We start from the raw sequence: 57,671 nt of genomic DNA on the forward strand, positions 1-57,671 counted from the left end.
ACAGGGCCGCCGCGGTGCCGGAGCGCCGGGTGGGTGCGGTGATCGGCTGCCGGTTCCGTGCCGGGAGGGCCACGGCGAGCAGCAGGGCCAGCCGGGCCAGCAGGGCGATACCGGGCCGGCCGGCGGCCGTGTGTCGCAGCAGGCCGGGGTCCAGTGCCCCACCGGCGCCGTCGCCGCTGTCGTACGGCCCGCGCACGAGCAGCAGCAGTGCCGTGGACGCGAGCAGGGTCCACCAGCCGGCCGCGGCAAGGCGGTGCGCCGTCCGTGCGGCGGCGGGCGTGGGCCGGCAGGCGAGGACGAACACGGTGGCGCCGATCAGCAGGGCCAGGCCGGCGTAGGCCGCGTAGCGTGCGGTGCCGTGGAGGGCGCGGACGACGGGGTCCACCGCGGGGGCGGTCGCGACCGCGCGGGTCTGCGAGGGTGCGCCGACGGAGAAGGTGAACGCGCCCGAGACGGCGTGGCCGTCGGCGGACACCACCCGCCAGGAGACGGTGTACGTGCCCCGGCCCAGGCCGTCGGTGAGGCGGACGCGGGCGGTGTCGGCTCTGCCGTCCGCGTGGGTGGGGTCGCCGGCGGTCGCCGGGCGGTTGTCGGGGTCGAGGACGCGCAGGGAACTCTCGACCAGGGCGACGGGTTCGTCGAACGTCACCGTGACCTGCTGCGGCGCGGTCTTCAGCACCGTGCCCTCGCGGGGGTCGCTGCCCGTCATGACCGCGTGGGCGGAGGCCGGGGAGGCACCGCCGAGGAGGGACAGGGCGACGACGACGGCCGCCAGCAGCAGCGCTGCGGGGGTGCGTGCCGTGCGGCGGGCCGGTCGTGGTCGTCGGGGCAGATCTCGTAGCGGTCGTCGGCGTACCACTCGTCGTGTCTCCGGGGTCCTGGGGGTCGGCGGGGCGGGTGCGGGGCGAGGCCGGCGGTGGGGGGCCGTACAGGGGCCGCGGGGGCCCGGCTGTGGGCGGGGCCGACCCTGGAGGGGCGGGTGGGGCGGTCAGTCGGTGCGGGTGGTTCGGCGGCGGGCCAGCCACCAGCCGCCGCCCAGCGCGGTGAGCACGGCGGCGGCCGAGCCGGCGACGAGGACGGTGGAGGGGCCGTCGTCGTGCGCGGCGGCCTGTTCCTGAGCGGGTGGGTTCCCGGTGGCGGGGGTGTCCTGGCTCGTGGCGGTGGCGGGGGCGGAGTCGGGGCCGGGGGCGGAGTCGGGGCCGGCGGACGGGCCGGGCGTGTGCGGGGCCGCGCCCGGGGCCGCGGGCTTCAGTGTCAGCACAGGGGCGGGTTCCTCGGGCTCGGCGCCGTCGGTGGGCAGCTCGATCCAGCGGGAGATCTTGCCGTCGGAGTAGGTCTCGACCGTCTTGAACACGAGTTGTGCGGTGTCGGGCAACTGCCGCACCTTGATCTTGTACGCGGCGTCGACCCCGGTCTTGAGGGCGGGTCCGGCGACGGTGTAGCCGTCGGCGGAGGCCGTGAGTGTCCAGCCCTCGGGGGCGTCGGCGAGGGTGACGTCGCCGGGGGCGATGCCTTCGGGGAGGACGACGCGCACCCGGGTGAAGCCGCCGCTGTCGGACTCGGCTTCGGAGACGAAGGTCAGGGTGACGTTCTCGGCGAGAGCCTGCGGGGTGTCGGCCTCGACCTCCGCGTGGGCGGCGGCGGGGCCGGCGAGGGCGAGGACGGCCGTGAGCGCGCCGGCGCCGGCTGCCGCGGCCCGGAGCGTCGTGCGGGCGGTGTGCTGGACGGGCAAGGGGTGCTCCTCACTGGGCGTGCCGGCCGGCCGGAGCCGTCCGGGCGCGGGTCGGGGCGGGTCGCGGAGGATCTCGGGTGGGATCGGACGGGGAGGTGGGCTCCGGGGGGCCTGCGCGGCGGTGCGGGTCCCGGTGGGCTCGTCCGGGCGGGCGGGGCGCAGCATACGGTGCGCTGTGCCGCGGGCGGGAGGTGGGGCCGTGGGCCGACGCCCGGCGGGGACGGCACGGGGCGGCGGCCGTCGGAGGGGATCGCCTCGTCGCCCCCATCGCTCGCCGCTCCTCCCACTGTCGGCCCGCGGGCCGGGGCCGGTCCTCGCCGCCGCGGCACGCGCCTGCCCGCACCGGCCGCCGGGGCCGCCGAGGGTGTGCTCCGCAGGGGGATACGGCGCAGCTCGCGGCGGTGTTCAACCCGCATCGGGGAGGTGAGCGCGGTGACCGGCCGGACGGTGCGCCAACGGCTCTACGACGGGGCCCTGTCGATGCTCGCCGGGGTGGGCGTCCGGGGCGGTTCGCGGTCGGGAGGGTGCCGTGCACCTGACTTTTCATGATTTCTCCACCTCTTCCTTCATTTCCTCGGAAAATCTTGAGGCGCCGGGGAGAGGACGTTTGCGTGCCCTCGCGGGGGCCGGGGCGGGGCCGAACTGTGGCACGCGTGCTCAATACGGGCGGCCCGTGCGGCGGCCAAGAGGCGGAGCGCACACTCCACTTGACGTCCTCTTGGCCTGGGCCCGAGGAGCGGCCGAGGACGCCGGCGCGGGGCGCGGGCCTGCTGTGAAGATCACTCCGTTTCGTCGACTCCACCACAGGAGTGGCAGAAAGGAGCTGATCGTGCGTCACAGACCCGTGACTCATGACAGATCACGAAAAAGGACGGCCCGGGCGCGTCGGCTGCGTCAGGTCGCCGTCGCCGTGGCCCTGCTGGTCGCCACCGAGACGACCCTGGTGTCGCAGGACACCGGCCTTGCGTTCGCCGGGGGTCCGGCGGTCGGCGGTGCGCCGCTGTCCGCGCCGGGCGGAGCCGCGGGCCGGACCGGTCCGGCGCAGGCTCAGGACGAGGCCTCGGCGATGCTGATGGCACGTCTGCAAGGGCGCAGGATCGAGGTGTTGTCCGCGCGAACGGCGGACTCGACGACGTACGCCCTGCCGAACGGCCAGGTGCAGACCGAGGCGTACGCCGGTCCGGTCAGGGTGCAGCGCAACGGGCAGTGGAAGGCCGTCGACACGGCGCTGTCCGACACCGGTCCGGATCTGACGCCGACCGCGGCTGCGGCGGACATCGCGGTCTCCGACGGCGGTGACCGGAAGCTGGCCTCGGTGCGGAAGGGCCGGGAGACCTTCGGGCTGGGCTGGCAGGACACACTGCCGGCACCCGACGTGCGGGGCAGCACCGCCTCCTACCGGCTGGGCGGCGGTCAGACGCTGTCGGTGACGGCGCTGGCGCAGGGCTTCTCCGAGAACATCAGGCTGACCCGTCGGCCCGAGGGCGGGTCGGTGGAGTACCGCATCCCGCTGCACCTGGACGGGCTGAGGCTGTCCCGGGCCGACTCGGGGCACCTGCTGCTGAAGGACGGCGCCGGTCATCTGGTCGCCGAGGCCCCGGCGCCGATGATGTGGGACTCCAGCAAGGACAGGGCCTCCGGCGAGTCGGCGCATCAGCAGCGGGTCGGCACGACGATCGAGACCGCGGCGGACGGGTCGCAGACCCTCGTCCTGACCCCCGACACCGCCTTCCTGGACTCGGCCGCCTATCCGGTGACGGTCGACCCGACCACCACGCTCGCGGTGACCACCGACACCTGGGTGCAGAACCCCGACTACCCCGACTCGCAGATATCGTCGGGCGAGTTGAAGTCGGGCACGTACGACGGCGGCAGCGACGTGGCGCGCGCGTACCTGAAGTTCGACGTCTCGAAGTTCAGCGGCAAGCACATCACCGCGGCAACGATGTCGCTGTACAACTACTACTCGTCGACATGCTCCACCTCCGGTGCCGCGACGCAGGCCCGGCGGATCACCTCCGGCTGGTCCTCGTCGTCGATCACCTGGGGCGGGCAGCCGTCGACGACGACCACCGGCATGGCGACCAACACCGGCCACTGGGGCTACAACGCGTCCTGCCCGGCGGCCTGGTCGAGCTGGAACCTGCAGTCCATGGTGCAGTCGTGGGCCGACGGCTCCACGAACCACGGCATCCAGATCCGCAGCGCCGACGAGAGCGACTCGTTGAGCTGGCGCCGGTTCCGCTCGGCGAACTACGGCACCTCCGGGTTCGCGCCGAAGCTGGTGGTGACCTACAACTCCTATGCCACCGCCTCCTCGGCGGCGATCGCGCCGAACTTCCCCAACCCCTACAACGGCAAGCTGTACGTCACGTCGCTGACGCCGACCCTGTCGGCGAAGGTGACGGATGCCGACGGCGGCAACGCCCAGGGGCAGTTCGAGATCACCGCCGACCCGTCCTACGCGGACACCACCTACGCGTACACGGCGTACGGCAAGACGGTGGCCTCCGGTTCCACGTCCGGCCTGGCGGTCCCGTCGGCGAGCGCGTTCCCCGCCGGCAAGCACCTGCGGTTCCGGGTGCGCGCCTACGACGGCACGGACTACGGCGCCTGGTCGGGCTACACGACGTTCGTGCTGAACACGGCCCTGCCGGCCGCACCGTCCGTCTCCTGCACGCCGTACAGCGAGAACACCTGGACGGCCGTGGACGAGGGCGGCGCCACCTGCACGCTGGACACCTCCTCGTCCGACGGCCTGGGCTACTTCTGGGGCCTGGACGACTCCTCCGTGCCCGAACGGGTCTACGACACGGCCAACGGGACGGGCGGCCATGCGCTGACCGTGACCGTCGCGCCGGGCGAGGACTGGCACACGCTGTACGCCAGGACCGTCGACTCCGGCGGCAACGTCTCGGCGTCGGCGACGTCGTACGCCTTCGGCGTCGGTGACGGTGCCGGGCTGCTCACCCCGGGCCAGGGTGACGTCGCGGCCCGCCGGCTCAGCCTGACCTCGACCGGCAGGACGACCTACACCGGCGTCACCTACCAGTACCGGCGCGGTGAGACGGACTCCTGGCACGACGTGCCGGTCGGCGAGGTCTCCCCGTCCACCGGCGGGGCCGCCGTGGCGTCCTGGCCGGTCGCCGTGGCGAACGGCTCGCCCGCGGCGCTCACCTGGGACGTGACCGGCAGTCTCGCCGAGGACGGCCCGGTCGACGTGCGCGCCGCCTTCACCGACGGCTCGGCCACGGCGTACTCCCAGCCGCACACCGTCACCGTCGACCGCAGGGCCGGCACCGCCCCGAGTGAGGATGTCGGTCCCGGTGCGGTGAACATGCTGACCGGCGACTTCACCCTCTCCGCGACCGATGCCTCCGGTTTCGGGCTGTCGGTGTCGCGCACCGCGTCGTCCCGCCGCCCCACGGCGGGCGCCGACGCGGAGGGCCAGGTCGCGATCTTCGGCCCGCAGTGGACCTCCGGAACGACCGCGGAACTCACCGAGTCGGACTGGTCCTACGTCCGGGCGACCTCGGCCACCTCGATGGCGCTGGTGGACGTGGACGGCGACGAGACCGGGTTCACGGCCACCTCCTCCGGCGGCTGGAGGCCGGAGCCCGGCTCGGAGGACCTGACCCTGACGGGTTCGACGACCGGGGCGTTCACGCTCAAGGACCAGGACGGCACCACGACGACGTTCGCCAAGGTCGACCCGGCCGCCACGACGTGGCAGGTGTCGAGCACCTTCCTGCCCACGGACAACTCCACCACGAAGGTGGTCTCGGAGAAGGTCACCGTCGGCGGCAGCACGCTGGCCCGTCCGAAGTACGTCATCGCGCCGACCTCGGCGGTCCCGGCGTCGACGTGCGAGGCGACACCGTCGGCGCGGGGCTGCCGGATGGTGGAGTTCGTCTACGCGGCCACCACCACCGCCGGCACCTCCCTGGGCGACTTCGCCGGCCAGGTGAAGCAGGTCAGGCAGTGGGCGACCGATCCGGGTGCGGGCGCGGCGACGGCGACCGTCGTCGCCCAGTACGTGTACGACGCAGCCGGCCGGCTGCGCGAGGAGTGGGACCCGCGGATCAGTCCGGCGCTGAAGACCGCCTACGGCTACGACTCCGCCGGCCGGGTCGCCTCCATGACCCCGCCCGGTGAACTGGCCTGGAGTTTCGCCTACGGCAGCGCCGGCAGTGCCGCGACCGCCGGGGACGGCATGCTGCTGTCGGTGTCCCGGCCCAACCTGAAGGCGGGCAGCAAGGACGAGACCGACGGCACGCAGGCGACCACCGCCGTCGTCTACGACGTGCCGCTGTCCGGCAGCCGGGCGCCGCTCGCGATGGCCGCGTCCGACGTCGCGGCATGGGGCCAGAGCGACGTACCGACCGACGCCACGGCCGTGTTCCCCGCGGACGCCGTACCGCCGTCCCACACCGGTTCCGACCTGGTCGCGAGCGACTACGGGCGGGCGACCGTCAGCTACACCGACGCCTCGGGGCGCGAGGTGAACTCCGCCACCCCGGGCGGCCATGTCACCACCACCGAGTACGACCGCTTCGGCAACACCGTGCGCGCGCTGAGCGCGGCCGACCGCGAGCTGGCCCTGGCCACCGGGGGTGAGCTGCGCGCGGAGCAGGCGGCCCTGAGCATCGACCAGATGGCGGATGCCGACCGGGCGGAGCTGCTGTCGGTGCGGTCGGTGTACTCCGCCGACGGCCTGCGCAGGACCGACGAGTACGGTCCGCTGCACCTGGTGACCCTGGCCGCCCCGCTCGGCGCGGGCGCCGGCGGCACCGACCTGCCGGCCGGCGCGCGGGTGGCGGCGCGGCAGCACACGGTCAGCACCTACGACGAGGGCCGCCCGACCGACGGCACGGCCACCGTCGCCAACCAGGTCACCACCAGCAAGGTGGGCGCGTACGTGGACGGTTACCCGTCCGACGGTGACGTGCGCACGACGCGGACCGAGTACGACTGGGTGAAGGGCCTGCCCACCGCCACGGTCACCGATCCCGACGGACTTGCGCTCAGGAGCACCACCGCCTACGACGCCCAGGGCCGGGTGGTGCTGACCACGCTGCCCAAGTCGTCCGGCTCGGACGCCGGGGCCACCACCACGGCCTACTGGTCGGCCACCGGCACCGGCCCCTGCGGCGGCCGCCCGGAGTGGGCCGACCTGGTCTGCTCCACCGGCCCTGCGGGCACCGTCACCGATGCGGGCGCCCAGCCGGCCGAACTGCCCACGAAGACCGTCGAGTACGACCGCTGGGGCAGCACGGCGCGGACGACGGAGACCGCGAACGGCGTCACCCGTACGACCACCAGCACCCGCGACGCCGCGGGCCGCGTGACGGCGACCTCGGTCACCGGCGGCGTGGGCACCGCGGTGCCCGGGACGACGACGACCTACGACCCGGGCAGCGGCGCCGTCGCCACGGTGACCTCGAACGGGCAAACGGTCACGCACGTCGACGACGTGCTCGGGCGGGAGATCTCCTACGCCGACGGCGCGGGCAACACCGCCGCCACGAGCTACGACGCACTCGGCCGGCCCGTGCGGACCACCGACTCCGCTCCGTCCACCACCACCTACACCTACGACACCGCGCAGGATCCGCGCGGCCTGGAGACGTCCCGCACCGACTCGGTCGCCGGCACCTTCACCGCGACCTACGACGCGGACGGCGACCTGGCCACCGAGAAGCTGCCCGGCGGCTACACCCTGGCCGTCGCCCAGGACGAGACCGGCGCCACCGTCTCCCGCGTCTACACCCGGGACAGCGACGGCACCGTCGTCGCCGCCGACACCGCGGACCTGAGCGTCCACGGGCAGATCGTGGCCGACGCCGACACCGCGGGTCAGAGCCGCAGCCGTGCCTACGGCTACGACGCGGCCGGACGCCTGGTCCGGACCGACGACACCGACCCGGACGGAGCGTGCACCCGCCGCGACTACGCCTTCGACCGCAACACCAACCGCACCGCTCTGGCCGTCGCCACCGCGGACGTCGGCGCCGCCTGCACCTCCACCGGCGCGACCACCACGTCGTACTCCTACGACGGCGCCGACCGGCTGTCGGCCCCCGGCACGGTCTACGACGCCTTCGGCCGCACGACCGCCCAGGCCTCCGGCGCGACCATCGGCTACTACGCCGACGACCTCGTCCGCCGGCAGACCTCCGGCACCAGCCGGCAGACCTGGGACCTGGACGCGGACGGCCGCATCGCCTCCTGGACCACCGAGACCCTGGGCGCGGACGGCACCTGGACCCGGACCGGGTCCAAGGTCGACCACTACGGCGCGGACGGCGACAGCCCCGACTGGATCCAGGAGACCGCCGGCACCATCAGCCGGAACGTCCAGGACATCGGCGGGGACCTCGGCACCGTCACCGGCGCCACCGACGGCGTCGTGCTGCAGCTGACCGACATCCACGGCGATGTGACCGTGGAACTCCCGCTGGACTCCGCCGCGTCACCGACCGCGCTCGCCTTCGACGAGTTCGGCGATCCGCAGGGCGGGACGGAAGCCACCCGCTACGGTTGGCTCGGTGGCAAGCAGCGCTCCAGCGAGACGGTCACCGGCGCCCTCCTGATGGGCGTGCGCCTGTACGACCCGGCGACCGGGCGGTTCCTGTCCGTCGACCCGGTGCCCGGCGGTTCGGCGAACGCCTACGACTACTGCGGCGGCGACCCGGTCAACCGCTACGACCTCGACGGCAGGTTCTGGGGATTCCACGTCAGCCCCGGAGCGAAGCTCGCCTGGCACTACCTCAAGCGGGGCTACCACAAGGCCTCCCGCTGGCGGAACCGCCAGCAGGCGCGGGTCGTGGGCGTCGGGCTCGCGTACGTCGGGAGCCGCTATCTGGGCTACCGGTGCCGGTACCGCTACGGTATGCGCGTGTGCACCGGCGGCATCGGGCTGCACGCACGCGGCGGAACCACGCTCGGCACGACGTACTTCACCTGGAACAACAAGAAGTACACCTCGAAGGCCCGCATCCGCCACGAGCGCAGGCACAAGCAGCAGTGGAAGCGCTACGGGTACCGGTTCGCCTACATGTACCTCAGGGCGGGCGGCAATCCCTGCCACAACAAGTGGGAGCGCCGCGCCGGTTGGAAGGACGGAGGGTACCCCTGTTGAGCCGGAACCGGCCGCGTCCCGTGTGGCCGTTCGCGCTGGCGGGATCGCTCCTCGTCCTGGCGGTCCTCGGGGCGGCCGGTGCCTGGATGTTCGTGGTCCGCGGCATGTCCGACCCGGTGCCGTCCGTCGTGCTGGGCATCCGGATCGAGGCGTCCGGCGTCTCGGTCAAGGCACCCACCTGCCCCACCGACCGGGTGGGCCGGGTCGAGGTCCACGACAGCGACTCCGAGAGGCTGCTGTGGTGGGCGGACGGGCCGACGACCCCGGAAGGGGTACGGGGCGCGGTCACGCTCTGGACGGCGGACGGGTTCCGCAGCGCCAGCCCGCGGACCCGGCCCGAACCGCTGGCGGCGTTCCTCGACGTCTCGGTCGTCTACGCGGGCGGCGACGACGGGACGGGGGACGTGTTCGACGTCCGGGCGGTCCGGGCCGCGCACGTCCCGGCGGGACGGTACTGGACGCGTGACGGTCCCCGGACCGCCGCGCAGATCGACGCCCAGCTGAACTGCCGCGGCGCCTCGTGACAGACGAAGGGTGCCGCACCGGGTGCGGCACCCTTCGTCGTGTCCGGCGGTGTGCCGCCGGGGGCGGACGGCGTCAGCCGGTGCGGGTCGCGTGGCGGCGGGCCGTGCGTGCCCTGCCGCTCGCGAGGGCGAGGGCCGCCGCCGTCAGGAGTGCGGGAACGACGGCGACGGTCCAGCCCGGCCAGGTGCCGGGTGCGCCCGCCGCGAGGAGGATCGCGGTGGCCGCCGCGGCGGCCAGACCGGCACCGAGGAGGACGGCGAAGCGGGTCCGGGCGTCGTGGGTGCCGCGGCGCGGAGGGTGCCGGCGGAGCTCCGCCCAGTGGCGGGCGGCCTCCCGGGCCTCGCGCCGGGCCCGCAGGGCCGCGCGGATCCGGAGCGCGGCGGTGAGAGCCGTGCCCGCCGCGGCGAGCGCGGCCGGGAGGCGCCAGGTCTCCGTCAGGAGCAGGACCGCGGCAAGGCAGGCGACGGTGGCCCAGCCGCTCAGGCAGGCCGCCGCCGCGCTGCGGCGGGAGTCGGGCCGGTCCGCTCCCGCGCGCACCTCCGCGAGGGCCGGCAGGTACCAGACGCTGCCGGAGAGGGTGAGCAGGGCCGTGCCCAGGGCCAGAGCGGGCTGTGCCACGGCTACACCGCCGCCTTCGCCGCGATCTCCGGGTGGTGCAGGTCGAACGCCGGCGACTCGGAGCGGATCCGCGGCAGTGAGGTGAAGTTGTGCCGCGGCGGCGGGCAGGAGGTGGCCCACTCCAGCGAGCGGCCGTAGCCCCAGGGGTCGTCGACGTCGACCGGCTTGCCGTACCGGGCGGTCTTCCAGACGTTGTAGCAGAACGGCAGGATCGACAGCCCGAGCAGGAACGAGCCGATCGTGGAGAGGGTGTTGAGCGCGGTGAAGCCGTCGGCGGCGAGGTAGTCGGCGTAGCGGCGCGGCATCCCCTCGGCGCCCAGCCAGTGCTGGACCAGGAAGGTGAGGTGGAAGCCGACCGTCAGCGTCCAGAAGGTGATCTTCCCGAGGCGTTCGTCGAGCAGCTTGCCGGTGAACTTGGGCCACCAGAAGTGGAATCCGGCGAACATCGCGTACACGACCGTGCCGAACACCGTGTAGTGGAAGTGCGCGACGACGAAGTACGAGTCGGACAGGTGGAAGTCCATGGGCGGCGCGGCCAGGATGACGCCGGTGAGACCGCCGAAGACGAACGTGACCAGGAAGCCGGTGGTCCACAGCATCGGTGTCTCGAAGGAGAGGCTGCCCTTCCACATGGTGCCGATCCAGTTGAAGAACTTCACGCCCGTCGGGACGGCGATGAGGAAGGTCATGAAGGAGAAGAAGGGCAGGAGGACTCCACCGGTGACGTACATGTGGTGGGCCCACACGGTCACCGACAGGCCGGCGATCGCGATGGTCGCGCCGATGAGGCCCATGTAGCCGAACATGGGCTTGCGGGCGAAGACCGGGACGACCTCGGAGACGATCCCGAAGAACGGCAGCGCCAGGATGTACACCTCGGGATGGCCGAAGAACCAGAACAGGTGCTGCCACAGCAGCGCGCCGCCGTTGGCCGCGTCGAAGACGTGGCTGCCGAACTTGCGGTCGCACTCCAGCGCGAACAGGGCCGCCGCCAGCACCGGGAACACGATCAGGACCAGCACCGCGGTCAGCAGCACGTTCCACGTGAAGATCGGCATGCGGAACATGGTCATGCCGGGCGCGCGCATGCAGATGATGGTGGTGATGAAGTTGACGGCGCCGAGGATGGAGCCGAAGCCGGACAGGGCCACGCCCATGATCCACAGGTCGGCGCCGAGGCCGGGCGAGTGGACGGCGTCGGACAGCGGCGCGTAGAGGAACCAGCCGAAGTCGGCGGCACCGCCCGGGGTGAGGAACCCGAACGCGGCGATCGAGGAGCCGAACAGGAAGAGCCAGTAGGCCAGCATGTTCAGTCGCGGGAAGGCGACGTCCGGGGCGCCGATCTGCAACGGCATGATCCAGTTGGCGAAGCCGGTGAACAGCGGCATGGCGAACATCAGCAGCATGATCGAGCCGTGCATCGTGAACGCCTGGTTGAACTGCTCGTTCGACATGATCTGCAACCCGGGGCGGGCGAGTTCGGCCCGCATCAGCAGCGCCATGACTCCGCCGACCAGGAAGAACACGAACGCGGTGACGAGGTACATCGTCCCGATCTTCTTGTGGTCGGTGGTGGTCAGCCATTCCGCCCACGAGGGCCGCGGGGCGCGGCCGGTGGTGGTCCGTGCTGCCACGGTGCCCCCGGTCGCGGCTCCCCCGGCCGCGGTGACCTCGGCGCCGGGCCGTGCGGTGCCCGTCTGCTGTCGTATCTGTGCCTCGTCCACCGGACGGTGTCCTCCCCAGCTGTGCATGTCGTGACCAGGCCAGATGATCAATGGGGCGCCCGGTTCCGACAGGGCCGAACGTCCCCGGCACCGTCCCGGGGTGGGGCCGAACGTCCCTTCCCGGGGGTGTGGGGCCGGTCGGCCGGTTCTTACCGATCCGTGACGGGTGCGGCGTGCTCCTCGGCCGAAGCGGGCCCGGCGTCCTAGCCTGCGGCGTATGCGTGTACTGGTCACCGGCGGTGCCGGGTTCATCGGGTCCCATGTCGTCGAGGCGCTCGCCGAGCGCGGGCACGAGCCGATCGTGTTCGACGTGCGCGAGGATCCGGCGTCGGACGTGCGGAACGACGCGGCCGTCGCGCGGGCACTGTCCGGTGTGGACGCCGTGTGCCACCAGGCGGCGATGGTCGGCCTCGGCAACGGGGTGGACGACGCGCCGGAGTACGTCTCGCGCAACGACCTCGGGACGGCCGTGCTCCTCTCCGCGATGGCCGCGGCGGGTGTGCGGCGGCTGGTGCTGGCGGGGTCGATGGTGGTGTACGGGGAGGGCCGTTACGAGTGCCCGCGCCACGGTGTCGTGCGGCCGGGGCCCCGGGCGGTCGACGATCTCGACGGCGGGCGGTTCGAGCCGGTGTGCCCGCAGTGCGGTGCGGAGTTGGCGCCCGGGCTGGTGGGCGAGGACGCGCCGCTCGATCCGCGCAACGTGTACGCGACGACCAAGCTGGCCCAGGAGCATCTGACGGCGGCGTGGGCGCGGGCCACGGGCGGGACGGCGGTGTCGCTGCGCTACCACAACGTGTACGGCCCGCGGATGCCCCGTGACACGCCGTACGCCGGGGTCGCCTCGTTCTTCCGGTCGGCGCTGGCGCGCGGTGAGTCGCCGCGGGTGTTCGAGGACGGGCGGCAGCGGCGGGACTTCGTGCACGTGCGGGACGTGGCCGCGGCCAACGCCGTGGCGCTGGAGGCGGAGGGCCGCCCCGGAGTGCTCGCCGCCTACAACACCGGCAGCGGCGAGCCGCACACCGTGGGCGAGATGGCGCGGGCGCTGGCCGACGCCCACGGCGGGCCGGTTCCGGTCGTGACCGGCGAGTACCGCCTGGGCGACGTGCGGCACATCACCGCCGACTCCTCCCGGTTGCGGGCGGAGCTGGGCTGGAAGCCGGAGGTGGCGTTCACCGAGGGGATGCGGGAGTTCGCCGGGGCGCCGCTGCGCGGTCGGTGAGCGGCCCGGCCCGCCCCCGGCGGCACCGGCGGTAGGGCGAAACCGCGTCGGGCGGTGTTCCGCGGCGCGGTGCGGCCTGTGTGCCCGGTGGGATCCGGGCGTCGACGCGTGCGTGCCGGGCACTGCCGGGCGGACGGGGTTCTTGCTCGCCGGGCCGCCGGGGGCTCGTCGTGGGGCGGGCCGGGGGGACGCACCCCCGTCAGCCGGGGGCCGTGGGGAGGGTCACCTCGAAGCGGCAGCCGCCGGGGATGTTGCGGACGGCGGTGTGGCCCTGGTGGGCCTCGACGATGCCGCGGACGATGGCCAGGCCGAGGCCCGCGCCCGCGGGGGGTGTCCGGGCGTGGCTGCCGCGCCAGCCGGTGTCGAAGACGCGGGGCAGGTCCTCCTCGGGGATGCCTCCGCAGCCGTCGGACACCGACAGCACCACGCCGTCCGCCGAGCGCTCGGCGGCGACGGCCACCGTGCCGTCGGCGGGGGTGCGGCGGATGGCGTTGACGAGGAGGTTGCCCAGGACGCGGCTCATCTCCTTGCCGTCGACCTCGACCGGCACCTGCGCGATGCGGGCGCCGACGAGTTTCACGCCCAGTTCCCGGGCGAGCGGGTCGGCGCCGGCGAGGGCGTCGCCGACCAGGTCGTACAGGGAGATCCGGGCGGGGGCGAGGGCGAGCGAGCCCGCGTGGATGCGGGACAGTTCGAACAGGTCGCCGACCATGCCGTTGAGGCGTTCGACCTCGGTGCGGATCTGGCGCAGGTAGCGGTCGGGATCGGCGGCGACGCCGTCCTCCAGAGCCTCGGCCATGGCGCGCAGTCCGGCCAGCGGCGTGCGCAGGTCGTGCGAGATCCAGGCGACGAGTTCGCGGCGCGAGGACTCCAGGGCGCGCTCCCGCTCCCGGGAGTCGGCCAGTTTGGCACTGGTGGCCGCCAGCTCGCGGCTGAGCGCGGCGAGTTCGGCGGTGGCCGGGCCGTCGGGCGCGGCGAAGGCGCCGTCGTCGCCGAGCGCGCGGGCGGCGCGGGCGAGGTCGCGGCTGCGGGCGACGACCCAACGGCCCAGCAGCAGCGCGGTGGCCAGGGACACCACGGCGGCCATGGCGACGACGGTGGTGACGACGGTCAGGTCGTGGGGCGAGAGGAACATCGCCCAGGCGACGGCCAGGGTGCCCGCCAGCATCGCGGTCACCGCGACGACGGCGACGACGCTGAGCGACGCGGTGAGGGAGCGGCGGCGGATCAGCACCAGGACGGCCGCGCCGAGCAGGCCGGCCGCGGTGGCTCCGAGGAAGGCGTAGAAGGCGATGAGCAGGATGTCGTGCACGGTCAGCTCCCGTCCCCGGGGACCTCGAAGCGGTAGCCGACGCCCCACACGGTCTGGATGAGGCGGGGGCGGGCCGGGTCGTCCTCGACCTTGCCGCGCAGCCGGCGGACGTGGACGGTGACCGTGGACAGGTCGCCGAAGTCCCAGCCCCACACCTCGCGCATCAGCTCCTCCCGGCCGAAGGCCCTGCCCGGGTGGCGCAGGAGGAACGCGAGGAGGTCGAACTCGCGGATGGTGAGGGCGAGTTCGGTGCCGTTCTTGGCGGCACGGCGGGCCGACGGGTCCACCTCGATGCCCGCGGCGCGCAGCAGACCCGGCGTCGCCACGGGGCGGGTACGGCGCAGCACGGACTCGACGCGCAGAACGAGTTCGCGGGGGCTGAAGGGCTTGGTGACGTAGTCGTCGGCGCCGACCTCCAGGCCCAGGATGCGGTCGTCCTCGTCACCGCGGGCGGTGAGCATGATGACCGGGACCGGGCCCTGGCCGCGCATCCGGCGGCACACCTCCAGACCGTCCATGCCCGGCAGCATCAGGTCGAGCACGACCAGGTCGGGCCAGTGCGCGGCGGCGCGGGCGAGGGCGGCAGGCCCGTCGCCGGCGCGGTCGACGACGTATCCGGCGCGGTCGAGGTAGCCCGAGACGACCTCGGCGACGGTGGGGTCGTCGTCGACGACCAGGACCCGGGCGCCCGGGTCCCGCGGGGTGCCGGGAGCTTCGTACGGCTGGTGCATGCCCCCAGCGTCGCACTGCGGCGTCCGACACGGGGACGCACGGCCCGGACGTCCGCGTTTCGTAAGACGCCTGCACCCCTTATATCCCTTTCGTATCCGTAGGGTGAGAGCCGTGACTGCCCCATTGCCTACCTCCCCGACACCGGACGTCGACGTCGTCCTTCCCTGTCTGAACGAGGCCGAGGCCCTGCCCTGGGTGCTGGCCCGCATTCCCGCCGGGTGGCGGGCGCTGGTGGTGGACAACGGTTCCACCGACGGCTCCGCGGACATCGCCCGCAGCCTCGGCGCGACCGTCGTGCAGGAGTCGCGGCGCGGCTTCGGCGCGGCCTGCCACGCGGGTCTGACCGCGGCCACCGCCGACGTCGTCTGCTTCTGCGACTGCGACGCCTCGCTGGATCCCTCCCTGCTCGCGCCGTTCGTGCGCGAGGTGCGCGAGGACGGAGCCGACCTGGTCCTCGGGCGCCGCCGCCCGCAGGGCCGGGGCGCCTGGCCCGCACACGCCCGGGCGGGGAACCTCGCTCTCGCCCGGATGCTGCGCCGACGCACCGGACTGCGCCTGCACGACCTGGGCCCCCTGCGGGCCGCGCGCCGCGACGCGCTGCTCGGGCTCGGGCTGACCGACCGGCGCAGCGGCTATCCGCTGGAGATGGTCGTGCGCGCAGCGGACGCCGGCTGGCGGATCCGCGAGCACGACGTGCCGTACCTGCCCCGCACCGGTGCCTCCAAGGTGACCGGCACCTGGCGCGGCACCTGGCAGGCGGTACGTGACATGAGCCGGGTGCTGGCCGAGCCTGCCGGCGCATCCCTGACGGAAGGAACCCCCAGGTGACCACCCTGCTCGTCATCGCCAAGGAGCCGCGGCCCGGGCGGGTGAAGACCCGGCTCACCCCGCCGTACACGCCCGCGCAGGCCGCGGAGCTGGCCGCGGCCGCCCTCGCGGACACCCTGAGCACGGTGGCGCGGACGCCCGCCTCCCGGCGCGTGCTCGTGCTGGACGGGCACCCCGGTCCCTGGCTGCCGCCGGGCTTCGACGTCGTGCCGCAGTGCGGCGGCGGGCTGGACGAGCGGCTCGCCGCGGCCTTCGCGGCCTGCACCGGGCCCGCCCTGCTGATCGGCATGGACACCCCGCAGGTGTCGCCGGAGCTGCTCGCCGTCGACTTCGCGGACTGCGACGCCTGCTTCGGGCCCGCGCACGACGGCGGCTTCTGGGCACTGGGCCTGGCCGCACCCGACCCGGAGCTGCTGCGCGGGGTGCCGATGTCGCGGGCCGACACCGGAGCGGTGCAGCGGGGCCGGCTGGTCGACGCCGGACTGCGGGTGCGCGACCTCTCGCCGTTGCGGGACGTGGACACGGCCGCCGACGCCGACGCGGTCGCCGCCGAGGCGCCGCACGGCCGGTTCGCCGCCGAGCTGGCCCGCGTGCGGGTGACGGCGCGGGGCGAGGACGTCCGTGGACAGGCGGTCCCAGGACGATGAGCACCGCACACCACCTGGTGGCGACCAAGGCCACGACAGGCACCCGATCCGTCCCCGCCGCCTCGGACCGCTCCTGGTCCGCCGACCCCTACGCCGACGCCGTGCGCTCCGGGCGCGGCCCGCTGTTCCTGAGCCGGGGCGACGGCTGGCTGCTGCCGCTGGAGGTGGAGCGATGGTGCGCGCGGGCCGACGAGGCCGACCTCGACGTGCTGCGCCGCTGCGAGGGCTCCGTCCTGGACGTGGGCTGCGGCCCGGGACGCCTGGTGGCCGAGCTCGCCGAGCGGGGCGTCACGGCGCTCGGCATCGATGTCAGCGAGGTCGCCGTGGCCCGCACCGTGGGGCTGGGCGGGCGGGCTCTGCACCGCTCGGTGTTCGAGCCGGTGCCGGACGAGGGCCGGTGGGGCACCGCCCTCCTGGTCGACGGCAACGTGGGCATCGGCGGCGACCCGCGCGCCCTGCTGGCCCGGGTGCACCGGCTGCTCGCGCCCGGAGGTCTGCTGATCGCCGAGACGGTCCCGGTGGACGTCGACGAACGCGTCCACGTCCAGGTGACCGACGCCCGCGGCGGTACCAGCGCGCCCTTCCCCTGGGCCCGCCTGGGCACGGCGGCGCTGCTGCGGCACGCCCGCCCGCTGGGCTGGCGTGCCGTCGATCAGTGGGTGGCCGGCGGACGCTGCTTCGTGGCGCTGCGCAGTCGCCGCAGTCGGCGCAGCCGCAGCAGGAGCAGAAGCGCCGAGCCCCCGAACAGTACGGCGCTGATCAGCAGCCAGCGCGCGAGGAAGCCGTCGGGCGACAGCCCGGTCACCGACCGGTAGCGGTCCGCGACCCGGCCGCTGATCAGCGGGAACCACACGAGCAGCAGCAGCCCCGACAGCACCGCCGGCACACGCACGTACACGGCCAGCTCCCGGGACCCCGCCGCACCGAACGTCTGCACGACAGCGCGGTCAGCCACCGAGTAGAGCGGCAGCAGCACCAGGTCGTGCAGGAGTGCCGCTCCCACGAACCACAGCAGGATGCCGAACCAGTCTCCGTCCAGCAGGCGCACGCCGGCGTATCCGGCGAGGGCGAAGGAGCAGGCCAGCAGGAGCAGGTGCAGGGGGCTGCCGAGCGGCGGCAGACGCCGCAGCAGTTCCGGTCGCCGGGTCATCACAGGTCTCCGAACGTCATCCGGGCCACCCATTTGGTGTTCATCACACCGGGCGCCCCGGGCACGATGACACGGGCCGGGTGGCCGTGGTCGAGGGTGAGGGGCTCGCCGTTGACGTAGAGGGCGAGCAGGGAACGCGCGTCGGCGACCTGGTTGTCGCGCAGGGCGGCGCTCCGGAAGGCGCCGTGCCGCTGCAGCGACTCCACGAACACGTCCGGCGGATCGCTCTCGTGGCCCACGAGCGCGGCGAGGTCGCGCAGCCGCACCCCGCGCCACCACTGGTCGTCGGTGGACCAGCCCTCCACGCAGGCGATGGGTAGCGCGACGCTGTACAGCGGCATCCGCATCAGGTCGGCGCGGGAGAGGCGGACGGCCCCGGTGCGGCCGGTGACCACGAGCCGCCACGCCTCGTCGCCGGTCTCCCGCGGGTCGATCCCCGCGTACGAGGCGGTCTTGTTGATCTGGAACCCGCCGGGCCCGCTGCCCGGGTCGGCGCCGCCGTGCGGGGCGAGCAGCGCGGTCCGCCGCCAGGCCCCGCCCAGGCTCTGCCCCACGGTCGTGCCGAACAGCAGCAGCGAGGCGCCGCCGACCAGCCACAGGGCTCCGCGGCGGGAGACGGTCGGCGGATCGGGCTGCGGGGAGACCAGTTCCTCGCCCTCCCGCTCGCGCCCGCTCCTGAGGTGCCGCAGATTGCGCAGCGCCGCGGGCAGCCGCAGCGCCACGTGCAGGGCGAACGCGGCGAAGAACACCCAGGCGCCGTAGAAGTGCAGGGGGTAGAACGACCCCGGGAAGAGGTAGTCCAACTGGATGTTGAGCGCGCCGGTGGTGAACTCGAACAGCACACCGCCGACGAGGAGCAGCAGGGAGATCCGCTCCAGGGCGTGGGAGAGGGAGCGGGCCGGTGGCAGGGCGAACAGTTTCGGCACCACCGACCACAGCTTGGCCAGTACGACGGGGATGAGGGTGATGCCGAGGGTGACGTGGACGCCCTGGGTGAGCCGGTACAGCCAGTACGGACTCGTCGGCCAGGCGAACAGGTAGAAGCCGAGCAGGCCCTTGCCGGGCGTCTTGTCGTTGACCGATGACAGGTCCGGGTTGTAGGCGGCGTACGACAGCAGTCCCGTCACGAACAGCAGCGTGATCCCGGCGAGCAGGACGACGCCGAGCACCGAGGTGAGCCACGGGCCGCGCAGCGGGCTGCGCCAGAAGCCGGGCGAGGAGGGGAGGCGTTGGTCGTGCATGAGACGACCGTAGGCCCCGAAGGGGCCGCCAACGGGTGCACGACCCATGACGAAACGCTGACGTCCCTGCCGGTCACCCCCCGCTCGTGGTCCACGCACCCTAGCGTTCGACGATGTGATCCGTTCCCGTTACCGCGACCTGGCCGCCGTCCTGGCGGCCGTCCTGCTCGTCGTGGCCGCCGTCGTCATCGGCCGCCGCATCGAGGACTCCGACCACACGCTCTTCGTGGGCTGGCCCCCGCTGGTGGGCTCCTGGGACCCGCACGTCGGGCCGGGCACGCCGGCCGCGGTGGCACTCGCCGTCGCCGTCGTGGCGTACGGCCCCGCCGTCGCCGCCCGGCTGCCCTGGCGGGCCCTGCTGTGGGCGGCCTACGGCACCGCCCTGGCCTGGATCTGGTCGCTGGCCCTGATCGACGGCTGGCAGCGCGGTGTCGTGGGCCGGCTGACCACCCGCTTCGAGTACGTGCCGGCCGTCGGCCGCTTCCACGACATCCACGCCGCGCTGCAGGACTTCACCCACCACATCCTGCTGCACTCCCCCGACAACTGGCCCGCGCACGTCGCCGGCCATCCGCCGGGCGCCGTCCTCACCTTCGTCCTGCTGGACCGGATCGGACTGGGGGGCGGCGGCTGGGCGGGGGCCTGGTGCATCACCGTCGGCGCGTCGGCGTGCGTGGCCGTCCTCGTCGCGGTGCGCGCGCTGAGCGGGGAGGGCCTGGCGCGTCGGGCGGCACCGTTCCTGGTGCTCGCGCCGGCCGCGGTGTTCATGGGCGCGGCGCCCGACGCGTACTTCGCGGCCGTGGCCGCCTGGTCGGTGGCCCTGCTGGCGCTGGCGGTGACCGGGGGGCCTGCGGTGTGGGCGGCGGGCTCGGGCCTGCTGTTCGGGCTGACCTGCTACCTGTCGTACGGTCTGACGCTGTTCGCGCTGATCGGCGGGGCGGTGCTGCTGCTGGGGCGGGGCAGGCTGCGGGCACTGCCCTGGCTGGTGGCCGGGGCGGCCGTGGTACCGACCGTGTTCACCCTCGCCGGCTTCGACTGGTGGGAGGCCTACCACCTGCTCGTGCGCCGCTACTACGAGGGGGCGGGCGGCATCCGGCCCTACGCCTACTGGGTGTGGGCCAACCTCGCCTGCACGGTCCTGCTCGTCGGGCTCGCGACCGTGGCGGGCCTGCGCCGCGCGGGCGGTGCGCTGCTGCGCACGCGGGGGCGCGGGCTGCTGGACGAGAACGCCGGTGAGGCGAGGCTCGCCGTCCTCGTGGGGGCCGCGGCGCTGGCGCTGCTGGCGGCCGACCTGTCGGGGATGAGCAAGGCGGAGACGGAGCGGATCTGGCTGCCGTTCGTGATGTGGCTGCTGCCGGCGGGCGCGTTCCTGAGCGGCCCGCGCGCGTGGCTGGCGGCCCAGGCGGCCCTCGCGCTCCTCGTCAACCACCTGCTGCTGACCGGCTGGTGACCCGCGGGTGCCCTCGGGGGCGGCCCTCGGCAGGGCTCCCGAAGGGCACCCGGATCGCACCGCCTTGCCGCCGGACGCGGTCTGCCGGCGGCGAGGGGGTGCGCCTTTCCCGTCGGCGCGCGTGACCTGGTGAGGACCGTCACATTCGGCAAAAGGGCAGCGATCGAGGACTATACATATGGTGTATACACCATATGTATAGTCGCTCCATGCCTTCACTGACCAGGAAGACGCACAGAACGGGGAACGCGTTCCGGACCGCGGCGGTCCTGTCGGCCGCCGCCGGACTGATCCTGACGCTGAGCGGGTGCACCCGCCTGAACACCACGGCACCCAGCGACGCCCGCGCCCGCCCGGCCGCCACCGTCCAGGGGGCCCGGTTCGGAACCGTCGACTGCCGCGAGGCCAAGTGCATCGCGCTCACCTTCGACGCCGGTCCCAGCGAGAACTCCACGCGGCTGTTGGACATCCTGAAGGAGAAGCAGGTCCCGGCGACGTTCTTCCTGCTGGGCGCGCGGCACATCGAGAAGTACCCCGAGCTGGTGCAGCGGATGGCCGCCGAGGGCCACGAGGTCGCCAGCCACACCTGGGACCACAAGATACTGACGCGGATCGAGCCGGAGGAGATACGTGCGGAACTCCGCCGCCCCAACGAGGCGATAGAGCGCCTGACCGGGCACCGGCCGACGCTGATGCGCCCTCCGCAGGGCCGCACGAACGACACCGTGCACCGGATCTGCAAGGAGATGGGCCTGGCGGAGGTGCTGTGGAGCGTCACCGCCAAGGACTACCAGACCGAAGATTCCGCGCTGATCACCCGGCGGGTCCTCGACCAGGCGTCCCGGGACGGCATCATCCTGCTGCACGACATCTATCCGGGCACGGTCCCCGCCGTCCCCGGCATCATCGACGCCCTCAAGGAACGCGGCTACGTCTTCGTGACGGTCCCCCAGCTCCTGGCGCCCGGCACGGCCGAACCCGGCAGGGTGTACCGGCCCTGACAGGACACGCGGTCCATATGATCAAGGCGTGGTCGACTTCCGCCTCCAACGCACGGCGCCGCTCCCCCTGCAGGAGACCTGGCGCCGGCTCACCGACTGGCCCCGGCACGGGGACACGGTCCCCCTGACCCGCGTCAGCGCGCGCCCGCCGGAGCCCACCGGCGTCGGAACCCTCGTGGTGGCCCGCACCGCCCTCGGGCCGTTCGGCTTCGACGACCGGATGGAGGTCACCGTCTGGCGGCCGCCGGGCGAGGACACCCCCGGGCGCTGCCGCCTGGAGAAGCGGGGCCGCGTGGTCCGCGGCTGGGCCGAGATCGAGGTGCGGCCCGGCCCCGGCGGCCGGACCCGGGTGGAGTGGCGGGAGGAACTGCGCCTGCCCTTCCTGCCGGGCCTCTTCGACCCGGTCGTACGGGCGACGTCGCGCGCGGTCTTCGGCCGGACGGTGAACCACCTGCTCAGGTCGGGGTGAGGGAGCGTCAGGACCGCGCCGGCGACAGCGACACAGGGGCGTTGCGCGGGTCGACCCGGACGAACTGCACGTCGACCCGCCGGCCCGCCTCCAGCCCTTTCCACAGGTGCCCCGGAACGTCGGAGGCGGGAATCGGGCCCGCGGCCGAGCGCACCGGCGGTCGCGTCCGCCGTGGCACGCTCGGCCGCCCCGCCCGGGCCCGCTCAGCCGCGGCCCAGCACCCTGCGGGCGCCGGCGACGACGGCGGTGGCCAGGGTCCAGCCCGAGACGACGAGGACGAGTGCGACCACCTTGCCCGCGCCGGTCGGGTCCCAGGCTCCGCGGTATCCGAGGCTCGCGATGGGGACGAGCAGGTCGAGGCTGTACAGGACGGGGTCCCAGGCGCGGTGGTCGTCGACGCCGACGCGCTGCGGCGGATGGCGGGCGAACCACAGCGAGCCGACGGCCACGAGGGACAGCAGCCAGACCAGGGCCCGGCGCGGGGCGTACCCGTAACCGAACAGCACGTCCTGGACGAGGCCCCAGACCCGTCCCGACAGTCGGTCGTGACGGCTGAGGTGACGTTCGCGGGCGTGGCGCACGGCGCGGGCAGCGCGTTCGTCTCCGCCGCCCTCGTAGGACTTGGCGAGTTGCTCGAAGGCTCCGGCGCCGACCCGGGCGTCCCGGGTCAACCAGTCGATGCGGGCGCGGACTTCGACGGGCCGCTCGGTCTCCAGGCGCTGGTAGGCGAGTCCCTCCAGGGACAGGGCGCCGGGCGCGGGCCAGGTGGCCTCGGAGTCCACCAGGACACCGACGGAGGCGTCCTGGAGCACCACCTGCCCGGCGGGCCGCTCGCGCAGGTCCAGCCGGAGCCGGGGCACGCGCAGCCGGCTCAGGAGGAGGGATCCGGCGGGCTCCGCGAGTACGGCGTCGTGGAAGGTGACCACACCGCCGACCTCGGCGGCCCGCAGCAGTACCTGCCCGCTGCTGCGGAAACCCCAGTCCGCGTAGAAGCCGCCGCTGCAGGCCAGGCCGGTGGCGTCGATGCCGCCGACGTCGGCCGCGTGCAGGTTCACGGCGTAGGTGACGCGGGCGTCGCGCAGGTAGAGGGCCCCGGACGCGATCAGTTCGCGGGCGTGCAGCGAACCCCCGACGATCAGTCGCGGGGCGAGCAGCGACCAGGGGCCGTCGTCGGCGACGGTCAGCGAGTCCAGGACCAGGTTCCCGCCGATCCGCGCGTCGGCCAGTTGCAGCGCGCCGCTGACGGTGCCTTCCTGGAGGCGGCGGGGCACCCGTGCGCCCGTACCGGGGGCGGACGGGTCGGTCATCGGCCGGGTACGGGGACTGCCGTGGCCCAACCGTGCTGCGGTCAGGCGCAGTTCACCGTCGACGGCGAGATGGTCGGCGTGCAGGGCCGGCAGCGTGGAGCCGGACAGGTCGAGGGAGGGCACGGTCAGACCGGTGAGGTCGACGGGTTCCTCGAAGACGCAGTCGACGAGCACGAGCCGGACGCCGAGTCGCCGGTGCCCGAGATCGAGCCTGCCGGTCACGCGCAGCCCCTCGTGCCGGACCGCTCCTGCGTCCGGTTCGCGCACGGCAGTGATCGCGGCGGCGAGCTCCGCGGCGTCGACCGTGCCGGACAGGGCGCCGGACCGGCGGGCGCGCCGGTTCCCCCAGATGGTGCGGGCCATGGTCATCCCCCCTGTTCCTCCTTGGCATACCACACGCGGGGGTTCTTCTCGCACGGTTGATCGGAGCGGGTCCGCCCCCTTCATACTGGACGCATGGCGCATCCTCCGCCCCAGGCGCAGAAGGTGTTCGGCGACGCGACCCTGGATCTCCGGCTCGCCGAGTGGCTCCGCGTGAACGGCATGGAGCTGGAGGGGCCGAGGACCCTCCGGACGGGCGGCAGCGGCGGCAAGCTCGTCTCGGCCTATCTGCGGATGCCGGCGAGTTCACCGAGTACGGGGGGCGTGCGCATCATCAAGCTCGTCGGATCGTCGGCGGACGCCGAGGCGGAGCCGGCGAACCATCGGGCGGCGCTGGACCTGCGCGAGCGGGGCACCGAGGAGTTCACCGCACGGCATCTGGTGGGGCTCGACCTCCACTTCCTGAAGCTGGACGGCTCCTGGATCATGTTCCAGTTCCCGGCCGGCGACGGGAAGGAGGAGACGACGACCCTCGCGGAACTGGGCCGCACACCACGGCTGCCCGAACTCGTCGCGAGCATCACCCACGGAGTCCTGTTCGGCTGGAACCCGCGTCCCTCGACCCGCGGCCGGGACCTCGGCACCTCGGCCGGCGGCGAGGACACGCCCCTGTCCGCGGCGAGGTTCGTCGCCCTGATCCTCGGGGCGCGCGCCGACGGGGACGGCGTCCTGCGCTCCTGGGCACGCACGCGGCTCGGTCCGGCCGTGGACACCGAGCCGTGGTTCACCTTCCCCGGGCGCGGCCGGCCGCTGCCGAACCCCCTGTTCCTGGAGTCGGGTTCACCGCTGGGCACCTGCGCCCTGCGCTTCGCGCCACGCGGTCACGCGCACGGAGACCTGCACCCGGGCAACATCATGACGCCGGTGCGCGAGGCGGCGTCCGCCGACGCGTACTGGCTGGTGGACCTGTCCCGGTTCCACAAGGACGCGCTGCTGGCCCGGGACCCGGTACATCTGCTGGTGTGCCTGATCGCCGACTCGTTCCTGCCGCACCTGTCCGACGAGGCCCGCGAGGAGTTGCTCACCGCGCTGAGCGGCGACACCGTCGTGTGCACGGGACCGCTGATCCCGCAGCAACTGGCCCGGACCGTGGAGCGGTTGCGCGGTGTGTGGATCGACTGGGGCGCGCGCCTGGGCATCAACCCCGGTTGGCGGGAGCAGTGGTTCCTGGCGCTCCAGGCGGGAGCGCTGGCGGTCACCGCGCGGGAGCGCTATGCCGACGCGGAGCGCTGGTGGTTCTTGCGTCTGGCCGCCGCGGCGGGCGGGGCGTACCTCGACGCGGTGGGGGTGCGGCCCCCGCACCGCGCGCCGGCGCCGTTCCCGCTCGATCCGGTCCCCGTCGCACCCGTGCGGCCCGGTCCCGTGCAGCGCGGTCCGGGTCCGGCCGACTCGGGCCGGCAGGCTGTCGTCCCCGCGCCGGCCGCCCCACGGGCACCGGCTCCGGCTCCCGCGGCGCCGCCGGAGCCGTCAACGCCCCCTCCGGAGCCCCTGTTTCCGCAGCCGCGGCCTGTGGGGTCACGGCCTCCCGAGTCACGGCAGGTCGAGCCGACGCTGTTTCAGGTGCTCGACGACATCTGGGAGACCTTCGAGCACCCTCGGCGCCTGCTGAACGCGGTCCGCCCCACGGAGCTGAGGGGGCCGGCCCAGGCCGTCAGTTCCACGCAACGGAGTTCGCCCTCGTCCTGGCCGGCGGCCAGGACGAGGGCGGACCCGTGCGGGCCGAACTGGGCGAGACCGTCGCCCTGTTGCGCGACGTGGCGGCCCGGGCGAACGAGTTGCTGCGCGAACTGCCGCAGGTGCCGGGCCCCTGGGAGGATGTCGCGTTCCAGCCGCCCCCCGTCCTCGACGACGTCGTAGACGCCCTGGACGATCTGCTGCTGACGGTCGGCCGGGCCAGGGCGGCCCTGTCGACGGGGGCGTCCTGAGCCGTCAGGCCACCGCCCCGGTCCGCTGCGCCGCTTGCGGCGTCGTGTCGTGGTGGATCGGCGTGTGTGCTCCCGTCAGCGACACGCCGCTGCCGCCGCGCCGGTCGGCGACGATCTCCGCGGCGATGGACAGGGCGGTCTCCTCGGGGGTGCGGGCGCCCAGGTCGAGGCCGATCGGGGAACGCAGCCGGGCCAGCTCCCGATCCGTGACGCCGACCTCGCGCAGGCGCCGGTTGCGGTCCAGGTGGGTGCGGCGGGAGCCCATCGCGCCGACGTAGGCCACCGGCAGCCGCAGCGCCAGCTTCAGCAGCGGCACGTCGAACTTGGCGTCGTGGGTGAGGACGCACAGGACGGTGCGGGCGTCGACGTCGGTGCGGCGGAGGTACTTGTGGGGCCACTCGACGACGACCTCGTCGGCGTCGGGGAAGCGGGCGGGGGTGGCGAAGACGGGGCGGGCGTCGCACACCGTCACGCGGTAGCCGAGGAACCGTCCGACGCGGACCAGGGCCGAGGCGAAGTCGATCGCGCCGAAGACGATCATCCGGGGCGGGGGGACGGAGGACTCGACGAGCAGGGTGAGCGGCGCCCCGCAACGGGAGCCCCGCTCACCGATCTCCAGGGTGCCGGTGCGGCCGGCGTCGAGGAAGGCGCGGGCCTCGGCGGCGACCGTGCGGTCCAGCTCCGGGTGGGCGCCGAGGCCGCCGGCGCCGGAGCCGTCGGGGTGGACCAGCAGGGCCCGGCCCAGCAGGTCGGCCGGGCCTCGCACGACCCGTGCCAGGGCCGCCGCCCGCCCTCCGGCGGCGGCGGCGAGCGCTGCGGCGGCCGTCGGGCGGGCCGGATCGCCGGCCCGCACCGGGGTGACGAGGATGTCGATGACGCCGCCGCAGGTCAGGCCGACGGCGAAGGCGTCGTCGTCGCTGTAGCCGAAGCTCTCCAGGACGGTCTCGCCGTCCGTCAGCGCCTGCCGGCACAGCTCGTACACCGCGCCCTCCACACAACCGCCGGAGACCGACCCGATCGCCGTGCCGTCGGCGTCCACCGCGAGTGCGGCGCCGGGCTGGCGGGGTGCGCTGCCGCCGACGGCCACCACGGTGGCGACGGCGAAGTCGCGTCCCTGCTCGACCCACCGGTTCAGCTCGTCGGCGATGTCCAGCATCTGTCGGTCTCCTTAAAGGCGGTGGTGTGGCGGGCTCTCGGAGAGCTCGGCTAGTGCACGCCCAGCCAGCTCTCGATCGGGTTGAGGGCGAAGTAGACCAGGAAGATCGCGGTCAGACCCCACATGAAGGCACCGATCTCGCGGGCCTTGCCCTGGGCGGCCTTGATGGCGACGTACGAGACGACGCCGGCGGCCACGCCCGTGGTGATGGTGTACGTGAACGGCATCAGCACGACCGTCAGGAACACCGGGATCGCGGTGGCCCGGTCGGCCCAGTCGACGTGCCGGGCGTTCATCAGCATCATCGCTCCGATGACCACCAGGGCGGCGGAGGCGACCTCCTGCGGCACGATCGCCGTCAGCGGGGTGAAGAAGAGGCAGGCCGCGAAGAACAGGCCGGTGACGACGGAGGCCAGCCCCGTGCGGGCGCCCTCGCCGACTCCGGTCGCCGACTCGATGAAGACCGTCTGGCCGGAGCCGCCCGCGACGCCGCCGATCGCGCCGCCGGCGCCGTCGATGAACAGCGCCTTCGACAGGCCCGGCATGCGGCCCCTGTCGTCGGCGAGCTTGGCCTCGGTGCCGACGCCGATGATGGTGGCCATGGCGTCGAAGAACCCGGCGAGCACCAGGGTGAAGACGATCATGCCGACGGTCATGGCGCCGACCTCGCCCCAGCCGCCGAACTCGACGTGCCCGAAGAGCGAGAAGTCGGGCATCGACACCGCGCTGCCGTGGAGTTCGGGGGCGCCGTTGGACCAGGCGCCGGCCTTGATGACGCCGGCGCCGTTGAGGATCGCGGCGACGACGGTGCCGGAGACGATGCCGATGAGGATGGCGCCGGGGACGTTGCGGGCCTGCAGCATGAAGATCAGCAGGAGGGTGCCGGCGAAGAGCAGGACCGGCCAGCCGGCCAGTTCACCGGCGGGGCCGAGGGACAGCGGGGTGGCCTTGCCCTGGTGGACGAAGCCGGCCTTGAAGAACCCGATGAGGGCGATGAACAGGCCGATGCCCATCGTGATGCCGTGCTTGAGGGCGAGCGGGATCGCGTTCATGATCATCTCGCGCAGGCCGGTGACGACCAGCAGCATGATGACGACGCCGTACATCACGCACATGCCCATCGCCTGCGGCCAGGTCATCTGCGGGGCGACCTGGGAGGAGATGACGCCGGAGACCGAGAGGCCCGCGGCGAGGGCGAGCGGCACCTTGCCGGCGAAGCCCATCAGGAGCGTGGTGGCGGCCGCGGCGAACGCGGTGGCGGTGATCAGGGCCTTCTGGCCGAGCGTGTCCCCCGCCGCGTCCTTTCCGGACAGGATCAGGGGGTTGAGCAGCAGGATGTACGCCATCGCCATGAAGGTGGTGACGCCGCCGCGCACTTCGGTCGCGACGGTGGATCCCCGCTGGGATATGTGGAAGTACCGGTCGAGCCAGGACCGGCCGGCCGGGACGCGGCTGCCCGCGCCCGCGTCCTCGGCGGTGGTTCTGGGCTCCACTGACTGCTGGGTCATGGTGCCATCTCCCAAGGTTCAAAGGGGCACCCGCATCCTGACCGCGGCAGTCGAAGGTGCCGTGGCGGCGGGATTTGGGAATGGACGACCCGGGGGACGGCCCGAGACGAACGAAACTGCTGGTGCTTCGAGGACCGCGAGCGGAGCGGACTCAAAGAGGGTTCCTCCGGGCGGCGCGCGGAGTGTGTGACGTTCCCTGCGCCGCCCGGAGAGTTCGGGGGCTATGCCGTGCCGGTCAGGTGCTCGGGCCGCACCGGGGTGCGGTCGAGCTCCAGGCCGGTGGCGGCGCGGATGGCCGCGAGGACGGCCGGCGTCGACGACAGGGTCGGCGCCTCGCCGATGCCGCGCAGGCCGTAGGGGGCGTGCTCGTCGGCGAGTTCGAGGACGTCGACCGGGATGGTCGGCGTGTCGAGGATGGTGGGGATCAGGTAGTCGGTGAAGGAGGGGTTGCGCACCTTCGCGGTCTTCGGGTCGACGATGATCTCCTCCATCACCGCGACGCCCAGTCCCTGGGTCGTGCCGCCCTGGATCTGGCCGACGACGGAGAGCGGGTTGAGCGCCTTGCCGACGTCCTGGGCGCAGGCCAGCTCGATCACCTTGACCAGGCCGAGTTCGGTGTCGACCTCGACGACGGCGCGGTGTGCGGCGAAGGAGTACTGCACATGGCCGTTGCCCTGGCCGGTGCGCAGGTCGAAGGCCTCGGTCGGGCGGTGCCGCCACTCCCGTTCGATCTCGACCGCCTCGCCCTCCAGGACGTCGACGAGGTCGGCGAGCACCTCACCGGCGTCGGTGACCACCTTGCCGCCCTCCAGCAGCAGTTCGGCGGTCGCCCAGGCCGGGTGGTGGGAGCCGAACCTCCGGCGCCCGATCTCCAGGACCTTCTCCCTGACCAGTTCGCACGCGTTCTTCACGGCGCCGCCGGTGACGTACGTCTGCCGGGAGGCGGACGTCGAACCGGCCGAGCCCACCTGGGTGTCGGCGGGGTGGATGGTCACCTGGGTGACGCCGAGCTCGGTGCGGGCGATCTGCGCGTGGACGGTGACGCCGCCCTGGCCGACCTCCGCCATCGCGGTGTGCACGGTGGCGACCGGTTCACCGGCGACGACCTCCATGCGCACGCGTGCCGTGGAGTAGTCGTCGAACCCCTCGGAGAAGCCGACGTTCTTGATGCCGACCGCGTAGCCGACACCGCGTACGACGCCCTCGCCGTGCGTGGTGTTGGACAGGCCGCCGGGCAGCTGCCGGACGTCGGCGCCCTCGCTGGACTCCCACTGGCGCTCGGGCGGCATGGGCATCGCCTTGACGCGGCGCAGGAGTTCGGCGACGGGGGCCGGGGAGTCGACGGGCTGGCCCGTGGGCATGATCGTGCCCTGCTCCATCGCGTTCAGCCGGCGCAGCTCCACCGGGTCCATGCCCAGCTTCTTCGCCAGCTTGTCCATCTGCGCCTCGTAGGCGAAGCACGCCTGGACCGCGCCGAAGCCGCGCATGGCGCCGCAGGGCGGGTTGTTGGTGTAGAGGGCGATGGCCTCGATGTCGACGTCGTCCACCACGTACGGGCCGACCGACAGGGACGCGGCGTTGCCGACGACCGCCGGGGAGGCGGAGGCGTAGGCGCCGCCGTCCAGGACGATCCGGCACTTGATGTGCGTGAGCTTGCCGTCCTTGGTGGCGCCGTGCTCGTAGTACAGCTTCGCCGGGTGGCGGTGGACGTGTCCGAAGAAGGACTCGAACCGGTTGTAGACGATCTTCACCGGCTTGCCGGTGCGCAGCGCGAGGAGGCAGGCGTGGATCTGCATCGACAGGTCCTCGCGGCCGCCGAAAGCGCCGCCGACGCCGGCCAGCGTCATCCGCACCTTGTCCTCGGGCAGGCCGAGGACGGGCGCGATCTGGCGCAGGTCGGAGTGGAGCCACTGGGTGGCGATGTAGAGGTGGACGCCGCCGTCCTCCTCCGGTACGGCGAGCCCGGACTCGGGGCCGAGGAAGGCCTGGTCCTGCATGCCGAAGGTGTACTCGCCGGTGACGACGGCGTCGGCGCGCCGCGCGGCCGCGGCGGCGTCGCCGCGGACGATGGGCTGACGGTGCACGACGTTGGGGTGCGGGACGTGCCCGGCGTGGTGGTCGTCGCGGCCCTCGTGGACGAGGAGCGCGTCGGGGGCGACCGCCGACGCCTCGTCGGTGATGACGGGGAGTTCGCGGTACTCCACGTGGATCTTGGCGGCGGCGCGGCGGGCGGTCTCGGGGTGGTCGGCGGCGACGATCGCGACGGGCTCGCCGTGGTGGCGGACCTTGCCGTGGGCCAGGACCGGGGTGTCCTGGATCTCCAGGCCGTAGTTCTTCACCTCGGTGGGCAGGTCGTCGTAGGTCATGACCGCGTACACGCCGGGCAGCGCCAGGGCCTGGGACGTGTCGATCGACACGATCTCGGCGTGGGCGACGGTGGAGCGCAGGATCTGGCCCCAGAGCATGTCCTCGTGCCACATGTCGGACGAGTACGCGAACTCGCCGGTGACCTTCAGGGTGCCGTCCGGGCGGAGCGTGGACTCCCCGATGCCGCCCTTGGTCTGCGAGCCCTGCGTGATCTTGGTGGGAACGCCGTTGGCAGGCATGGTCAGACCCCCTCGGACTGGCGGGCGGCGGCCAGGCGGACCGCGTCCATGATCTTCTCGTAGCCCGTGCAGCGGCACAGGTTGCCCGACAGCGCCTCGCGGATGTCCGCGTCGGTCGGGTTCGGGGTGCGCTCCAGCATCTCGTCGGCGGCGACGAGCAGGCCGGGTGTGCAGAAGCCGCACTGGACGGCGCCGGCGTCGATGAACGCCTGCTGGATCGGGGACAGTTCGGTGCCCTCGCCGGTCTGCGAGTCGGTGCCCTTGGCCTGCCACGCCTTCGCCTCGTCCAGCGAGGTGCCGCAGGCCCCGTTCGCGCAGCCGCCCTCGGCGCGCTGCTTGGCGTGGTCCGCCAGGCCCTCCACGGTGACGACCTCGCGGCCCTCCACCTGGCCGGCGGCGACCAGGCAGGAGCAGACCGGCACGCCGTCCAGGCGCACGGTGCAGGAGCCGCACTCGCCCTGTTCGCAGGCGTTCTTGGAGCCGGGCAGGCCGAGGCGCTCGCGCAGGACGTACAGCAGGGACTCGCCCTCCCACACGTCGTCGGCCTCCTGGGGGCGTCCGTTGACAGTGAAGTTGACGCGCATTACGCAGCTCCCTCCGAGGTGCGGCGGGTGCCGCGGTACGACTCCCAGGTCCAGGTCAGCGTGCGGCGGGCCATGACGCCGACCGCGTGGCGCCGGTAGCTCGCGGTGCCCCGGACGTCGTCGATCGGGTTGCAGGCGGCCGAGCACAGCTCGGCGAACTGCTTGGCGACCGACGGGGTGATGATCTTTCCGTTGTCCCAGAAGCCGCCCTCGTCGAGCGCTGCGTCGAGGAACTCCTCGGCCGCCTTCGCCCGGATCGGGGTGGGCGCGGCCGAGCCGATGCCGGTGCGCACGGTGCGGGTCGCGGGGTGCAGGGCGAGGCCGAACGCGCACACGGCGATGACCATGGCGTTGCGGGTGCCGACCTTGGAGTACTGCTGCGGGCCGTCGGCCTTGGCGACGTGCACGGCGCGGATCAGCTCGTCGGGCTGGAGCGCGTTGCGCTTGACGCCGGTGTAGAAGTCGTCGATCGGGATCAGCCGGGTGCCGCGGGCCGCCGACTCGACCTCGACCTCGGCGCCGGCCGCCAGCAGGGCCGGGTGGGCGTCGCCGGCCGGGGAGGCGGTGCCGAGGTTGCCGCCGACGCCGCCGCGGTTGCGGATCTGCGGGGAGGCGACCGTGTGCGAGGCGAGGGCCAGCCCGGGCAGCTCGGCACGCAGGTTCTCCATGATCTGCGTGTACGGCACGGAGGCGCCCAGCCGTACGCTCTCCTCGCCGACCTCCCACTCCCGGAGGTCGCCGATGCGGTTGAGGTCCAAGAGGTACTCGGGCCGGCGGTGGTCGAAGTTGATCTCGACCATCACGTCGGTGCCACCCGCAATCGGCACAGCCGTGGGATGCGCTGCCTTGGCGGCGAGCGCCTCCCCCCAGCTGGCGGGGCGAAGGAAGTCCATGACCGGCTCTCTTCTTCCGTCTCGTGAGTCGTACAGATTGAGCCAATCCGTGTGCGGCGGTCCCGGCTCGTTCATGTGCTGTTTACGCGGAGTGGGGTCAGTACACCGCTCCGTGCTCCACCGGGGTCAGTCACGGAAACCATGAAGGAGTTGGCTGGCCAGGGAGGTCATCTTGTAGATTCGTATGAACAGAGGTCATCCGTAACCTCTGCGTTTTCCTGTGGAAACGTGAGACGTGGCCGGTCACGGCCGCGCAGACATCCTCCGCACGGCGGTCACCCGCCGGCCCGGCCCGAGCGCCACAGGGCCCCATCCCCATCGAAGATTTCGAGACAGAGAACGGCGGCGACGAGAATGCGGCTGCGCGCACTGCTGGACACCGACGCGCTGGGCCTCAGGCTGCTCGGCGGCGAGGACGAGCTGGACCGCACCGTGCGGGGCGTGATGACCACCGACCTGCGGGATCCCAGCCGCTACCTCTCGGGCGGCGAGCTGGTCCTGACGGGCCTGGCCTGGCGACGGGACGCCGCCGACTCCGAGCCGTTCGTCCGGATCCTGGTGCAGGCCGGGGTGGCCGCGCTGGCGGCCGGCGAGGCGGAGCTCGGGGACGTCCCGGACGACCTGGTGGCGGCCTGCGCCCGACACCGCCTGCCGCTGTTCGCGGTCCACGAGTCGGTGGCGTTCGCCACGATCACCGAGCACGTCGTCCGGCAGGTCAGCGGCGAGCGGGCCGGGGACCTCGCGGCGGTCGTGGACCGGCACCGGCGGATGATGACCTCCGGCCCGGCGGGCGGCGGCCCGGACGTGGTCCTGGACCTGCTCGGATCCGACCTGGACCTGCGGGCCTGGGTGCTGTCCCCCACCGGAAGGCTGATCGCTGGCTCCAAGGTGGCGGGCCCGGCACTGCCCGGCGAGACGTGCGCGCGGCTCGCGGCCGAGCACCTGGCGGCGTCCCGCACCGGCCGCCGCGGCCCGCACCGGGTCACCCTGGACACCACCGCGTACTCGCTCTTCCCGATCCGCAGCGGCGGACGCGCCCCGCAGGCCGCCCGCGACGTGCGGGGGACGGTCCTGTCGGACTGGCTGCTGGCCGTCGAGGCCGACGCCTCCGACTGGCCCGAGGAGCGGCTCGACCTGCTCCAGGGCGTCACCCAGCTGATCGCCGTCGAGCGGGACCGGCGCGACGCCGCCCGCACGGTGCGCCGCCGGCTCGCGCAGGAGGTGCTGGAGCTGGTGCAGACGGGCGCCGCGCCCGCGGAGATCGCCGCCCGGCTCCGGGTCGCCGCGCCGGTGCTGCTGCCCGGCCTCGGCGCGGCCCCGCACTGGCAGGTCGTCGTGGCCCGCGTCGAGTGGGACGGCGGGGAGGCCGACGGCGGCCCGGTGGCCCAGTCCCTGCTGGAGGAGGTCCTCGTCGACCCGCTGTCCACCGGCCCCGAGCCCTCCGACCGGATCGCGGTGGCGCACACCGGCGACGAGGCCATCGCCCTGGTGCCGCTGCCGGCCGTCTCCGCCGAGCACGACGGCTCGGAGACCGGGGTCCTCGCCGATCAGCTGCTGCAGTCCGTCCGGGATCCGCTGTCGGCCGGCCTGGACGGCGACGGGCGGCTCACGCTCGGCGTCAGCGCGGCCGTGCACTCGGCGGAGGGCCTGCGCGGTGCCCTGGAGGAGGCCCGGCACGCCCGGCGGGTGGCGGCGGCGCGGCCGGGCCGGGTCTGCGCCGCGGGCCACCAGGAGCTCGCTTCGCACGTGCTGCTGCTGCCGTTCGTCCCCGACGACGTCCGACGGGCCTTCACCGCCCGCCTGCTGGACCCGCTGCGCGACTACGACCGCCGCCACCGCGCCGAGCTCATCCCGACCCTGGAGGCCTTCCTGGACTGCGACGGCTCCTGGACGCGCTGCGCGTCCCGGCTCCACCTGCACGTCAACACGCTGCGCTACCGGGTCGGGCGAATCGAGCAGTTGACGAGTCGTGACCTGTCGCGCCTGGAGGACAAGCTGGACTTCTTCCTGGCACTGCGCATGAGCTGAAACCCGGAGCGCCCCGAAGCCCCACGACTTTGTGAAATCCTTCACCCACCCCCTTGGCCCGATGCCATCATTGGTGCTGGAATGCCGCCACCACTCAAAGCTCGATGGCGTGCTCGGGGAGGGCAACGTGGCGCATACCGCCATGTCTGGTTCGGGAACGACCGCCGGTGACGATCCGCTCCAGACCGCGGTGTGGCGGCTGCGCTCACGCGCCTGCTGGGCCGATGCGGCGGCCCTGCTGACACCGGTCACGCCGGCCGCGGCGCTGCAGCGGGCCGCACTGCTGGCGGAGCGATGTCTGTACACCGAGCAGGGCTGGGAGGACGCCGAGGACGCTCTGCGCACCGCCGAGGCCCTCGCCCACAGCGACGAGGAGCGGGGGGCCGCGGCATGTGAACGCGGGTACGTGGCCTACGCGGCCACGCTGCTCGGCGTGCGCGACCGGGACGACGAGGCGCGGGCCGCGCTGGGCCGGGCGGCGGCCCTGATCCCGCCGGGGGCGCCGGGGCGGGCCCTGCTGGACTTCCGGCGCGGTCTGCTCGCCGAGAACCTGGCGCGCGCCCCGCAGGCCGCCCGCGCCGCCTACCGCCGGGCGCACGCGGGCGCCACCGCGGGCTCCGACCCCCTCCTGCTGTCCTTCACCTGGCGCCATCTCGCCGGACTCGCCCTGCGCGACGGCGAGCTGGCGGAGGCCCGGCACGGCTTCGCCGAGTCGCTGCGGATCCGCGAGGAGCTGGGATACCTGGTGGGAACGGCCCCGGCACTGGTGTCGCTCGCGGACACGGAGACGGAGCCCGAGGCATCCCGCCTCCGGGAGGAGGCCCGCCGGCTGTTCCGCCTGCTGGGCGGCGTCCCGACCTGGCTGGCCCGGCAGCTGGCCCCACCGGCGACGGGGACGGCACCGGCGACGGCCTGACATCCCGGCGACACCGGGCCGGGGCCGCGGCCCCGGCCGGGCGCGGCCGCGTGCGATGCGGGGAGCCCGGACGCGTGCGGGGTGCGAAACACGTGCGGTGTGCGGAGCCCGGTCGCGTGCGGTGTACGGCACGAATGGCGCGCGGCACATGGCGTGCGGCACGAGTGACGTGCTCGCGCGCCGTGGGTGCCGCGCGGGTGCCGTGCGGCCGTGCCGCAGGGGGCGCAGGCACCCGTAGTGGCCCGCGGGGGCGCCCCTGCGGGCCACTACGGGGCGGCACCGAGGAATCCCGCCGGGGGAACGGCACGGCCGGGGAGGGACGGGCGCGATGTCCGGGGCACCCACGCGCCGCCACACCTACGGGTCCTCGCCGCGCGGGGAGCCCGGGCAGACGGGGAGCCCGGGCGGGGACGCCGGGCGGCACGGCGGCGGCAGGGGGCGTTCGGACGCCGCGGTGAACCCTTGCGCTCCCGTGAGAAGGCCCGACCGCACGCGGAGCGCCGAGGACGGCTGCCCGGGAGGGCCGCGCGTCGGCACCTCGGCCGTGCCGGGAGCCGTCCCCGTCGCCCCCGGGCCGTGCAGGCCTTTGGGCGGTGGTGCTCAGGGCGCGCCGGCGAAGTGCTCGCCCACCAGGGCCTGCACCACGCTCAGGTCCCCGGCGGTCAGCGCGTCCAGCAGGGCCGTGTGCTCCGCCGCGTCCGCCAGGAGGGCGGCCCGCCCGTTCCGCACCGGCCCGCCCGCCAGTGGCCACTGCGCCCGCCGGTGCAGATCGTCGGCGATACGGATCAGCTGCTCGTTGCCCGCGAGGGCCAGCACCGCCCGGTGGAAGGCCCGGTCGGACTCGGCGTACGTGGCCCGGCACCCGGAGGACGCGGCCCGCACCGTCGCCTCGGCGAGCGGGCGCAGGCCTGCCCAGCGTTCCACCGGTACGGCGCGCGCCAGCCGCAGCATCACCGGCACCTCGATCAGGGCCCGGACCTCCGCCAGCTCGGCCAGCTCCCGCGCGTCGCGCTCGACGACCCGGAAGCCCCGGTTGGGCACGACCTCGACGGCGCCTTCGAGAGCCAGCTGCTGCATGGCCTCCCGTACGGGCGTCGCCGAGACGCCGAAGCGCTCGCCGAGCACGGGCGCCGAGTACACCTCGCCGGGCCGCAGCTCCCCCGCCACGAGGGCGGTGCGCAGCGCGGAGAGGATCTGCCCGCGCACGGACGGCCGCTGCACGGCCGGCCGCGGAATCGGCTGCTCACCGTGCGTGTGCTCGCCTCGGACGGCATCGGCGTCCGTCGCCCGTTGCCGCCCGCCCCGCGCGTCGGCGTCCGCGGCGCACGGCTGCACGGGCACCGGTGCGGACACCGGTGCGGGACGCTCACGCGTCGAGGGGATCCCTGTTCCGGTGGAGCCCTGCACCCCCTGATCCACGGGTCCTCCTCCGGCTTGTCAGTACTTGGGGTCATTACGGCGGGTTGTTACTCGGCCGTCAAGCACCATAGGCGGAGAACCGCCCAGTTCAAACCCCACCCCCATCCGATAAGGCAAGGCTTGCCTCACCGGGAGCCCCTCGGGGGCTGTTCGGGGCCTCCCTCGCCCACCCCTCCGCGAACCGGACCACGCACCCGCGCCGAGCGAGCACAGGAACACGTGAGCCACCCTCAAAACCCGGGCCAAGAAGCCCGATCGGGCCCGGCGACGGGTGCGCGTCCCGTAAGATCGACGTGAACAGGACAGCCGACAGGTCACAGCCGTTTCACGTTTTCCTCACCTGTCGCAGGAACTTTCCGTGGAACCACCCCTCCGGGTAGTCTTATTCGAACTCAACTCCCGCCCCTCAAGCGGCAGTTCGAGCAGAAAGCTGCCCTGGGCATCCCCTTGCACCTCCTTGGCGGCCTCTTGCCCCGAAACCCCCTGAGGGCCGGTGGGATTGGGCCACTATGGCGGGCGTTACGCCCTATCCCAATGCAAGGGACCCCAGATGAGACTGACCGACATATCGCTGAACTGGCTGCTTCCGGGCGCCGTACTGCTCCTGGGCATGCTGGCGGCGGTGGCGGTACTCGCGCGCGGCAAGCGCTCCTCCGGGGAGCACGCGAAGACGGAAGACTCGTGGGAGCGCGCGGAGGAGCGCCGCAGGCGCAAGGAGGCCATCTACGGCACCGCCTCCTACGTGCTGCTGTTCTGCTGTGCGGCGGTGGCAGCGGCACTGTCCTTCCACGGTCTGGTCGGCTTCGGCCAGCAGAACCTGAATCTGACCGGCGGCTGGGAGTACCTGGTCCCGTTCGGCCTGGACGGCGCGGCGATGTTCTGCTCCGTGCTCGCCGTGCGCGAGGCCAGCCACGGTGACGCCGCACTCGGCTCCCGCATACTCGTGTGGACGTTCGCGGGTGCCGCGGCCTGGTTCAACTGGGTCCACGCACCGCGCGGCCTCGGGCACGCGGGTGCTCCGCACTTCTTCGCGGGCATGTCGCTGTCGGCCGCGGTGCTGTTCGACCGGGCGCTGAAGCAGACCCGCCGTGCGGCGCTGCGCGAGCAGGGCCTGATCCCGCGTCCGCTGCCGCAGATCCGCATCGTGCGCTGGCTGAGGGCGCCTCGCGAGACCTACAGGGCCTGGTCCCTGATGCTCCTGGAGGGCGTGCGCAGCCTGGACGAGGCCGTGGACGAGGTGCGCGAGGACAAGCGCCAGAAGGAGGAGACGCGCCGCCTGCGCCGCGAGAAGGAGCGCGTGGAGCGGGCCCAGCTCAAGGCGATCAGCCGAGGCCACCGCGGCTTCGTCGGCCGGGGGACCGGCCGCGAGGTGGAGGTGCACTCGGTGGAGCGGGACTCCGAACGGGTGTCCGCGGAGCCCGCCATATCGGCGCCGGAGCAGCTGCCCGTACGCTCACGCCCCTCCCTCCAGCCCGTACGTAGGAGTTCCGACGCGGTCACCGTCGACCTCACCGCGGAGGACGACACCCAGGCCCTGCCGCGGCTCGACTCCCTGGAGCGCAAGCTCAAGGATCTGGAGCAGCAGTTCGGTTAGAACTCCGGGGGAAGGGGCGGGACGGAACCGGCCGTCATGGGAAGGGGGCGCGGCGCGCACGACTGCCGCGCCCCCTTCCCGTTGCCGCGGGTCCCGGTCATCCGGGTCCGGCCGCCAGCTCGAACCAGACCACCTTGCCCGTGCCGTGCGCCGTCACGCCCCAGGCGTCCGCGAGGCACTGAACCAGCATCAGACCCCGGCCGTGTGTGCCGTCGTCGGGGACCGGTACGCGCAGCCGGGGTCTGCGCGCCGTGAAGTCCCGCACCTCCACCCGCAGGGTGCCGGATCCGACGACGGCCGTCAGGACCGCGTCGCGGTCGGTGTGCACCAGCGCGTTGGTGACGAGTTCACTGGTGAGCAGTTCCGCCGTCTCCGAGCGCCCCGGCCTCCCCCAGTGCCGCAGCAGTTCCCGCAGTGCCCGGCGCGCCTCGGGCACTCCCTTGAGGTCGGCCCGCGCGATCCGGCGCTCCAGCCGGGGCACCGCCGGCAGGTCCAGGGTCGGACCGGTCTCGTCCGCCACCATGTCCGTCTGCGTCTGCGTCTGTGTCGAGGTGGCCCCGAACATGATCGGTCCGCTTCCTCGTGCCTGCCTCTTCATGACCCCCGCCCGCGTGCCGATGTCGGTCCCCTCCTGCTCGAACACGTTCACGGGATGCTTGCCCCCTCACTCCGGCGGCAGTCATGTCGAACCGTCAACGACCAGGTGTTCGGCCATGTGCGGGACACCCGCGGCAGGGCTGCGAACAGGTGTCCGTCGGGTTCCGCGCAGATGTCCGCACAGTCTCCGCGGCCCGAACGCGCCGCAGGAGCGGTGGCCGGAACCGCCACGGCCCGAAGGGGCCTGGCGGGACGCCGAACGGCCCCGGAGGGGACGGCCGGCGCCACGGCTGCCGCACCCGTCGGATGCCCGGCCCGCCCTCTCCACACGGCGCGTAGGCGCCCCGGACCGCAGGGGCCACCGGAAAGGGCACGAGCCGCCGACCCCGCCCTGCCGAAACCGCCGTACCCGCCCGGGCCACCGACAGCCGCCCTCGGAGACGGGTGCGCAGCCGCCGGCGCCGGACCGCGGCCACGCACGGTCACCCCCCGGCGGCGGAGCGCCGCAGCTGGGCTCGCCAACCCCGCCGCACACGGCGAAGTTGGCCGGAATCCGACCCCTCCGCGGACCGTGTGCATCCGCCAGGCCGGACGGGCGGGGCGGGAGGGCCGACACCCGAGATCACCGGCGGGAGTCGAGCCGATGACGCGGCGGCGCCCGTCGGGCGGGAGATACCGCGCCGCCCACACCGTTGCACAGCGAACTCGGTCACGCCTCCCACACGGCGGCGGCCGTGCGGTCGTCGGCGTACCCCTTCACCCGGACCTGGATGTCCGAGAGGTAGGCCGCGAGGCCGGGCGGAGCGGGCGCCGCCCACCGGCCCGCCAGGTACCGGGACAGCTCGGCCTCGCCCCGCAGGGGCTCGGCGAGACCCGCCGTGCACATCAGCAGCACATCACCCGGACGGGCTACAGAGGCGCGGAACCGGAACGGCTCACGCGGTGGCTCCGGGGCCGGCTCGTACGGGCTCGGTGGTGTCGGGACGCCGAGGTCCATGGTGAGGCGGTCGCCCTCGGGGGTCTCGGCCGGTGGTGAGCCGAATCCGACGACGGGCTCGCCGGCGACCTCGCCGACCGGCGGTTCGATGTCCCGCCAGTCGCCGTCCCGCAGGCGGAACAGACCGCCGGCGCCGGCACCGAAGAACACCCGGATCCGGCACTCGGGGTCGGCGGGCAGCAGCAGGCAGCGCAGGGTGGCCGCGTACTCCTCCGGATTCAGGCCCTGCTCGGCCGCGCTCGCGCGGAGCCGTTTGAGGCTGCGGTCGGTGAGGCGGTGCAGCCCCGACTTGAGGTCCTCGCGACGGGCGGCCCGGATGTCCTCGACGAGCCGGGCGTGGCTGCGCCCCACGGCCCGGCCGATCCACCGGCAGGCCTCCGCGGCCGCGCGGTGCGCGCCGGCCGTGGCCCGCGCGCCGGTCGCCATCGCGACCAGCACCAGCGCCTGGTCCCCCGTCCCGAACCGCGCGGTGAGCAGTGAGTCCCGCCGCAGCTCCCCCCGGTAGCGCGCGGAGTCACCCCGCACGGACACAGCGCGCAGCGCGCAGGCCCCGTACCGCGCCCCGTCCAGCACGGTGTCCGCCACCAGCCCGCCCAGTTCGTCGGGGTCGGCGGGGGGCAGGGCGGTGGGCTCGGCGTCGTAGGTGGGGGGACGCGAACCGACGAAGGGCGGGGGCGCCGCCGGCTGCGCGGGGAGGTCGACGCAGGTCGCGGTACGAACAGCCTGCTGGACGGAGGCGGAGGCAGGGGCAGGAGCAGGGGAAGCACCGGTGGGAGGCGCAGGGACGCGGGGAGCCGGGTCCGCGCGCGGGGCGGGCTCTGCGGGCACGCCGGGGTCCCCTGCGGGTCCCGGGGCCACCTGCGGGGTGGGGCCGCCGGGCGGGGGCGGCGCCGCGCCGGCGGCTCGGCCCGGACCGGGAGCGGGGGGCCGGTCCCCGGCGGGCGGCGCGGGCTCGGCGTCGTCCTCGCGCCCGGCCCTCGCACCGGCGCCCGGAACACTGCCGCCGGCTGCGTCGCTCCGCGCCGGTCCGCGGGGCGCCGACGGCCCCTCCGCCGGGGCGGTGCCCCCGGGAAGCGGCGGGAAGCCCGGAGGGGCGGGCCACGAGGACGGCGGCACGGCGTCGGCCGACCCCGCGGCCGTGTCGGCGTCCGACGGTGCCGACGGGGCGGCGCCCGGGGAGGTCGTGCGGTCACCGGGGGCCCGCTGGGTGAATCCCGGGGGCATCGGTCCCGGAGGGAAGGTCGCCGGGGCCGCAGGAGTGGAGGGCGGCGGCTCCCAGGGGGCCCTCGGCCGGGTACGCCGGAGCGTCTCGGCATCCGCCCCGGGGCGCAGCGCACCGTCGGGAGGTGGCGCGGCCTCGTCGGACCGGCCCGGCGGGCCGTGCCGCTGCGGGGGGACGGGGTCCGGCGGGGGCGGAGTCGGGGGAGCCGGCGGCGGACCCAACGTCCCGGCGGCGGACGCGAAGCGGTCGTCCAGGGTGTCGGGCGTGGCCGTGGCGCCCGTGTCCTCGGTGACGTCGTCGTACAGCTGTGCCCACCAGTCGTCCCCGTGTCCGGCGGGCCTACCCCCCTGCTGGCTCATGCCCCTAATTGTCCACCGCGCGGGGCGCATGAAAACGGGGCATCGGGAAAATCCGGCACGCCGGTCCGGATCGAACGGCGTGTCGGGCGAGCCGCCGGAAACCCGTGCGAGCGAAGGGCCTTCGAGGGCCGCCGGGCGGCTCCACCCCCCATGAGAGAGCCGCCCGGCGGCACCTGGGTGACCCGGCCCCGGATCCCCTGCGCGCGCCCGCGCATCCTGGGTCCGGGTCACGTTCCTGAGTACGGCGCGGCCCTCATCGCCCACCGAGGGGACGGCGCGCGGACGCATACGCGATGATCACGGGGACCGCAGTGGGCCCACCTTTCGAGCAGGTACGGATCGTGGACAGGGTGCCCACGGAGCTGGTCGTCGCCGACCGGTCGCTCGCCCTGGTCCCGCTGACCCTGCACAGCGCCGAGCCCGCCGCGCTCGTCGTGCACGCCGGCGGGCTGCTGGAGCTGCTGTCGGGCCTGTTCGAGTCGGTGTGGCGGGACGCCCTGCCGCTGCGGCTCGGCCCGTCCGGCGTCACCGAGCAGAGCCCGCAGGGTCCGGACGGCACCGACCTGGAGATCCTCTCCCTGCTGCTGGCCGGGCTGACCGACGCGAGCGTCGCCAAGCAGCTCGACCTGGGGCTGCGGACCGTGCAGCGACGGGTGCGGCGGCTGATGGAACCGACCGGCGTGACGAACCGGCTGCAACTGGGCCGGCACGCCCACGGACGGGGCTGGGTGGCGCGAGCGGGGCAGCCGTCCCCGCCGGAGCCTCCGGCGTCCTGAGGTGTTCGCGGGCGTACGCCTTCACCTGCGTGTTCTCCCGGCGTCCGGCACTCTGGGCAGATGGGAGCGTGGGAACTCCTGCTGGTCGGCGTGGTGCTGCTGCTCGGCCTGTGCGGAGTGCTGGTGCCCGGGGTTCCGGGGTCGTGGCTCGTGTGGGCCGCGATCCTGTGGTGGTCGTTGCAGGACCCCCAGCCGGTGGCCTGGGGCGTCCTGGTCGGGGCGACCGCGGCGCTGCTGCTGGCGCAGGTGGTGCGGTGGGCGCTGCCGCCGCGCCGGCTGCGCACGAGCGGCGCCACCCCGCGCATGGGCGTGTACGCGGGGGTCGGTGCCGTGGCCGGGTTCGTCGTGCTCCCGGTGATCGGCGCGATCCCGGGCTTCCTGGCCGGCATCTACCTGTCCGAGCGGCTGCGCCTGGGCGGGCACGGCCAGGCACGGGCCGCGCTGCGCACGGCGATGCGGTCGGGTGGCTGGAGCGTCCTGGCGGAACTGTTCGCGTGCCTGCTGATCGTGGGGGCGTGGCTGGGAGCGGTGTTCGGGGGCTGACGGTCGAGGGGACGGAGGGGCTGGAGGGCCGTAGGCCCCGGGTCCTACGGCCATCATCCGATGTGCGGGGCCGCGGTGCGTGTTTGGCTACCGGTATGACGACGCATCTCACCGAGGCCGAGCAGGCGTACCTGCGGTCGCAGCGGCTGGGCCGTATGGCCACGGTCGATCCGCACGGGCAGCCGCAGGCGAACCCGGTCGGATTCCGCCTCCAGGCCGACGGCACGGTCCTGATCGGCGGTTTCGCGATGGGCAGCACCAAGAAGTGGCGCAATCTGCGCAAGAACCCGAAGATCGCGCTGGTCGTCGACGACATCGTGAGCCTGCGGCCGTGGCGGGTGCGCGGCGTCGAGATCCGCGGGGAGGCGGAGCTGCTGGTCGGCCCGCACGACCTGGGTCCTCACTTCAGCGAGGAGGTGATCCGCATCCGTCCGGAGCGCGTCCACAGCTGGGGTCTGGACGAGGGCACCTGACCCGGAGCGCAGGACCGCGACGGAGCGGGCGCAAGCCCGGCGGCGGGACGCTCGGGAGCGACTCCGCCATGGGCCGGCGAGCATGCGCGACCGCAGCGATCAGGGGACGGGCCCGGCCCGCCGCGGCCGACGGCGACGGCGACGGCTTCGGGCCGGTCGGCGAGGGTGGTGCGCCCCGTTGTCCGCCCTCCGGCGCGGGGCGACCGGCGTCGACGCCGGGCCCGACGGGGTCCGGGGCGTTCCCCGCCCGCGCGTGGTGCCCCTCCCCCGGTGGGTCCGGGGTCGAGCCGGGGCCGTCAGGGGCAGCGGGCGGCCGGGAGGGAGCCGTCCGGCCCCCGGACGGTGACCGGGGCGAGACCGTCGCTCTCCATGTAGGTGGCCGTGCACACGATCTGGAGCACCGCGGGGGCCGAGAGCGTCCGGACGGGGAAGGGCACGGTGACGGTCGCCCCCGCGTCCGTCACCGTCGTGTCCGCTCTTCCCCGGAGCCTGGGCAACTCGGTGTGGAGCCCGGCCGCGGTCTCGTCGCTGCGCGGCCCGATGAACAGCAGGCCGAGGCCCTTCGGCCCCGACAGCGGGGTCGACGTACCCGCTCCGTCGGCGGCCGGGAAGGTTCTGTACACCGGTGTCGGGCGGTCGTCCGAGGAGAGGAAGTACAGCAGCAGGTACTGGCCGGGGCTCGATGTCATCACGGCGACGGTGGCGGGGCCGCCGGCTTCGATGACCCCGGTCTGTCGCACTCCGCACCCGGCGAGCAGGGCGGCGGCCGCTGCGCAGGCCGCCGCGGCGCGGACGGCGCGGCACGAGGGAGACCTCACTGCGCTGCCCCCGCGCCCGTCAGGGGTATCTCCACGGTGAAGACGGCGCCCCCGTGGGGGGCGTTGCCGGCGTGCACCCGTCCTCCGTGCAGGCGCACGTTCTCCAGGGTGATCGCCAGGCCGAGGCCGCTGCCCCGCGAGCGGGTGCGGGCCGCGTCCGCCTTGTAGAAGCGCTCGAAGACATGCGGCAGTGCCTCCGTGTCGATGCCGGGGCCGCGGTCGCTGACCTCGACGACGAGCCGGTCGGGGGCCGTCCTGAAGCCCGGCTCGGGAGCGAAGGCCGCGGTGGCGTCGCCGGGGCCCGTCGTGGCGCGCAGCCGGATCAGGACGGGTGCGCTGCCGTGGCGCAGGGCGTTGCCCACCAGGTTGGCGACGACGATGTCGAAGCGCCGTGGGTCGAGGCGGGCCCGGATGCCGTCGGGCAGGTCGGTGGCCACCTGCGCCGGATCGGTCCAGTGACGGTTCGTCAGGGTCTTGCGGATGGCCTGTGCGACGTCGATCTCGTCGGTGTTGAGTTCCGCGGCGCGGGCGTCGAACCGGGAGATCTCCATCAGGTCCTCGACCAGTACCGCCAGCTTGCCCGTCTCCGCGCTGACCAGCCGGACGGCCGCGGCGGTGTCGGGGGCGAGACGGTCTGCGTCCTCGTCCAGCACCTCGGTGACGGCGAGCATTCCGGCGAGGGGGGTGCGCAGTTCGTGGGAGACGTCGGAGGCGAAGCGGCGGGCGCGGGCCTCGGCGTCCCGGAGTTCACCGACGGAACGCTCCAGCTCGACGGCGGACTCGTTGAACGTACGTGCCAACTCGGCGAGTTCGTCGCTGCCCTTGACCTGGATGCGGGTGTCCAGACGGCCGCTTCCCATGTTCTGCGCGGCGGTGCGCAGGTCGCGGACCGGGCGCAGCACGCTGCGGGCGGCCAGCAGAGCGGGCAGCAGCGCCAGGGCGAGCGCCGGCAGGGCTCCGTCCCGGGCCGCCGTGACCATGGCCCGGATGTTGTCCTCCTCGTCCGTCAGCGGCATCACGGCGTACAGCACCAGCCCGGTGGGGCGCGCGACCTTCCCGATCCGGAACATCGTCGGAACGGCGACGGTCAGCCAGGGCGTTCCGTCCCGGTCGACGCGCTGGAAGCTGCCCCGGGGATGGGCGAGCGCGGCGGTGCGCAGCGCGGCGGTGACGACCGTCGAGACGGGGTGGGTGCCGGAGGACAGGCGGAGCGAGCCGTACTCGGCGAACACCACCCATGGATGCGGCTTGCCCGCGCGCGCGATGCGCCGCAGGTCCTCCCGCAGGGACGCGGGCTCGACGGGCAGGGAGGTGGGTAGTTGCTGCACCTGGTCGCGGAAGGAGGACACCGCGGTGTTCTGGGCCTGGTCGAGGATCGCGTTGCGCGCCTCCCGGTAGGTGAGGACCGCGGTGGTCCCGGCGCTCACGGCGGCGACGAGGAGAAAGGCCAGGACCAGGCGGGTGCGGAGCCCGACGCGGGCTCTGGTGCGGCTCACAGGGGTCCGAACCGGTAACCGAAGCCGCGCAGGGTCTGGATGTAGCGGGGACTGCCGGGGACGTCCTCGATCTTGTGGCGGAGGCGTCGTACGCAGGCGTCCACCAGGCGGGCGTCACCGTGGTAGCTGTGCTCCCAGACCTGTTCGAGGAGTTGCTGCCGGCTGAACACCTGCTCGGGTACGGCGGTCAGGTAGAGCAGGAGCCTGAGCTCGGAGGGGGCCAGCGCGAGCCGCTCGCCGGACTTGGCGACGTTCAGCCCGGCGCGGTCGAGGGCGAGGTCGCCGTGGAACTCCACGGCATCGCGGCCGGAGGGTTCCTCGATGCGGCGCAGGACGGCCCGGATGCGGGCCTCGATGACCTCGGTGCGCGCGGGTTTGACGATGTAGTCGTCGGCTCCGGCCTCCAGGCCGACCACGACGTCGAAGTCGTCGCCGCGGGCGGTGAGCATGATGATCGGAAGCGAGCTCGTCTCGCGCACCTGCCGGCAGACCTGGACTCCGTTCATGCCGGGCAGCATGAGGTCGAGCAGGAGGAGGTCGGGGTGGAACGCGTCGATGGCGGCCAGTCCCGCCTCTCCGCTGACGGCGGTGCGGAGCTCGTGCCCGCGGCGGCGCAGGCCGAGCTCGATCCCCTCGCGGACGGAGGGATCGTCTTCGATGAGCAGGACGCGTGGCATGGGCAGAGTATTCCATTCGATCAAATAGGGTTTTCGCCTGATCAGTTGAGGGGGCGATGCGGTCGCGGGCCGTCCCGTCGGGTTCGGCGGCGCAGGGCCCGGGGCACGGCGGCGAGCGCGGCCTCCACCCCGGTCAGCCGGAGCGGCCGGGCCAGCAGGGCGAAGACCGCGACGACGGCCCCCGTCCCCGCGAGCGCCGCCGCGAACGGGCCCAGCGAAGCGGTACGGGTGGCGGCGAGGTGGCCGAGCGGCGCGGCCGGGAGCGCGGCCGCCAGCAGGCGGGCCAGCGCGGTGGCGCCGGATGAGCGCAGCGGTCCCCGTTCGGGTGCCGCCGGAAGCCTGCGGGCCAGTGTGCGGGCGGTGACCGCGCAACCGGCGAAGAGCGCGACCGAGTAGGCCCCGGCCATGCCGGTGACGGCCCAGCGCGCGGGCAGCAGCAGGAAGGCGAGGGCGGACAGGCCGGCGTTGAGCCCGGCGACGACCAGGTTCAGCAGGAAGGGCGTGCGGGTGTCGGAGAGGGCGTAGAAGGTGCGCGCGAGGACGTACTGGACGGAGAAGGCGACCAGGCCGGGGGCGAACGCGGCGAGTGTCCCCGCCATCACCGCGACGTCGTCCGCGCCGGTCCTGCCGTACTGGAACACGATCGCCATGACCGGCCCGGCGACGGCGCCGAGCACGCACGCGGCGGGCACGACGGCGGAGGCGGTGCTGCGCAGGGCGCCCGAGACGTCCCGTCGCAGCCCGGCCGTGTCCCCGTCGGCCGCCGCCCGGCTCATCCGCGGCATCAGCGCGGTGACCAGGGAGACGGTGACGATGCCGTGCGGCACGGCCCACAGCAGGTAGGCGTTGCTGTAGGCGCTGAAGCCGGCCCCGCCGATGCCCTGCGCCGCCGCGCGCTCCCCTGCGGTCGTGGCGAGCCGGGTCACCACCCAGTAGGCGAGCTGGTTGGTCAGGACGAGCAGGACCAGCCAGCCGGCCGAGCGCAGTGGCCGGGACAGCCCGCTGCCGCGCCAGTCGAACCGGGGCCGCCAGCGCAGACGCGCCGCACGCAGCGACGGCACCAGCGCAAGGGTCTGGGCGACGATACCGGCCGTGGTGCCCCAGCCGAGCAGCTCGGCCTCGCCGGTGGTGAGGGTTCCGCCGCCGCCGACGGTCTTCAGGTAGAGGGCGAAGACGCCGATGACGACGAGGTTGTTGAGGACGGGCGCCCACATCATGGCGGCGAACCGGTCCTTGGCGTTGAGGACTTGCCCCAGCAGGGTGAACAGGCCGAGGAAGAGGATCTGGGGCAGGCAGCAGCGGGCGAAGACGACCGTCGTCGCCGCCTGCCCGCCGCTGTAGTTCGTGTAGGCGGCCACGACGGCGGGCGCGGCGAGCACCGCCACGACCGTGATCAGCAGCAGGGCGGCAGTGCAGACGGTGAGCAGGCGTTCCGTGTACGCCGCTCCACCGTCGGGGTGCCGCCTGGCGGCCTTCACCAGTTCGGGGACGAAGACCGCGTTGAGCGCGCCGCCGAGAAGGAGGGTGTAGAGGATGTTGGGGACGGTGTTGCCCACCGCGTAGCCGTCGGCGGCCAGTCCGACACCGAGCGCGGCGGCGACCACGGCCGAACGCACGAACCCGGTGGCACGGGAGACGAGGGATCCGGCGGCCATGAGCGCGCTGCTGTGCAGCACCGACACGGGCCGGTGGTCCGCTCGCCCTTCCGCGGCGGTGGTGCCGGGGGTATCGGTGCCGCTCGCGGCACCGGGCGTCGTGGCGGCGCTCACCGGCGGGCCAGGTACATCTGGAAGGCGCGGTACAGCGCGTGGTTGGCGGTCCCCTCCAGGGGTGTCTCCCACTCCCCCAGCGTCTCCACGACCCGGCCGCGGGTGCCGAGTTTCCAGCGGAGCAGGCCGAAGGCGCGGTCGCCGGGATCGAGGACGGAGGACACGCCCCGCATGTCGTAGACCTCCGCGCCCAGGGCGTGGGCGTCGCGCACCATCCGCCACTGGAGCGCGTTCGACGGACGGACCTCGCGCCGGTGGTCGGCGGAGGCCCCGGTCTGGTACCAGACCCGGCGCCCCACCGTGATCATGGTGTGGGCGGCCAGGATCTCCCCCCGGTGGCGGGCGACGTACAGCCGCATCCGGCCCGGTTCCTCGGCGTTGAGTGCGGCGAACTGGCGCCGGTAGTAGTCCAGGGAACGGCCGAGTCGGAAACCGTCCCGCTCCTCGGTGATGCGCAGCAGCCGGTGGAAATCGGGGAGTTCGTCGGCCCCGCCCACCGTCACCTCCACCAGCGACCTGTGTGCCCGGCGGATGTTGCGCCGCCACTCCTGGCTCAGCCCGGACCACAGGTCGTCGACGCTGCGTCCGGCCAGCGGCACCCGGAAGACGAACCGGGGTTGCGCGTCGCCGTCGCCCTCGTCGCCGCCGCAGCGCTGCCAGCCCCGTGCCCGCAGCCGTTCGGCCACCGCGGCGCCCAGCGGATCGACCTCGCAGTCCAGCACGTCGGTGACGCGCCGCCCGGGCCCCGCCCCCGCCTTGAGTCCGGCCGCGTCCCAGCGACGGTAGTCGGGCGAGGGCCCGATCCGGACGGCGAAGGCGCCCTCCGCGCGCAGGTGGCGCAGCAACGGCGTCAGCCAGCTGTCGAGGTCCGCGTCCGCCCAGTCGGCGACGGGCCCCTCCGGCAGGTAGGCGAAGTACTTGCGGGTGCCGGGGAACTGACGCAGCAGCACCAGGGCCACTCCGGACAACTCGTCCGCCCGGCCCCCGGTGCCCGGCCCCCATCCGAGCAGCCGGGCGTGCCAGCCCTCCTTCACCGCGGCCCAGGACGGGTACTGCAGAAAGCCGGGGGCGAGGGCCGATCCGGCCCGCGACGCGAGAAAGGCCCGGTACACGTCGGCGGACACGGGGTGGAGCAGGATCTCCTGCCGGCCACGGCTCGCCGTCGTGAGCAGCACTGACACAGTGCCTCCTTGGATGCGGGTGTGCGGGTGTGCGGGTGCGTGGAGCGGGTGCGGGTGCCGTTGCCGGTCGTGGTCGAGCCGGAAGCGGACCCGGGTCCCTGAGCGCGGAACGCCTCGAAGGCTCACAGGCGCCCGTGACCGGGCCGCGCGGCGCGTGTGACCGGACCATGACCGTTGTGCTGCGGCGCCCGTCACCGCGGGCCCACTCCCCCGGCCCCCTGGCCCCTCCCGCCCCGGACACACCGGTCCGCGGGGGCGGCGGTGACCGTTCCGCGCCCTCTGCGTGACGGGACGACGACCGTTCCCCACCGGCTGCCGTCACACTCGCCGGCACGCCGCTGTCCTGCGGTTTTCACGGCCTACAGTCGCTGCGTCCCGGCGTTCTGCCGACTCTCCCGGAGGTGTTCGTTGAGCCCGATACGTGTCCGGCCCCCATCCGCCGGCCCCCTGCGCAGGAGTCCCGGACGGGCCCGCGTCGCCACCCTGGCCACGGCGGTCGTCCTGGCGACGGCCGCGCTCCCGGCCTGCTCCGCCGGCGGTTCCTCCGCGGCGGGGACGGACGGGAAGGCCCCAGCGGAGCACGGGGACGGCGGCACGGCCACCGTCACCGTGTCACCGGAGGGCAGCGCGGCGAAGCCCGGCGAGCCGGTCCGGGTGGCGGCGCACGGCGGCATCCTCACCTCGGTCGCCGTCACCGACGCCGAGGGCACCCGCCTGTCGGGCAGTCTGTCCGAGAGCAACCGGACCTGGGTGTCCGACCGCAACGCCGCGCCCGGCACCTCGTACACGGTCGTGGCGGCCACTCGCGCGGACGACGGAACGCCGGGGCAGTCGCGCGCCTCCCTCACCACCCGGGCCGCAGAACGGGTCAACAAGGTGGACTGGCGGCCCGGCGACGGCACCACGGTCGGTGTCGCCCAGCCGATCTCCCTCGTCTTCGACCGCCCCGTGCACGACAAGGCCGCCGTGGAACGTCAGTTGAAGGTCACCACCTCCAACGGCACCGAGGGCTCCTGGGGGTGGATGAAGGACTGGTCCGGCAAGGACCGTGCGGACTGGCGCCCCAGGGAGTACTGGCGTCCCGGCACGCGGGTGACCCTCGACGCCCGGCTGAACGGCACCGACGCGGGAGCGGACGGCGGCTGGTTCGTCCGGGACTACCGGCTGGGATTCACCGTCGGCGCACGGCAGATCGTCAAGGTCGACCTCGACCGCAAACGGCTCACCGTGGAGCGGGGCGGCAGGACGGTGCGGACGTTCCCCGTCTCTGGGGGGACGCCCGGCCCCGAGACGGGCTCGTGGCGGGGAACCGAGGTCGTCATGGCCAAGGAGGGTTCGATCCGCATGAACTCCGAGACCGTGGGCCTGGGCGACGCCTACGACCAGACGGTCGACTACGCCATGAGGCTGACCTGGTCGGGCACCTACGCCCACGCGGCGCCCTGGAACGCCGCGTACTTCGGCCGGGCCAACAAGAGCCACGGCTGCATCGGCATGAGCGACGCCGATGCGAAGTGGCTCTACCAGCACACCACCGTCGGCGACCCTTTCGAGGTCAAGGGCACCGAGACCAAGGGCCGCGTCGCCCTGAACAACGGCCTCGGCGACTGGAACGCCGACTGGGACACGTGGCGAGCGAAGAGCGCCCTGTAGGGCGGACGCACGCCCGGGACCGGTCCGGTGCGGAGCGGCCGGAGCCAGGGCCTGACCGGCGGATCGGTTCGCAGGAGGCAGGCGGCGCCTCTCGATCCGGGTGAGTGGCGGCCGGGCCCCGCATCTCCGGCGTGATCCGCAGGACAGGGCCTCAGAGCGCGCCCTCCAGGCTGAGCAGCCGGACCTTGCGCTCCAGGCCGCCGGCGTACCCGGTGAGCGAGCCGTCCGCGCCGATGACCCGGTGGCAGGGCCGGACGATCAGCAGCGGATTGGCGCCGACCGCCCCGCCGACGGCGCGCACGGCGGCGCGGGAGGCACCGATGCGCGCGGCGATCTCGCCGTACGTGGCGGTCGCACCGTAGGGCACGGTGTCCAGGGCCGCCCACACCTGCTCGCGGAAGGCCGTGCCGCGCGGGCGCAGCGGGAGCGAGAACTCCTCGAGGTCGCCGGCGAAGTACGCGGCCAGTTGCTCCCCGGCCGCGGCGAAGAGCGCCGGGGCGTGCACCCAGCCGTCCTGGACCGTGCGTCCGCCCTTCTGGCCCGGCACGGACAGCGAGGTCAGTGCGCCGTCCGGGTCGGCGGTCAGCAGGAGCGGGCCCAGCGGGCAGGGGATCTCGGTCCAGTGGGTCGAGGCGGTCATGGAAGCTCCCAGTCCCCTGCGGTGCGCAGGTGTTGTACGGCGTAGGTGCGCCAGGGGCGCCAGCTGTCGGGGAGGTCGGCGCCGGGCGGCGCGACGTCGGGGTCGCCCAGGGCGCGGGCGCGGACGGTCGCGGCGGTGGCCGGGTCGACACCGGGCACGGCGAGCAGGGCCTGCTGCGCGTCGTCGCGGTCGGCGCCGGCGTCGAGTCGTACGGCACCGTCGGCGAGGGCGGCGCCGAGCGCGCCCAGGGGGCTGCCTGGTTCGGCGCCGGCCAGGACGCCCGGTTCGGGGAAGAGGTGGGTGAGGCTGCCGCAGGGGGCGTCGAGGGCCTTGCCGTGGCGCCGGACCAGCCGTTCGGCCTCGTCGCGGCCCACCAGGGCCCGGACGGCGAACTCCTCCGGGTCGACGGTGCCCGGCACGCGCAGGCCGGGCCGCGCCGCGACCAGCGGAGCAAGACGGGGGTCGGCGCCCAGCCGCTCGTCGACGGCGTACGGGTCGGCGTCGAGGTCGAACAGGCGGCGCAGTCGCTGCACCGCGGTGGTCAGATCGCGCAGGTCGGTGAGGTGCAGCCGCGCGTCCAGCCAGCCGCCGGGGTGGGCGCCGCGACCCGGCCGCGGCGTGCCCGGTCGTTCGTCGACGGCGACGATCCCGGTGCCGTACGGCAACCGCAGGGCCCTGCGGAGGACCCGCTCTCCGGGTGGGCCGGTGACCTCCTCCACCCCGGCCACCGCCTCGCGGCGCAGTTGGTCGAAGACGGGGCCCGACCGGTACGGGCCCCGGTAGGCGAGCCGCAGCGGGATCCCGGCGCCCGGCGTGTCCGGCCGGCTGCCCCGGGGGGCGACGGCGCGCACTCCGGTCGGGGTGTCCGCGTACACGTCCCTGATGGTGTCGTTGAACTGGCGGACGCTGGCGAACCCGGCCGCGAAGGCGATCCGGGTGACCGGCAGGGTGGTCGTCTGAAGCAGGACGCGTGCCGTGTGCGCCCGCTGCGCGCGAGCCAGGGCGACCGGGCCGGCGCCCAGCTCTGCGGTGAGCTGCCGCTGCACCTGCCGGGCGCTGTATCCCAGGCGGGCGGCCAGTCCGGCGACGCCCTCCCGGTCGACGACGCCGTCGCCGATCAGCCGCATGGCCCGTCCGACGGCGTCGGCGCGGGCGTTCCACTCGGCCGAGCCCGGCACCGCGTCGGGCCGGCACCTCCGGCAGGCCCGGAACCCCGCACCCTGTGCGGCGGCGGCCGTGGCGAAGAACCGCACGTTGCGCCGTTTCGGCGGGACGGCGGGGCAACTGGGCCGGCAGTAGATGCCGGTCGTCGTCACGGCGAAGAAGAACGCCCCGTCGAACCGGGCGTCCCGGCTCCGGACCGCCTCGTACCTGGTGTCCTCGTCCATCACGTCTTCCAGTCTGCGCCCGGGGCGCGGCCCGGACCGGCGGGATTCGGACGTGTAGGTGAGGCGGGGCGGGCCGCGTGCCCGCGCACCGACGGTCCGGGCGGGCGCGGGCGGCTCCCGTGGGGCGGGAGGAACCGATCCGGGGCGCGGCGGGCCGGGGCACCGGCCCCCGTCGTGGGGACCGGCCCGGATCGGTGCGCGACCCGGACCGGCGTGCGGCTGGTGCTGTGACCGGAAAGGGCTGCGCCGGTGAACCGCTCCGGTCACAGCACTAGCTAGTGCCGCATCAGGCAACGTTCGCCCCGTCGCGACGCCCGGCACGCACTCTCGCTGCACCGGACGAAAGCCCGAGTACATCCCGGTACGAGGGCTTCCGGCCGGCACACCGGGAGCACGCACCGGACGCCGCTCCTCGACGGGCGAACGTTGCCTGCCGCGGCACTAGCGCAGACGCCCGCGCTTGGCCTCCATGGCCGCCCGTCCCTGGGCGCCCTTCCGCTTCCAGTCCCTGCGCAGCTCCGCCCGGAGCCGCGCGTCGGTCTTCGCGACGATCCACTGGTTCTCGCGCTTCAGCTTGCGGTAGCTGTCCAGCCGCCGTACGGGCAGGTCACCGTCCTCGATGGCCGCCCGCACCGCGCACCCCGGCTCACTGTCGTGCGCGCAGTCGTGGAACCGGCACCGCGTGGCGAGTTCCTCGATCTCGGAGAAGACCTGCCCGACGCCGGTCTCGGCGTCCCACAGCCCCACGCCGCGCAGGCCGGGGGTGTCGATCAGGACGCCGCCGTCCCGAAGGGCGAGGAGGTTGCGGGTGGTCGTGGTGTGGCGGCCCTTTCCGTCGACGTCGCGGGTGGTCCGCACGTCCATCACGTCCTCGCCGAGCAGCGCGTTGGCGAGGGTCGACTTGCCCGCGCCGGACTGCCCGAGCAGCACGGACGTACCCCCGGAGACGAGCGCGGTGAGCACGTCGAGGCCTTCGCCCCGTGCCGCGCTGACCGGGAGGACCGGCACGCCGGGAGCGGTCGTCTCGACGTCCTGCACGAGGTGGGACCGTGTCACCTCGTCGGGGACGAGGTCGGCCTTGGTGAGCACGACCACGGGCTGCGCCCCGGACTCCCAGGCCAGGGCGAGGAAGCGCTCGATGCGGCCGAGGTCGAGTTCGACGCCGAGGGAGACCGCGACGATCGCGTGGTCGACGTTGGCGGCGAGGATCTGGCCCTCGGACCGCTTGGAGGAGGTGGAACGCACGAAGGCGGTGCGGCGGGGCAGGCAGGTCCGGACGTAGCGGGGGTTGCCGCCGGGGTCGAGCGCGACCCAGTCGCCCGTGCACACGACCCGCAGCGGGTCGTGCGGGGTGACGAACGCGGTGTCCGCGCGCAGCACACCGCCGGCGGTGACGACGTCGCACTGTCCGCGGTCGACCCGGATCACACGACCGGGCAGCAGGCCCTCGGCCGCGTGGGGGGCGAACGTCTCGGCCCAGCCCTCGTCCCAGCCGTACGCGGTCAGCTCGCGGACAGCGGCGGACGGCGCGGGCGAGGAGGGGGAGGAACCGGAGGAACCGAACGGGTGGGAGGAGCTGGAAGTCAAGGGTGACCCTTCACAGGGGCGGCCCCGGGACGCGCCGACGGGCGCGGAGAGACAGGGTGAGGTCAGCCGGTGGCCGCGGAGGTGGACTGGACGGATTCCTGGTTGCGGGCAGCGCCCGGCGCAAAGACGGCCATCGGTCGACACCTCCTCATCCCTGTACGTGGTCCGCGGCGGCCGACTGCCGCCGCGCGGAACGCCCTCACCCTAGCGGGACCCTCACACCCGGGGTCAACAGGTTTTCGCGCGCCCGGCGGGCACGTTCACCTGCCGCTCCGTCAGACGGTGTGCGAGCTGCCGGGGTCGGAGCGATGGGGCTGCGGGTCGTCGGCGGAGCGATCGGGCTCCGTGCGCGGGTGGCGGTTCCGCGTCGGCGCACCTGCCGGACCGGAGGGCGGCGAGGCCGAAGGCCAGTCCTCCGGCGACGAACCAGGGGTTCCAGAGGGCCAGGGTCCACACCCGCTGCCCCGCGCTCACGGAGGTGCTCAGGTGCGTGGCATCGGTCAGCAGCAGCACCTCGACACCGATGCCACGGGCCAGAAGGAGGGCGCTGACACCCCACCCCAGCCGCCTCACCAGCAGAGCGGGAACGCCCCGGAGCCCGGACCGGGGAAGCAGCCACGCCAGCAGGGCGCCGAGGAGGCACAGCGCTCCCACACCCCACAGACCGACTACGACGAACCAGAGCGAGCGCTCGGTGGCCTGCGGACCGGCGGAGACGCTCAGGCCCAGATCACCGCCGACGGCCCAGTAGAAGTGCAGCCCGGCGAACGCCACCGCCCACAGACACGCGGCGCGCGCCCACAGCCTGGACGGCGCCCCGCCCGTCCCCTCCGGTACGCGTCTCATCGCCGGGCCTCGCAGACCTGGGGCTCGTCGGTGCGCGGGGTGTCGGCCTGCTGCGGCAACACGTCATCCCGTCCGGCAGGTTCGTCCGTCGAGGGTGAAGCGGTCCGGGTCCGCGTTCCGGTCCTGCCAGGTGCCGAGGAAGCCGAAGGAGACGGTGCCGCCGGACGGGACGGGCGTGCTGTAGTCGGCGGCGCCGACGGTGACGCCGGGACCGGACTGGGAGAACCGGGCGTCCCACATCTGGGTGATGCGCTGACCGTCGGGGAAGGACCAGGCGACGCTCCAGTCGTCGAGCGCGTCGGCGGAGGTGAGGGTGACGGCGGCCTGGAAGCCGCCTGTCCACTGGTTGACGACCCGGTAGCCGACCGTGCAACCGACTGCCGCGGACGGCCCGCCGCCCTGGCTGGGGGCGGTCGACGCGGTGGTGCCCTGCGGCTCGGGGGCGGGAGCCTCGCGTCCGGCGGTCGGCGAACCGCTGGCGGGCGCGGCCGGTGCGGTGGAGGTGGCCGGGGTGGCGGGCGTCGTGGGCGTGGCCGGTGGCGGGGTGGATCGCGGGGCGACGGTACGGGTGGGTGTCGGTGGGGCGGTCGGCAGGCCGCCTGCGCCGGTGACCGGCCGGCGGGCGAGGTCGTCGGAGCGGGCGGCGGCGTCGCCCCCGGAGCCGAACGGCATCAGGGAGACGGCGAGCGCGAGCACGGAGACCAGGCCGGCCGCGACGAGCAGTCCGCCGCGGGCGAAGCGGGTCCCGCTGTCCGGTTCGCCGTGCCGGTCGGCCGCCGGGTCCTCGGGGCGTCCGGTGCACAGGCGCACCTCGGCGGCGCGGCGGCGCCGTTCGAGGTAGGCCAGTCCGCCCCAGCCGATGACGCCGCCGGCCAGGGCCGCGGGCAGGGTGCGTCCGTGCAGGCTCAGGCAGGCGGCGGCCTCGGCGCAGCCGGCGCAGGTCGCGAGGTGCCGGGAGAGGTCCTCGGGGGTGTCGGTGCCGGGCCGGCGGGTGACGGCGTCGAGCAGCCGTGCGTAGCTGCGGCACTCGGCGGGGAGCGGGGCGTGGAGGTGGCCCCTGCGGCAGCGGTCCCGGAACACGGTGCGTGCCTGGTCGAGGGCGTCGGCCGCGGCGGTCGGGTCGAGGCCGAGGCCGCGGGCGGCCACGTGCGGCGGCAGCGCCTCCACCTCGGCCGTCCAGAGCAGTTCGGCGTCGGTTTCCGGCAGGTCGCGCAGAGCGCGCAGGCCCAGGGGGCGGCCCTGGAGCGGGCCGTTGTGACGGGCGGCCCTGTCCGAGTTGAGCCACAGGCGCAGGTCGGGGTCGAGTCGGTGGCCCTCCCCCGCGGCCTCCCAGTCGGCTGCCGTGCTGCGGACGGCCGTCAGCAGCAGCGGGATCCGCGGCAGCCGGTCGGGGCGGCGGCCGGGTGCGTGCCGGGTGACCGGCGCGGCGTCGCGTGCCTGGCGCATGCCGAGTGCGAACGCCTCCCTGGCCAGCGCCTGAGCGGCGGCGGAGCCGGACGTGCACAGGTCGGCGTAGGACAGGACGGCGTCCCAGCACTCGGTGAACTGCGCCGCCTCGGTGACGTCCTGGGGAGTCGGCAGGTCGGGCAATGGGTCTCCTGCATCCACAGGCGAGGTCAACTCACTGCACTGAAGACTGAGTTGCGGGAACCCTCGCAGTGCTGCCCGAGCTTTTCACGCCTCCGACACAACTGACAAGCGCCCTGTTCAGATGTCGCGGGCCCGCCTCCGCGCGCAGGGCGCGGGAGCGGACCCGCGGGTGGCTCAGCGCGCCACGGCAGGATCCTGCGCCGGAAGGCTGTCCATGAAGGAACTGACGGAGAAGACGGCGTGGCCGGGGCCGGGCGGGCCGTAGCCGGGGGGCGAGGACAGGCCGAACTCGTCCATGGTGGCGCGGTAGGCCTCCAGCAGGCGGATGTGGTACTCCAGCGGCGCGCCCTGCGGATTGGCCTTGCCGAGCGGGGTGGTGGGTTCCGGGCACCAGGTGGTGAACCGGGGGGTGATGCCGTGCGACATGAAGAAGCGCAGGCCCTCGGTGGTCGAGGCGACGGCCTCGCCGACGTCGGTGAAGCCGAACGGCTCGGCCATCTCCACGCCCGCCACGAAGTTCGGGATGACGTTGCGGGCGCCGAACACGTCGGCGGAGTCGAGGATCCTGCGATGCCACTCGTCGCGGCCGACGTAGCGCTCCTTGCCCGGGCAGTACAGCTCGAACAGCCGACGGTCCCACACCTCGTAGTTGGGGTGGTAGATCTGCACGCCGTAGTCCTTGAAGCGCTGCACGTCCGCCTTGGGCAGTGCCTGCGCGACGACCTTGCCGATCCAGCGGCCCGGGAAGCGCTCCTCGATGGCCTTGGCGTAGTGGCCGTAGAAGTCGGCCTCGTCGCGTCCGGCGACCGACTTGGTGATGGCGCCGCCGGTGAGCGTGTAGGCGGTGGAGGCCTTCTGGGTGTCGTACCGGTCGATGATCTCCAGCGCCTCCAGGACCTCCTCCACGTCCTTCACGCCCGTGTAGGGGCGGCCGGCGGCCTTGTGCTGGCGCC

Annotated in this window: 43 protein-coding genes and 1 pseudogene (2 of these 44 running past the window's edge); 17 read left to right on the forward strand and 27 right to left on the reverse strand. The window is 74.1% G+C overall.

From position 1 onward, the window contains the following. Both JS756_RS10970 and JS756_RS10975 read right to left on the reverse strand, forming a co-directional pair. Positions 1-778, reverse strand: the beginning of a protein-coding gene (locus JS756_RS10970) for a copper resistance CopC/CopD family protein (RefSeq protein WP_240203598.1). Its footprint begins 1,010 nt before the window's first position; 778 of the gene's 1,788 nt are visible here — the first part of the coding sequence; its start codon is at positions 776-778; its stop codon lies beyond the left edge, outside the window. A 210-nt stretch (positions 779-988) separates the two neighbouring features. Beyond that, on the reverse strand, positions 989-1,732 hold the full coding sequence (locus tag JS756_RS10975; RefSeq protein ID WP_205382825.1) for a DUF1775 domain-containing protein: 744 nt from the start codon (positions 1,730-1,732) through the stop codon (positions 989-991). A 910-nt stretch (positions 1,733-2,642) separates the two neighbouring features. Here JS756_RS10975 and JS756_RS10980 point away from each other — a divergent pair. Continuing rightward, positions 2,643-8,873: a DNRLRE domain-containing protein gene (locus JS756_RS10980; RefSeq protein WP_307790501.1), complete on the forward strand. Its 6,231-nt coding sequence runs from the start codon at positions 2,643-2,645 to the stop codon at positions 8,871-8,873. Then, entirely contained in the window at positions 8,870-9,397 is a 528-nt protein-coding gene (locus tag JS756_RS10985) for a hypothetical protein (RefSeq protein ID WP_240203558.1), read from the forward strand. The genes JS756_RS10980 and JS756_RS10985 overlap by 4 nt, the downstream gene beginning before the upstream one ends. Positions 9,398-9,470: 73 nt before the next feature. On the opposite strand, the gene JS756_RS10990 is transcribed toward JS756_RS10985, so the two are convergent. Beyond that, entirely contained in the window at positions 9,471-10,016 is a 546-nt protein-coding gene (locus JS756_RS10990; RefSeq protein WP_205382827.1) for a hypothetical protein, read from the reverse strand. Between the two features lie 2 nt (positions 10,017-10,018). After that, on the reverse strand, positions 10,019-11,740 hold the full coding sequence (gene ctaD, locus JS756_RS10995; protein WP_205382828.1) for an aa3-type cytochrome oxidase subunit I: 1,722 nt from the start codon (positions 11,738-11,740) through the stop codon (positions 10,019-10,021). 217 nt (positions 11,741-11,957) lie between these two features. On the opposite strand from ctaD, the gene JS756_RS11000 reads away from it, so the two are divergent. Next, positions 11,958-12,959 (forward strand): NAD-dependent epimerase/dehydratase family protein, encoded by a 1,002-nt coding sequence (locus tag JS756_RS11000; protein ID WP_205382829.1) that lies wholly within the window; start codon positions 11,958-11,960, stop codon positions 12,957-12,959. Between the two features lie 199 nt (positions 12,960-13,158). On the opposite strand, the gene JS756_RS11005 is transcribed toward JS756_RS11000, so the two are convergent. Next, entirely contained in the window at positions 13,159-14,271 is a 1,113-nt protein-coding gene (locus tag JS756_RS11005; RefSeq protein WP_205382830.1) for a sensor histidine kinase, read from the reverse strand. Between the two features lie 2 nt (positions 14,272-14,273). After that, entirely contained in the window at positions 14,274-15,002 is a 729-nt protein-coding gene (locus tag JS756_RS11010; RefSeq protein WP_205382831.1) for a response regulator transcription factor, read from the reverse strand. A gap of 112 nt (positions 15,003-15,114) precedes the next feature. Between JS756_RS11010 and JS756_RS11015 the strand changes: the two genes are divergently transcribed. Genes JS756_RS11015 through JS756_RS37790 form a run of 3 tightly spaced genes read left to right on the forward strand, consistent with a single transcriptional unit; the run spans position 15,115 to position 17,293 of the window. Then, entirely contained in the window at positions 15,115-15,831 is a 717-nt protein-coding gene (locus JS756_RS11015) for a glycosyltransferase family 2 protein (RefSeq protein ID WP_438817298.1), read from the forward strand. Then, entirely contained in the window at positions 15,828-16,478 is a 651-nt protein-coding gene (locus JS756_RS11020) for a TIGR04282 family arsenosugar biosynthesis glycosyltransferase (RefSeq protein ID WP_205382832.1), read from the forward strand. The genes JS756_RS11015 and JS756_RS11020 overlap by 4 nt, the downstream gene beginning before the upstream one ends. Next, the gene (locus JS756_RS37790) at positions 16,475-17,293 is read left to right on the forward strand and encodes a methyltransferase domain-containing protein (protein WP_205382833.1); all 819 of its coding nucleotides are present in this window, start codon (positions 16,475-16,477) and stop codon (positions 17,291-17,293) included. Before JS756_RS11020 ends, JS756_RS37790 begins: the two co-directional genes overlap by 4 nt. A 334-nt stretch (positions 17,294-17,627) precedes the next feature. Here the strand turns inward: JS756_RS37790 and JS756_RS11035 are convergent, their stop codons facing one another. Then, the gene (locus JS756_RS11035) at positions 17,628-18,869 is read right to left on the reverse strand and encodes a molybdopterin-dependent oxidoreductase (RefSeq protein WP_205382834.1); all 1,242 of its coding nucleotides are present in this window, start codon (positions 18,867-18,869) and stop codon (positions 17,628-17,630) included. A 115-nt stretch (positions 18,870-18,984) separates the two neighbouring features. Here JS756_RS11035 and JS756_RS11040 point away from each other — a divergent pair, with 115 nt between their 5' ends. The 3 genes from JS756_RS11040 to JS756_RS11050 all read left to right on the forward strand — a co-directional run bounded on the left by JS756_RS11040 (position 18,985) and on the right by JS756_RS11050 (position 21,789). Then, positions 18,985-20,319 carry a hypothetical protein gene (locus JS756_RS11040; RefSeq protein ID WP_205382835.1) on the forward strand — a complete coding sequence of 445 codons (1,335 nt, stop codon included), beginning with the start codon at positions 18,985-18,987 and terminating at the stop codon, positions 20,317-20,319. Positions 20,320-20,528: 209 nt separating this feature from the next. Continuing rightward, a complete protein-coding gene (locus JS756_RS11045) occupies positions 20,529-21,320 on the forward strand; it encodes a polysaccharide deacetylase family protein (RefSeq protein WP_240203560.1) in 792 nt (263 codons plus the stop codon). Positions 21,321-21,348: 28 nt separating this feature from the next. Further along, positions 21,349-21,789: an SRPBCC family protein gene (locus tag JS756_RS11050; RefSeq protein WP_205382837.1), complete on the forward strand. Its 441-nt coding sequence runs from the start codon at positions 21,349-21,351 to the stop codon at positions 21,787-21,789. 203 nt (positions 21,790-21,992) lie between these two features. On the opposite strand, the gene JS756_RS11055 is transcribed toward JS756_RS11050, so the two are convergent. Beyond that, positions 21,993-23,465, reverse strand: a complete 1,473-nt coding sequence (locus JS756_RS11055; protein ID WP_205382838.1) for a hypothetical protein — start codon at positions 23,463-23,465, stop codon at positions 21,993-21,995. Between the two features lie 87 nt (positions 23,466-23,552). Here JS756_RS11055 and JS756_RS11060 point away from each other — a divergent pair, with 87 nt between their 5' ends. Beyond that, complete coding sequence (locus JS756_RS11060) at positions 23,553-25,334, forward strand: hypothetical protein (protein ID WP_205382839.1); 1,782 nt, start codon at positions 23,553-23,555, stop codon at positions 25,332-25,334. A gap of 72 nt (positions 25,335-25,406) precedes the next feature. Here JS756_RS11060 and JS756_RS11065 read toward each other — a convergent pair whose 3' ends face one another. The 5 genes from JS756_RS11065 to JS756_RS11085 form a co-directional block, all read right to left on the reverse strand. Further along, positions 25,407-26,558, reverse strand: coding sequence for an XdhC family protein (locus JS756_RS11065; protein ID WP_205382840.1), 1,152 nt, complete (start codon positions 26,556-26,558; stop codon positions 25,407-25,409). Positions 26,559-26,608: 50 nt separating this feature from the next. Beyond that, positions 26,609-28,066, reverse strand: coding sequence for an NCS2 family permease (locus JS756_RS11070; protein WP_205382841.1), 1,458 nt, complete (start codon positions 28,064-28,066; stop codon positions 26,609-26,611). Positions 28,067-28,287: 221 nt separating this feature from the next. Beyond that, positions 28,288-30,672 carry a xanthine dehydrogenase family protein molybdopterin-binding subunit gene (locus JS756_RS11075; protein ID WP_205382842.1) on the reverse strand — a complete coding sequence of 795 codons (2,385 nt, stop codon included), beginning with the start codon at positions 30,670-30,672 and terminating at the stop codon, positions 28,288-28,290. Between the two features lie 2 nt (positions 30,673-30,674). Further along, positions 30,675-31,256, reverse strand: coding sequence for a (2Fe-2S)-binding protein (locus tag JS756_RS11080; RefSeq protein ID WP_205382843.1), 582 nt, complete (start codon positions 31,254-31,256; stop codon positions 30,675-30,677). Then, positions 31,256-32,149 (reverse strand): FAD binding domain-containing protein, encoded by an 894-nt coding sequence (locus tag JS756_RS11085; RefSeq protein ID WP_205382844.1) that lies wholly within the window; start codon positions 32,147-32,149, stop codon positions 31,256-31,258. The genes JS756_RS11080 and JS756_RS11085 overlap by 1 nt, the downstream gene beginning before the upstream one ends. A gap of 354 nt (positions 32,150-32,503) precedes the next feature. Between JS756_RS11085 and JS756_RS11090 the strand changes: the two genes are divergently transcribed. Beyond that, positions 32,504-34,177 (forward strand): PucR family transcriptional regulator, encoded by a 1,674-nt coding sequence (locus tag JS756_RS11090; RefSeq protein ID WP_205382845.1) that lies wholly within the window; start codon positions 32,504-32,506, stop codon positions 34,175-34,177. A gap of 127 nt (positions 34,178-34,304) precedes the next feature. Next, entirely contained in the window at positions 34,305-35,093 is a 789-nt protein-coding gene (locus JS756_RS11095) for a hypothetical protein (protein WP_205382846.1), read from the forward strand. Positions 35,094-35,693: 600 nt separating this feature from the next. Here the strand turns inward: JS756_RS11095 and JS756_RS11100 are convergent. Continuing rightward, positions 35,694-36,512: a GntR family transcriptional regulator gene (locus tag JS756_RS11100; protein ID WP_205382847.1), complete on the reverse strand. Its 819-nt coding sequence runs from the start codon at positions 36,510-36,512 to the stop codon at positions 35,694-35,696. Between the two features lie 550 nt (positions 36,513-37,062). Between JS756_RS11100 and JS756_RS11105 the strand changes: the two genes are divergently transcribed. Then, complete coding sequence (locus tag JS756_RS11105) at positions 37,063-38,106, forward strand: DUF2637 domain-containing protein (protein ID WP_205382848.1); 1,044 nt, start codon at positions 37,063-37,065, stop codon at positions 38,104-38,106. Positions 38,107-38,203: 97 nt separating this feature from the next. Here JS756_RS11105 and JS756_RS11110 read toward each other — a convergent pair whose 3' ends face one another. Together JS756_RS11110 and JS756_RS11115 are read right to left on the reverse strand one after the other, a co-directional pair. Then, the gene (locus JS756_RS11110) at positions 38,204-38,629 is read right to left on the reverse strand and encodes an ATP-binding protein (RefSeq protein ID WP_240203605.1); all 426 of its coding nucleotides are present in this window, start codon (positions 38,627-38,629) and stop codon (positions 38,204-38,206) included. 783 nt (positions 38,630-39,412) lie between these two features. After that, positions 39,413-41,281, reverse strand: coding sequence for a protein phosphatase 2C domain-containing protein (locus JS756_RS11115; RefSeq protein WP_205382849.1), 1,869 nt, complete (start codon positions 41,279-41,281; stop codon positions 39,413-39,415). 326 nt (positions 41,282-41,607) lie between these two features. Here JS756_RS11115 and JS756_RS11120 point away from each other — a divergent pair. The 3 genes and pseudogenes from JS756_RS11120 to JS756_RS11130 form a co-directional block, all read left to right on the forward strand. Beyond that, positions 41,608-42,057, forward strand: a pseudogene (locus tag JS756_RS11120) (helix-turn-helix domain-containing protein); the annotation flags it as partial. A 60-nt stretch (positions 42,058-42,117) separates the two neighbouring features. Further along, positions 42,118-42,600 carry a DUF456 domain-containing protein gene (locus tag JS756_RS11125; RefSeq protein ID WP_205382850.1) on the forward strand — a complete coding sequence of 161 codons (483 nt, stop codon included), beginning with the start codon at positions 42,118-42,120 and terminating at the stop codon, positions 42,598-42,600. 95 nt (positions 42,601-42,695) lie between these two features. Continuing rightward, positions 42,696-43,073 carry a PPOX class F420-dependent oxidoreductase gene (locus JS756_RS11130; RefSeq protein ID WP_205382851.1) on the forward strand — a complete coding sequence of 126 codons (378 nt, stop codon included), beginning with the start codon at positions 42,696-42,698 and terminating at the stop codon, positions 43,071-43,073. Positions 43,074-43,369: 296 nt separating this feature from the next. Here the strand turns inward: JS756_RS11130 and JS756_RS11135 are convergent, their stop codons facing one another. From JS756_RS11135 to JS756_RS11155, 5 genes are all read right to left on the reverse strand, one after another. Beyond that, on the reverse strand, positions 43,370-43,762 hold the full coding sequence (locus tag JS756_RS11135) for a hypothetical protein (protein ID WP_205382852.1): 393 nt from the start codon (positions 43,760-43,762) through the stop codon (positions 43,370-43,372). Between the two features lie 125 nt (positions 43,763-43,887). Then, positions 43,888-45,387, reverse strand: coding sequence for a sensor histidine kinase (locus JS756_RS11140; RefSeq protein ID WP_205382853.1), 1,500 nt, complete (start codon positions 45,385-45,387; stop codon positions 43,888-43,890). Beyond that, a complete protein-coding gene (locus JS756_RS11145; protein ID WP_205382854.1) occupies positions 45,384-46,064 on the reverse strand; it encodes a response regulator in 681 nt (226 codons plus the stop codon). Before JS756_RS11145 ends, JS756_RS11140 begins: the two co-directional genes overlap by 4 nt. Before the next feature lie 41 nt (positions 46,065-46,105). Continuing rightward, the gene (gene murJ / locus JS756_RS11150) at positions 46,106-47,833 is read right to left on the reverse strand and encodes a murein biosynthesis integral membrane protein MurJ (protein WP_438817299.1); all 1,728 of its coding nucleotides are present in this window, start codon (positions 47,831-47,833) and stop codon (positions 46,106-46,108) included. Beyond that, complete coding sequence (locus JS756_RS11155) at positions 47,830-49,014, reverse strand: lipid II:glycine glycyltransferase FemX (RefSeq protein ID WP_205382855.1); 1,185 nt, start codon at positions 49,012-49,014, stop codon at positions 47,830-47,832. The genes murJ and JS756_RS11155 overlap by 4 nt, the downstream gene beginning before the upstream one ends. 408 nt (positions 49,015-49,422) lie before the next feature. Between JS756_RS11155 and JS756_RS11160 the strand changes: the two genes are divergently transcribed. Further along, positions 49,423-50,667, forward strand: a complete 1,245-nt coding sequence (locus JS756_RS11160; RefSeq protein WP_438817300.1) for a L,D-transpeptidase — start codon at positions 49,423-49,425, stop codon at positions 50,665-50,667. A gap of 151 nt (positions 50,668-50,818) precedes the next feature. On the opposite strand, the gene JS756_RS11165 is transcribed toward JS756_RS11160, so the two are convergent. The 6 genes from JS756_RS11165 to JS756_RS11190 form a co-directional block, all read right to left on the reverse strand. Next, positions 50,819-51,307, reverse strand: coding sequence for a methylated-DNA--[protein]-cysteine S-methyltransferase (locus JS756_RS11165; protein WP_205382856.1), 489 nt, complete (start codon positions 51,305-51,307; stop codon positions 50,819-50,821). Next, positions 51,304-52,695 carry an AlkA N-terminal domain-containing protein gene (locus JS756_RS11170; protein ID WP_205382901.1) on the reverse strand — a complete coding sequence of 464 codons (1,392 nt, stop codon included), beginning with the start codon at positions 52,693-52,695 and terminating at the stop codon, positions 51,304-51,306. The genes JS756_RS11165 and JS756_RS11170 overlap by 4 nt, the downstream gene beginning before the upstream one ends. Before the next feature lie 441 nt (positions 52,696-53,136). After that, on the reverse strand, positions 53,137-54,282 hold the full coding sequence (rsgA, locus tag JS756_RS11175) for a ribosome small subunit-dependent GTPase A (RefSeq protein WP_438817301.1): 1,146 nt from the start codon (positions 54,280-54,282) through the stop codon (positions 53,137-53,139). A gap of 228 nt (positions 54,283-54,510) precedes the next feature. Continuing rightward, positions 54,511-55,128, reverse strand: a complete 618-nt coding sequence (locus tag JS756_RS11180) for a DUF3995 domain-containing protein (protein ID WP_205382857.1) — start codon at positions 55,126-55,128, stop codon at positions 54,511-54,513. 63 nt (positions 55,129-55,191) lie between these two features. After that, the gene (locus JS756_RS11185; RefSeq protein WP_205382858.1) at positions 55,192-56,718 is read right to left on the reverse strand and encodes a cellulose-binding domain-containing protein; all 1,527 of its coding nucleotides are present in this window, start codon (positions 56,716-56,718) and stop codon (positions 55,192-55,194) included. 174 nt (positions 56,719-56,892) lie between these two features. Further along, a protein-coding gene (locus JS756_RS11190) for a radical SAM protein (protein WP_205382859.1) crosses the window boundary here: on the reverse strand, positions 56,893-57,671 show its 3' portion. Its footprint extends 553 nt past the window's final position; the window shows 779 of its 1,332 coding nt (coding positions 554-1,332); the start codon falls outside the window, past its right edge; the stop codon is at positions 56,893-56,895.

Origin of the sequence: Streptomyces actuosus, from assembly GCF_016921115.1 — a bacterium.
GTDB lineage: Bacteria > Actinomycetota > Actinomycetes > Streptomycetales > Streptomycetaceae > Streptomyces > Streptomyces actuosus_A.

Excerpts from the sequence above, each read along its gene's own strand:
- JS756_RS11000 (WP_205382829.1), top strand. The coding sequence starts at position 11,958 with ATGCGTGTACTGGTCACCGGCGGTGCCGGGTTCATCGGGTCCCATGTC.
- JS756_RS11010 (WP_205382831.1), bottom strand. The coding sequence starts at position 15,002 with ATGCACCAGCCGTACGAAGCTCCCGGCACCCCGCGGGACCCGGGCGCC.
- JS756_RS37790 (WP_205382833.1), top strand. The coding sequence starts at position 16,475 with ATGAGCACCGCACACCACCTGGTGGCGACCAAGGCCACGACAGGCACC.
- JS756_RS11035 (WP_205382834.1), bottom strand. The coding sequence starts at position 18,869 with ATGCACGACCAACGCCTCCCCTCCTCGCCCGGCTTCTGGCGCAGCCCG.
- JS756_RS11045 (WP_240203560.1), top strand. The coding sequence starts at position 20,529 with ATGCCTTCACTGACCAGGAAGACGCACAGAACGGGGAACGCGTTCCGG.
- JS756_RS11055 (WP_205382838.1), bottom strand. The coding sequence starts at position 23,465 with ATGACCATGGCCCGCACCATCTGGGGGAACCGGCGCGCCCGCCGGTCC.
- JS756_RS11060 (WP_205382839.1), top strand. The coding sequence starts at position 23,553 with ATGGCGCATCCTCCGCCCCAGGCGCAGAAGGTGTTCGGCGACGCGACC.
- JS756_RS11065 (WP_205382840.1), bottom strand. The coding sequence starts at position 26,558 with ATGCTGGACATCGCCGACGAGCTGAACCGGTGGGTCGAGCAGGGACGC.
- JS756_RS11070 (WP_205382841.1), bottom strand. The coding sequence starts at position 28,066 with ATGACCCAGCAGTCAGTGGAGCCCAGAACCACCGCCGAGGACGCGGGC.
- JS756_RS11075 (WP_205382842.1), bottom strand. The coding sequence starts at position 30,672 with ATGCCTGCCAACGGCGTTCCCACCAAGATCACGCAGGGCTCGCAGACC.
- JS756_RS11080 (WP_205382843.1), bottom strand. The coding sequence starts at position 31,256 with ATGCGCGTCAACTTCACTGTCAACGGACGCCCCCAGGAGGCCGACGAC.
- JS756_RS11085 (WP_205382844.1), bottom strand. The coding sequence starts at position 32,149 with ATGGACTTCCTTCGCCCCGCCAGCTGGGGGGAGGCGCTCGCCGCCAAG.
- JS756_RS11090 (WP_205382845.1), top strand. The coding sequence starts at position 32,504 with ATGCGGCTGCGCGCACTGCTGGACACCGACGCGCTGGGCCTCAGGCTG.
- JS756_RS11105 (WP_205382848.1), top strand. The coding sequence starts at position 37,063 with ATGAGACTGACCGACATATCGCTGAACTGGCTGCTTCCGGGCGCCGTA.
- JS756_RS11110 (WP_240203605.1), bottom strand. The coding sequence starts at position 38,629 with ATGGTGGCGGACGAGACCGGTCCGACCCTGGACCTGCCGGCGGTGCCC.
- JS756_RS11115 (WP_205382849.1), bottom strand. The coding sequence starts at position 41,281 with ATGAGCCAGCAGGGGGGTAGGCCCGCCGGACACGGGGACGACTGGTGG.
- JS756_RS11125 (WP_205382850.1), top strand. The coding sequence starts at position 42,118 with ATGGGAGCGTGGGAACTCCTGCTGGTCGGCGTGGTGCTGCTGCTCGGC.
- JS756_RS11130 (WP_205382851.1), top strand. The coding sequence starts at position 42,696 with ATGACGACGCATCTCACCGAGGCCGAGCAGGCGTACCTGCGGTCGCAG.
- JS756_RS11135 (WP_205382852.1), bottom strand. The coding sequence starts at position 43,762 with ATGACATCGAGCCCCGGCCAGTACCTGCTGCTGTACTTCCTCTCCTCG.
- JS756_RS11145 (WP_205382854.1), bottom strand. The coding sequence starts at position 46,064 with ATGCCACGCGTCCTGCTCATCGAAGACGATCCCTCCGTCCGCGAGGGG.
- JS756_RS11165 (WP_205382856.1), bottom strand. The coding sequence starts at position 51,307 with ATGACCGCCTCGACCCACTGGACCGAGATCCCCTGCCCGCTGGGCCCG.
- JS756_RS11170 (WP_205382901.1), bottom strand. The coding sequence starts at position 52,695 with ATGGACGAGGACACCAGGTACGAGGCGGTCCGGAGCCGGGACGCCCGG.
- JS756_RS11180 (WP_205382857.1), bottom strand. The coding sequence starts at position 55,128 with ATGAGACGCGTACCGGAGGGGACGGGCGGGGCGCCGTCCAGGCTGTGG.